The following is a 57,671-nucleotide window of genomic DNA, read 5'->3' as shown; positions in this document are numbered from 1 at the left end:
GCCGTACCCGCCCGGGGTGCGGGCGGCCGGGACGGCGGCGCGGGCGGCCCGGGCGTCGAGGACGTGGCGCCAGCCGCCCTTGAGGGCGTAGACGATCTGGGCCACGGCGAACTCCGCGACCGGGACGGCGTTGGCGTGCGCGGCGGTGACGATCGGGACGCCCGCCGCCCAGAACGCCTCGCCGGCGATCCGGCGCACCGAGCCGGCCGCGTAGAGCACCAGCCGCAGGCGGGGGAGCCGGGCCAGGGCGGCGGCGTCCAGGACGGGTCCGCCCCAGCCGGTGAACAGCACCTCGACGGCCCGCAGCGCCTCCGGTGCGGCGGCGGCCAGCCGCTCGGCACTCCACACCCCGTCGGGCGAGGCCGGGTCGGCCAGCACCTCGGCCCGGGCGGCGACCCGGGCGCGGGCCCGCGGGCCGTAGACGTCGGGGAAGCGCTCCGGGTCCATCGCGAAGGCGGCGGTGGGCATCCGGTTCTCCTCGGGTCGCGGGCGGGCACGGCGGACCGCCGGCGCACAAGGAGTTTCTATCATAGTGAGAAATAGTAGGGGGAGCCGGTGGAGCCGGCCGGGCCCCGGACCTCAGCGGGTGATGAACGTCGCCCCGTCCGCGAGCCGGACCGCCGCCGCGGCCGCGCCGACCAGCTCGGTGGTGGTGCTGTGCACGACCACCAGGCGCGGCAGGACCGGCACCCGCCCCTGCAGCCGGCTCTCGATCGCGGCCGGCAGCTCGCCCCCGCTCTCCCAGAACAGCCGCCCGCCGAGGGCGATCAGCTCCGGCGCCAGCACCGTGCTCAGGTTGGCCACCAGCAGCGCCAGGTCGTCGGTGAGCTCGCCGATCAGCCGCACCGCCGCCGGGTCGCCCTCGCGCCCCAGCCGGAACAGCCCCGCCACCCGCTCGGCCGGGGTGCCGGACACCGTCAGACCGGCCTCGGTGATCCGCCGGTCCACCGCGTGGTCGCCGATCCTCGCCTGGGTGTCGCCGGTCCGCCCGAGCGGCCGGTCCAGCGCCGCGTGCCCGGCCATCAGGTGGCCCAGCGCCCCGGCCGCGCCCAGCCGGCCGCGGTGCAGCCGGCCGTCCAGCACGATCCCGGCGCCGACCTCGATGCCCACCACGACGGCCGCCAGGTCGCCCACCCCGGCCGCGGCGGGCGACTCCCGCACGGCCAGCGCGACCAGGTTGACGTTGCTCTCGACCGCCACCGGGACGCCGTAGCGCTCCTGGAGCAGCACCCCCAGCCGCAGCCCGGGCCAGTCCAGCGCGGGCGCGAACTCGACCAGCCCGGTGCGGTCCCGGACCACCCCGGGCACGCCCACGACCAGGGCGCGGGGGGCGCCCGCGTGCCGCCCGGCCCAGTCCCGCAGGCCGTCCACCAGCGCGAGCAGCGGGCCGGTCAGCTCGTCGGCGGCGATCTCCCGCGGCCGGTCCGGGCCGGGGAACGCCCAGTGGTGCTCGGCCTCGTGCAGCACCGTGCCGTCCAGCGCGGCGACCACGCCGACGATCCGGCGCGGGCGCACCGCGATCGCCAGCACGGTCTGCGCGCGGGCGTTGTACCGGATCAGCTGCGGCGGCCGGCCGCCGCTGGACGGCGCCCGCTCCGTCTCCACCTCCACCAGCCCCTCGGCCCGCAGCACCTCCACCAGCCGGTGCACGGTCGCGGTGCTCAGCCCGCTCTCGGCGGCCAGCCGCTGCCGGGACAGCGTGCCGTGCCGCCGCAGCACCTCCAGCAGGACGGTCTGGTTCACCTGGGCGACGGTCTGCGTCGTGGCGGTGGCGGGGGTACGGCTCGGGGGCATCGCGCGCTCCTCGGACCGGGCCGGGCCCGGACGGTCAGGACTTTGTCTCAGCTTGAATATATCCTTGGCCCGGCCCGCTCCGCCCTCCTCGCCCGCGCGGGTCGCCGTGCCCGCCCTGCCCTGCCCGCCCTGCCCTGCCCGGGGCGCCCGACGAACGACGGAGCCGCCGTGCCGCTCGCCCTCTCCACGCTCGGCCTCCCCGGGCTCCCGCTGGCCGGGGCCGCCTGGCTCGCCGCCGAGCACGGCTGGGACGGGCTCGAACTGCGCTGCGCCGAGGGCGAGTCCGTCCACCCGGCGATGACCCCGGGGGAGCGTCGTACCGCGGCCCGCGTCCTGCGCGCCCACGGCCTCACCCCGCTCGCGCTCGCCTGCTACGTCGGCGTCGCCGCCCCCGGGCCGGACCGCCCGGTGACCGACGCGCTCCGCGCCCACCTGCGGCTCGCCGCCGACCTGGGCGCGGCCGGCCTGCGGGTCTTCCCGCGCGGCGGCGACGGCCCGCGCGCCGAGGCCGACGACCGGGCCGTCCGGCGGCTCGCGGAGGTCGCGGAGGAGGCCCGGCGGCTGGGCGTGCGGGTCCTCGTCGAGACCCACGACTCCCACCGGGGCGGACGGGCGGTGGCCGGGCTGCTGGCCCGGGTCGCCGACCCGGCCGTCGGCGCCCTGTGGGACCTGATGCACACCCACCTGGCCGGCGAGACCCCGGCCGGGACCCACGCGGCGCTCGCCCCGTACCTCGGCCACGTCCAGGTCAAGGACATCGCCGGCCCGCACGACCGCACCCCGCTCCCGCTCGGCGCCGGCGTCCTGCCGATCGCCGACTGCCTGCGCCTGCTGCCGCCCGACACCTGGGTCTGCTGGGAGTACGAGGCGCCCTGGCACCCGGCCGCCGCCCCGCTGCCCCCGCTGCTCCCCGCGGGCGCGGCCTTCCTCGCGGCCCTGCACCGCCCGTCGGGCTGAGCACCCCGCCCGCCGGGCACACGGGTGCGGGGCGCCGGCCAGGCCGACGCCCCGCACCCGCGGCGCCGCCGCCGGCCGCTCAGCTGTGCATCACGTCGTACTTCGAGGCCTCGACGAACTGCGGGGCCCACTTCTGCTTCAGGCGCAGGCAGTACCGGTTGAGCAGGTCGGCGAACGGCCCCATCGGGCGGCGGAAGTCGACGATCACGATGACCCTGGGCTCGTCGCTGTGGTTCTCCACCTCGTGCTCGAACGAGACGTCCAGGACCGTTCCCTCGCCCTCCCGCCAGGTGTAGTAGTCGCGGTCGAGCCTGATCCGCGGCGGGTTGTCCTTCGGGATCCGCAGGCCGAGGTGGTAGCGCAGCACACCGGCGTACGGGTCCCGGTGGGCCGGCAGGCCGACGCCCGGGTCCAGGATCGAGATGAACGCGTTGACCACGTTGGGCGTGGACATCGCGAAGTCGAGCAGCGCCGGGCAGTCCTTCCTGGCCAGCTCGTTGGGCCGGCCGTACATGTAGGCGTAGTAGAGGCGCCAGTCCTCCGAGACCTGGGCCGCGCGCACGGGGTCGAAGGTCCCGTAGGTCGGGATGCTCGTGCGGCTCAGGAGCGCGTCCACCTCCGCCCGGACGGCGGGGTAGACGGCCTCCAGGGCGCGTACCTCGGGAAAGACCGTGCGCGGGGGGATGATCCGCGGGCGGCCCTCGCCGCCCGCACCGCGCAGGAAGATCCAGTTGGTGACGGCCCGAAAACGCGGGTGGTTGACGCTGGGTGAGCCTTTCATCGTCCGCTCCCGATTCCGTGTGTCCTGAGACGTGTCATGAGTCGATGGCGATGGCTTTGTGGGGTGGCGGCGTGGTGAACCCGGCGATGTACCGGCCGGCTCCGAGCACCGCCACCAGGACGATCCAGCCCGCGACCGGCGCGGCGGTGACCAGGCCGGCGACGAGCAGCGGGCCGGCGGCGCCCTGGGTGGTCTCGCCGAGGACGCAGGCGCTCTGGTAGAAGCCGTGCTCGTCGGCCGCCGCGAGCACGGCGGACAGGCCCCACTCGCCCGCGGCCTCCAGCAGTTCGCCGCCGGTCAGCGCGATCGTGGCCGCGACGAGCAGGACCACCTGCCAGCCGGTCGGCGCGAACCGGACCAGGCCGAGCAGCAGGCAGCAGCCCGCGGTCCACACCGCGGAGTTCCGGAAGCAGCGCAGCGCTCCCTCGCGCGTCGCCGCGCGCCTGCTCACGGCCAGCTGACCGCCCACGGCGATCAGCGAGTTGAGCATCACCAGCCAGCCCAGCACGGACACCGGCACCGAGGCGTGCCGGGTGACCCAGAGCGGCAGCACGGTGCTGAGCAGCGTCGTGTGGACCGTCAGGATCCCCGTCGCCGCGGCCAGTGCGCCGGCGGTGCGCAGACTCCGCGCGCCGACCACCCCCGGTGCGCGGACGGAGGGGGAGCCGCGCCGGCCGGCGCCGAGCGAGGTGGTGGCGAAGCACGCCGCCATGACGAGGTAGCCGCCGCCGATCAGCAGGTAGGCGGTCTCGTAGGCGGACGGCGAACGGGAGGCCAGCAGCCGTACGGAGCACAGCGCGCCGAGGGCGAACCCGATGTTGGTGACGGTGCGCGCCCAGGCGAGCGCCTTGACGCTGTCGCCTCCGGCGCCGGCCAGCATCGCGCGGCGGACCACGTTGCCCGCGCTGTCGAAGCCCCCGGCCACGCAGAGCACGAGCAGCAGGGCCCACGGCGTGTGGACCCGGGCCGAGAGCGGGACCAGCAGCGCCGCGCAGACGGCGGCGACGCTGCCGACGGCGCGGCCCCGGCCCCGGTCGACGAGCAGTCCGGTCGGGACCGCCACCGCCGCCGAGGCCGCCCCCCAGAGCGTCAGGCCGGCCGTCGCGAGCAGCGGCGTCAGCCCGACGATCTGCAGCAGGTAGACCATCACGGTGGCGAGGAAGGCGCCCTTGCCGACGGACAGCACGAGCGTGGCCGAGAGCAGCGCACCGGTCCGCTCGGGCGGCCTGACCCGGGCCGCCGCCGCTACGCGGGCGAGCACAGCCCGCCCCGGGAGGCCTGCCAGGTACGGGCCGTGCCGTCCGGCTGCCCGAAGGTGAACCGCAGCGGGGCCAGGCAGCGGTCCAGGGCCCGGAGCATCGCCGCGTGGTCCGCCGCGCCGCCGCGCAGGAAGTCCAGCCGCATCGTCATCACGCTCGGTTCGAGCTCGCTGCCCACCGGCACCCGGGTGACGTAGTCGACGAGGCCCGGCTCCCGTTCGGCCTCCCGCACCCCGTCCACCCGGCGGAGCGCGCCGCCGGCCAGCGGCGGCAGGTTCCAGTACTGGAAGGCGACGTCCCCGGGGGCGGGTGCCGACGGTTCGACCGGCTGTCCGCAGGCCACCGCGATGCCCAGCTCCAGCAGGTCCAGGCCGGTGGTCCGCCGGTGCAGGTCGGCGATGAAGGCGCCGAGCCGCCCGTTGACCTCGATGATCCGCGGGCCCCGCGCGGTGAGCTTGATCTCGGTGTGCACCAGGCCCCGCCGGATGCCGAGGGCGCGGGCCGCCTCGGTGGCCAGCCGGGCGACCTCGCCGCTCTCGGCGGGGGACAGCTGGGAGGGGAAGAACTGGCCCTGCTCGCGGAACGGGTCGAGCAGCGGGAACTTGCCGGTGACGCCGAGCGTGTGGACCGCGTCGTCGGCGACGAGCGACTCCACGGACACGTAGTCGCCGAAGTCGCCCTCGTCCCGGCCGCGCAGGTACTCCTCGACCACGAACGGGCGCTCGGCGGTGGGCGTCAGGTCCGCGGGGTAGCCCTCGGCGTCCGCCACCAGATGGGTGTCGCGGCTGCTGTGGCTGTGGACCGGCTTGACGACCACCGGACCGGCCAGTTCCCGTACCGCCGCCAGGGCCTCCTCCCGGCTCGTCACCGGGATCGACCGGACGGCGTCCACACCGGCCCGCGCCAGCCGTCCGCGCTGCGCCCGCTTGTCGGTGAGCAGGGTGACCGTCTCGGCCTCGTGGAACAGCAGCCCCAGCCCGTCGCCGAGCCGCGCGGTCAGCGGGACCAGCGGCTCGCTGAACGTGGTGATGCCGCAGGGCCGGTGGGGACGCAGCAGGGCCAGCGCCGGCTCCGGCGCGTCGGGCTCGCACTCGACGACCGGCCCGAACCCCTCGTACGCCGCCCGCTCCGGCGCCCCCAGGGCGCCGGCGACGGCCACGAAGACCGGGCGGAGGCCGCGGGCCCGGACCGCCGCGGCGATGGCGGCGGGGCCGACGGCCGCGCCCGGGACGACAGCGACGACGACGGTGCTCATCTCTCACCTGACTCTGTGTCGGACAACCGGTAGACCTGGTCCTTGAGCTCCTCGATGCGCCGGTGGTCGCGGTGGATCGCGTCCGCGGTCCCGGCGCACTGGAAGATCCTGAGCGTGCTGGAGTAGAGGTCGACGGTCGGCCGGATCCGGTCCCCGGGCCCGAGCTTCAGGTTCAGGCCGAACACGCTCTCCAGCCCGGCGATCCGCCGCACCGCACGCTCGTCGACGCTCTCGACCACGCCCGACAGCGTGGTGGAGGTCGTGCAGCAGACGGCCTCCTCGAACTTGTGGTAGCCGCGGCCCGCGTACTCGGCGGCGAACCGTTCGGGCCGCAGGTACGCGAGCGCGCTGAGCGTCGCCTGGTTGGCGCCGGTGCAGCGGTCGTGGAACCCGGGGTGCATGTTCCCGGCGATCCGCGAGCCGACCTCCACCAGCGCCGGCCCGTCGGCGGTGACGATCACCTCGGCGTGGCTCGGCCCGTGGCGGACCCCCAGCGCGGCGAGCGCCCGGTCCACGTAGTCGGTCAGCTCGGCCGCCGGCGGCTCGGCCGGCGACAGCAGGCGCTCGCGGTCGTAGATGTTGCGGCCCGAGGGCAGCAGGCGCTTCTGGTACTCCCACACGCCGCACACGTAGCGCCGGCCCTCGTGGGAGACCATGTCGACGACGTACTCCGTCCCCTCCAGGTAGGACTGGACGAGCGCCTCGCGGTTGGGCGAGCCGTAGATCGTCTCGGTGTCCAGGACGGCCTTCGCCGCGGACCGCACCTGCTCGGCGTCGGCGCAGACGACGACCCCGTCGCCGGCGGCGGAGTCGAGCGGTTTGACGACCACCGGATAGCGCCCGGCGCGCTGCGCCCAGTCCACCAGGGCCTGCGGGTCGCCGCTCTTGAACTGGTCGGCGCAGTGCAGGCCGGCGGCGCGGAGCACCTCGATCATCCGGTACTTGTTCCGGCGGGCCTCGGAGAGCTCCGTCCCGTTGGTCGCCAGGCCCAGCCGCTCCGACAGCCGGTCCGCGAGCAGCACGCCCGGCTCCTGTCCGGCGAGCACGCACACCGGTGCGTACCGTGCCAGCTCCGCCACCGTCCGGTCGAGGTCCTCGTGGACGATGTTCGCCCGGTAGACGGTCAGGTCCGGGGCGGGCATGGAGGGCATCAGCCCGGGGGTGCTCTGGACGTGCACCAGATCCGCACCCAGGGCGGTGAACTCCGGTGGCAGGTAGCCGCCGGAGGTGTAGGCGTCGACCAGTACGGCGACCGGCCTGAGCTGTGACAACGTTCCTCCTCGTCATGTCGGTCGGACGGAGCCCGCCGGGCGGACGGCCTCAGCGCGGAAGCCTCCGCGGCGTGCTCCTCCGGGGGGTGCGGGGCACTCAGACCTTCTGACGGGTGGGGCGGAGCCGGATGTCGTCGAGGTGCACGTGGGTCGGGCGGCCGACCGCGAACTCGACGACCGACGCGACGTCCTCCGGGGTCAGCAGCGGCCCGCTCTCGGCGGCGACCGCCTCGAACCACGCGCTGTCGTAGCCGGCGGCGTCCTGGAAGCCCGAGCGGACGAAACCGGGCTCGATCAGGGTCACCCGGACGTTGTGGGCGCAGACCTCCTGGCGCAGCGCCTCGACCAGCGAGTGGACGGCGAACTTGGTCGACCCGTACACCGGGTTCGCGGCCGAGACCTGCCGTCCGACGGTCGAGCCGATGACCACGATGTCGCGGACCCGCCGCCCCCCGTCCAGCTCCGCCTGCCGCACGAACTCGGCCGCGGCGTCCCGGAGCTGGTGGAGGACGGCGAGGACGTTGACCTCGATCAGCCGCTCCCAGCGGGTGGGGTCCGAGCCGAGCACGGTGCCCGGCAGGCCGTGCCCGGCGCAGGCGACGAAGATGCTCGCCGCCTCCCACTCCGCCGCGGCCGCGGCCAGCAGCTCCCGCGCGTGCCCGGGCGTCGTCACGTCGCCCGGGAAGGGCCGGACCGCCCCCGGGGCCTGGTCCGACTCGGCCGCCAGGTCGGCGAGCCTCCTGCCGTCGCGGCCGGTGGCCAGCACCCGCACGCCCTGCCGGGCGAAGCGCGCGGCGATCGCGCGCCCGATTCCGGAGGAGGCCCCGGTGACCACGGCGACCCGCTTCTCGTCCATGCCTGTTCCCTGTCTGTCGTCCATGTCGGTTACCTGGTGCCCGCGGAGGGGAGTTCGCCCTGCTGCCCGAGGCCGGTGAAGAAGGCGTGCAGCCAGGAGCCCGTCACCTCGGGGAACTCCACCCCCAGCCGGGCCAGCAGCCGCCGGGTGCGGGTGTGGTCGTACCGCACGTTGCGGTCCGGTCGGCCGGCCCAGAAGTGCGCGAGCGAGAGCTGCTCCCCGCCGTCGCCGAGGTAGCGGCCGAACAGCTCCGCGAAGCCTTCCGCCCCGTCCTCGGCCAGGGCGTACCCCTGGTCGCGCAGGACCGTGAAGAGCCGCTCGTAGGACACCTCGTGGTGGGTGTCGAGGTGGAAGGTGCCGCCCCGCACCCGCGCGCTGCGCGAGATCTCCAGGATGCCCCGCGCCACCACGTCCACCGGGCTCAGCGCGAGGGTCAGGGCGCCGACCCGGGGCACCCGGCCGATCCGCACCGACGCCCGCAGCAGCTGGACCAGCCGGTTGTCGCCGCCGTTGCGCTGGAAGCGGCCGGACACCGAGTGGCCGCTGACGTTGCCGGAGCGGTAGACGAACGCGTTGCCGCCCTGGGTGGCGAAGCCCTGCACGAGGCGCTCGGCGTCGTACTTGCTGCGCTCGTACTCGTTGAGGAACTCCTGGCCGATGTCCAGGCTGTCCTCCGAGAAGACGGCCGGCTCGCCCGGCGCGCCGCCGCCGCAGACCGCGAGCGTCGAGACGTAGTGCAGGTCCTTGGGCCGGCCGGTGGTCGCCAGCCGGATCATTGCCCGCACCGGCTCGGTGTTCTGCCGGTCGAAGGACTCGCGGTCGCCGAACAGCCTGGTGTCGGCGGCCAGGTGGTAGAGCGCCTCCGCCTCGTGGCACAGCCGTCGGTAGTCCGGCTCGGCGAGGCCGAAGTCCGGTTCGGCGAGGTCGCCGGCCAGCACGGTGAGCCGGTCGGCGTACGCGTCGAGGCGACCGTCCGGGACGTACCAGGCGTAGGCGTCCGCCAGGCGCTCGGCGGGTGTCCGGCCCTCCTTCGCGCGCACCAGGCAGACCACCTTCGACCGGGTGCGGGTCAGCAGGAGGTCGAGCAGGTGCGCGCCGATGAAACCGGTCGCGCCGGTGAGCAGGACGGTGCCGTACGCGCGGACGGACCCGGCGGGCGGCTCGCACTCCAGGGCGCCCGGCACCTGGGCGAGGAGCCCGGTGCTCGATCCCGACTCCAGCACGAACCGGCCGTCGGCGGGCGGGAGCCCCGCGCCGCGCAGCAGGTGGTCGCGGGTGGCGCGGGCCAGGTCGAGCATCCGCTCGGGGTCGTGGCGCGCGGGCGTGTAGGAGAGGTCGGCCACCAGCTGCCCGTCGTGGACGCGCGCCGTGAGCTTGAGGCCGTAGCCGCGGTCGTTCTCCGGGCCGCGGACCGGCCCCACCGGGTGGCGCGAGGGCCGCAGGTGCAGGTCGTCGCCGAAGGGCAGGGCGAACGGGCCGAGGTAGTTGAAGCAGACGTCGGCCCGCTGCGGCTGCTCGTGCAGGCCGTAGGCGACCCCGAGGGCGGGCACCTCGGCCAGGGCCGCCGCCGCGGACTTGCCGGTGGCGGCGAGGTCCCCGGCGACGGTGCGCACGCTGACGGGGAACGTCGAGGTGAACCAGCCCACCACGCGGGAGACTTCGAGTGTCTCGTCGAAGCAGATCCGGCCGTGGCTCTCCACGTCCGCGACGAGTTCGTCCGTGCCGAGCTGCTCGGTGAGCGCCTGGGCGAAGGCGCCCAGCAGTGCCGCGTGGGCGGGGATGCCGGAGCGGGCCGCGGCCTCGGTCAGGGCGGCGCTCTGCGCGCGCGACAGCCGGAACCAGAGGGCCTGGGCGTCGCCCTCGCGGTTGTCGCCGGGGGCGCCGGGCCGTGGTGCGACGGCGGGCAGCCGGGCCAGGGAGTCGAAGTGCGCGAGGTCCCCGCGCAGTTGCGCGGCCCGGTCGCGCAGGTGGGTGGCCCACTGGCCGAAGCCGGTCGGGCCGGGGGCGGTGGTGGGCTCGCCGCCGCGCAGCCGCTCGCTGTAGCAGCGGCTGAGGTCGCTGACGACGATGCGCCAGGAGACCGCGTCGATCGCCAGGTGGTGGCAGATCAGCAGCAGTTCGGCCCGGCCGTCGCCGAGGAAGAGGTGCACCTTGAAGAGGTTGCCGTCCGCGATGCGGATCTCCCGCTGGAGGGCGGCCGCGACGTCCCGGACGGTCCGGGCGGCCGGGCCGTCCTCCTCGGGCAGCCGGGACCAGCTGAACGCGTCGGCGGGATCGACGAGTTCGCGCCGCCGGCCGTCGGCTCCCGGGCGGAACGCGGTGCGCAGCATGGGGTGCAGGCCCACCACGTCGGCGACCGCGGCGGCCAGCTCGGCCGGCCGCGGCGTGCTGTCGGTCTCCAGCAGCAGGGCCTGGTTCCACTGGTCGGGCTGGGCGAACTCCTGCCGGAAGAACCAGGTCTGGGCGGGGGAGAGCGCACGGTCGTCCGCGACGACCCGGGCGGCGGACGCGCGGCCGTGGTCGTCGCCCCCGCGGTCCTCCCGCAGCCGGGTGGCCAGGGCGGCCGCCGTCGGCTCGGCGAGGAAGGCCGCGGCCGACACCCGGTAGCCCTTGGCCTGGAGGTCCGCGATGACCTGGATGGCGTCGATCGAGCTGCCGCCGGCCTGGTCGAAGTCCTGGTCGACCGCGAAGTCGCCGTGGCCCAGGTGCCGTTGCCAGGAGGCGAGGACGTCGGCGAGCACCGGGTCGCCGTCGTCGGCGGCGGGGTCGGACAGACGGGGCGTGCGCTCGGCGAGCCGTGCTTCGAGCAGCTCCCGGAGGGCGGCCTGGTCGGTCTTCCCGTTGGCGTTGCGCGGGAAGGCGTCGAAGGCCTCGATCCGGTCGGGGACCATGTGCGCGGGCAGCAGCTCCCGCAACTCCCGTCGCAGCGTGGCCGGTTGGACCGCCGGACGGTCGTCGGCGGCCGGCACCACGGCGGCGACCAGCATCGCCCGGTCCCTGGTGAGCAGGACGGCCACCGCGTCGGCGACCGCCGGGTGCCGGCGCAGGCCCGCCTCGACGTGGCCGAGTTCGATCCGGTACCCGCTGACCTTGACCTGCCGGTCGCCCCGGCCGAGGAACTCCAGTACGCCCCGGGAGTCGGCGCGCACCCGGTCGCCGGTGCGGTAGGCGCGTCCGAGGGCCGGGTCGAGCCGCGCGAGGTCGTCCGTGAAGGCCGCCGCGGTGGCCTGCGGGTCGTCCCGGTAGCCGAGCGCCACCGACGGGCCGGCGATGTACAACTCGCCCACCGCGTCCCGGTCGTGGAAGGTCCCGTCGTCGGCGCGGACGAGGAGTTGGGTGCGGCCCAGCGCGGTGCCGATGGGCACGGAGGCGCCGTCGAGGGCGTCGAGGTCGCTCGCGGCGGTCAGCCGGTGCGCGGCGACGCCCACCGTCGCCTCGGTGGGCCCGTAGTGGTTGACGAGGTTCCGGGTGACACCGGAGTCGAGGATCCGGCGGGCCAGCGGCAGCGCCAGCAACTCCCCGCCGAGCAGCAGGAAACGCAGCCCGGGCCGGGTCGTCCCGTCCTGCCCGAAGGCCCGGAAGACCACGCTCCAGTGCGAGGGGGTGGTCTTCAGGACGTCCACCCGGTGGTCCTGGAGGTAGCGCAGGAGCGCCGCCGGGTCGCGCCGGGTGGCGTCGTCCACCAGGTGCAGCGTGCCGCCGGTCCACAGCGGGAGGAACAGGCAGGTGTTGCCGAGATCGGCGGCGAGCGTGGTGACGTGCGCGTAGGAGAGCGGTTCGGTGATGTCGAGCCGCTGGAGCAGGGACTCGGTGTAGTGCCGGATGTTGGCGTGCGAGACCTGCACGCCCTTGGGCACCCCGGTGGAGCCCGAGGTGTAGAGCACGTAGGCCGTGTCGTCGTCGGCGGGCCCGGGTTCCGTAGGCCCGTCGGCGGGGGCCGGCGGGGGCACGAGGCCGCCGCCGGCCTCGTGCCCGTCCGCCACCCGCAGTCCGGACCGGCGCAGCTCGCCGTGGTGGCGCGGCTCGGCGAGCACGAGGTCGGGGGCGGCGAGGGCGAGCCGGTTCGCCCCCTCGGCGACCGGCTCGGTGGGTTCGACGAGGGTGAAGGCCGCGCCGGCGCCGAGGACCGCCAGCTGGGCGACCACGGCGTCGGCCGTGCGGTCGAGATGGATGCCGACCAGACAGCCGCGACCGATGCCCGACGCCCGCAACAGGTCCGTCAGACGGTCCGCCCTGGAAGCGAGTCGGGCGTAGGTCAGACGTTCCCGACCCACGACGACGGCCGTTCGATGCGGGTGGGTTCGCGCGTGTGCGCGGACGAGCGCCGGGAGCATGCCGAAGTCCTCTCTGCGTGTCGACGGTCGATTCGAAGGCTGTGGCGGGAGCGGCGTCAGCTCCAGTAGACGAGCGGTTCCCTCGGGCCCTTGGTGGCGATGAACGCGGCCGCGCCGACCCGGTGTTCGTCCTCGCCGCTGGTCACCGCGTGCAGCATCCGGGGGCTGAAGATGATCAGGTCGCCGGCCTCGGGGTGGATCACGTGGACCGGGGGCTCCACGGAGTCGGGCTGCAGGCCCTCGACGTCGAGGATCGTCGCGGTCTCCTCCGGGGTCGGCTCGCGCAGCCAGAGGTGCAGGTCGCCGCCCTTCTTCGGGACCTGGAGGTAGACGTTGGCGACCAACTGGTTGAGCACGCCCGCGATTTCGGGGGCGTCGGTCTCCTGGTCGATCGCGTCGTTGTGCGGGTAGAACTTCGAGGTCGAGGGCTGGAAGACGCGGAAGGCGCCGACGAAGCAGGCCCGCTCGCGCAGCCGCAGCAGGTTGGCGCCGGCCGGCCACAGTTCCTGCAGCTCCAGGCGCACCCGGTCGATCGGCGAGAGGTACGGGTGGAACATCGAGCGGACGTCCTCGATGGCCGGCAGGGCGCTGTCGTGGTACTGCTTCGTCAGCTCGGCGTCCCACTTGGTGTCGATGTGCGGCATGTACACCCGTCCGACACTGCTGGTGTACTGCTTGTGGTAGTGCCCGAGCGCCTGGTGGTTGATCGCCTTCTGGGCGACCTGCTCGGCGATCTCGACGGGGTAGTAGCCGCGTACGTGGATCGCGCCGATCTCGCGCTCGGCCAGCTGGAGCAGGGTCCGGGCGGTGAGTTCGGTGGCGATCTCGTTCGTTGCCGACCTGACGACGTGCGCGGTGGCGGTCATGAGCGTGCTCCTGGGAAAGCGACGGGACAGGACTGTGCGCGCGCCTCCGGCGTTCAGCGGGGCGTTGGTGCGGTGGAGGCGTCGGAGGGGCCGCCGGCGGTGCCGTGACGCGTGTGCGGCACGGCGGACACGTCCGGCGGGGGTCTCGGCCGCGAGGACGCGTGGAGCGGCACGAGGAGTGGAACGGGCGGTCGGCCGCGGGGGCGTTCGGAGCCCTGGTTTCCGCCGCGTCCCTCCGTTCCGTGACACCGGGCCCCCGGTGTCAGCGCTCGATCACCGTACCCCAGACAATGTGACAGTACAATGTCATGTTGTCCGAAGGGGCTGTGATCAGCCACTGGTGACGGATGGTCAGCAGTTCACGGACGGGACCGGACGGCGGGCGGTGGCGTGCCCGGGCCGGCCGGTGCGTAAGGTGGGTCCGCCGATGATCGTCCGCATGCCGGGAGGCCTCATGACCAGCACGCCAGCCGCCGACGCCCCGCTCCCGGTCGGGGTGATCGGCCTCGGCGACATCGCCCAGAAGGCCTACCTGCCGGTGCTCACCGCGCTGCCCGGGCTCGACCTGCGGCTGATGACCCGGGACGCGGCCAAGCTCGACCGGCTCGGCGAGACCCACCGGATCGCCCCCGAGCACCGCTTCACCGACCTCGGCGCGCTGATCGACAGCGGCATCCGCGCCGCCTTCGTGCACGCCGCCACCGACCAGCACGTCCCGATCGTCGAGCAGCTGCTCACCGCCGGGGTGGACGTCTACGTCGACAAGCCGCTCGACTACACCCTGGACGGCGCCCGCCGCCTGGTCGACCTCGCCGACCGCACCGGCCGCTCGCTGATGGTCGGCTTCAACCGCCGCTACGCGCCCGGCTACGCCCAGGCCAAGGAGCGCCCGCGCGACCTGATCGTGCTCCAGAAGAACCGCGAGGGCCTGGCCGAGGCGGCCCGCACCCTGGTGTTCGACGACTTCATCCACGTCGTGGACGTGCTGCGGTTCCTGGCCCCCGGCGAGATCGAGCACGTGGACGTCCGCGCCCGCACCCGGGACGGGCTGGTCGAGCACGTGGTGCTCACCCTCGGCGGCGAGGGCTTCACCGCCCTCGGCATCATGAACCGGGTCTCCGGCTCCACCGAGGAGGTGCTGGAGGTCTCAGGCGCCGACTCCAAGCGCGAGGTGCACAACCTGGCCGAGGTGGTCGACCACCGCGGCCAGCCGACCGTCCGCCGCCGCGGCGACTGGGTGCCGGTGGCCCGTCAGCGCGGCATCGAGCAGTGCGTGCTCGCCTTCCTGGCGGCCGTCCGCGCCGGGCACACCCTGGACGCCCACGACGCGCTGCGCACCCACGAGCTGTGCGAGCTGGTGGTGGAGCGGATCGAGGCTTCCTGGGAGTCCGCTGGGAGCGGGCTGTGAGAAACCCGGGCTGAGCGGCCGTCACGTCACCTGCGGGGAACCGTCCGTTCACCGTCGGGGTCTTGTCGGGGCATTTTCTACGCGCGTATCTTGAGGGGCGCCGCGGGGGGCGGGAGACCGTCCTCCGCTTCTTCGCCACGCGAGCAGCGCGCGCCCGACGCGCGCCTCCGCCCGGACCGCCGTGCCACGACCGTGCCGCACGACGGAGCTAGGAGCCCTGCCCCGGTGACCACCGCCCCCGCCTCCCGCCCCCGCAGAACCCTGCTGCGCGCCGCCCTGATCCCGGCCACGCTGGCCGCCTCGCTGGTGCTCGTCCCGCTGCCGGTGGCGAACGCCGCCGCGCCCGCGACCCCGGCCCCGACCGAGGCCGGCCCGCTGCGGATCCACGACATCCAGGGCAGCACCCGGATATCCCCGCAGGCCGGCAAGCCCGTCACCGGAGTGCCCGGCATCGTCACCGGCGTGCGCGCGTACGGCAGCGTCAAGGGCTTCTGGCTCCAGGACCCGAACCCCGACGCCGACCCGGCCACCAGCGAGGGCATCTTCGTCTACACCGGCGGCAACCCGACCGTGCAGGTCGGCGACTCGGTGCTGGTGAGCGGCAAGGTCACCGAGTACTACCCGAACTACAGCGGCGGCTCGCAGTCCATCACCGAGATCACCGCCCCCGGCATCACCGTCCTGTCGGCCGGCAACCCGCTGCCGGCCCCGGTGGTCGTGGACACCCGCAACATCCCCGGCACCTACGCCCCGCCGGCCGGCCCGGACGGCTCCATCGACGGCGGCACGCTCCAGCCGGAGAAGTACACCCTCGACTTCTACGAGTCGCTGGAGGGCATGCTCGTCCAGGTCAAGGACGTCCGGGTGGTGCAGGCGACCGACAAGTACAACGAGCTGTGGGTCGCCGCCGACAAGCAGGACCAGCGCAGCAAGCGCGGCGGCCTGCTGTACGAGTCGTACAAGGAGCCCAACGTCGGCCGGCTGATGATCCAGCAGCAGGCCCCGGTGAACCAGCGGCCGTTCCCGGTCGCCAACGTCGGCGACGAGCTGACCGGTGCCACCACCGGCCCGCTGGACTACAACAACTTCGGCGGCTACACCCTGGTCGCCGGCACCATGGGCACCCTGAAGGACAACCACCTCCAGCGCGAGGTCACCGCCCAGGCCGGCGACCGCGAACTCACCCTCGCCACCTACAACGTGGAGAACCTGGCCCCGGGCAACCCGGACGCCAAGTTCGCCGAGCTGGCCCAGGGCGTCGTCACCAACCTGCGCTCGCCCGACATCGTCGCCCTGGAGGAGATCCAGGACAACAACGGCAACAAGAACGACGGCACGGTGGACGCGAGCCAGACCGTCGCCAAGTTCATCGCCGCGATCAAGGCGGCCGGCGGCCCGTCCTACGACTGGCGCTCGGTCGACCCGCAGGACGGCAAGGACGGCGGCGAGCCCGGCGGCAACATCCGCCAGGTCTTCCTGTTCAACCCGCAGCGGGTGTCCTTCACCGACATCCCCGGCGGCAGCGCCACCACCGCCGTCGGCGTGACCGGCACCGGCGCGGGCACCGCGCTGACCGCCTCGCCCGGCCGGATCGAGCCGAACGACGAGGCCTGGACCAACAGCCGCAAGCCGCTGGTCGGCCAGTTCTCCTTCCGCGGCAAGAAGGTCTTCGTCATCGCCAACCACTTCAACAGCAAGGGCGGCGACCAGGGCATCGACAGCCGCTTCCAGCAGCCGACCCGCAGCTCCGAGGTGCAGCGGATCAAGCAGGCCACCGTCGAGCAGTCCTTCGTCGCCAAGCTGCTGGCCGCCGACAAGGAGGCCAAGGTCGTCTCCCTCGGCGACTTCAACGACTACCAGTTCTCGCCCGCGCTGGCCGCGCTCACCAAGGACGGCGTGCTGCGCGACCTGGTGAACGAGCTGCCGGAGACCGAGCAGTACTCGTACGTCTACCAGGGCAACTCGCAGGTGCTGGACCACATCCTGGTCAGCCCCGAGGTCGGCTACGCCAAGTACGACGTGGTGCACATCAACGCCGAGTTCGCCCAGCAGGCCAGCGACCACGACCCGCAGGTGGTCCGCATCAAGCCGTAGTCCGGGCACCGGTTACGCTGCCTCCGCCGCCGGTGATCACCGGCGGCGGAGGCAGCGCCGTGTGACGGGGAGACGATGGACCACCGGATCGAGCGGATCGGACGCGAGGACTGGCAGCGCCTGCGGAAGGTACGGCTGGCCCAACTCCTCGACACGCCCCTGGCGTTCGGCGAGACCCACGAGTACGCGAGCCACCAGGGCGAGGGCAACTGGCGGGCCCGCTGCAACTGGGTCAACGAGCCCGACAAGCTCGGCCTGGTCGCGGTGGACGCCACGGGGGAGTGGGTCGCCACCATGCTGTCCGTCCCGAACCGGGAGCAGCCCGGCGCGCTCGACCTGATCGGCGTCTGGGTGGACCCGGCGCACCGCGGCCGCGGGCACGGCGTCGCCGACGCCCTGCTGGACGCGGTGCTCGCCTGGGCGCGGGTCCGCGGCGCCGGGCGGATGCTGCTCGGGGTGCACGAGGCCAACCTCCGCGCCGCCGCCTTCTACCTGCGGCGCGGGTTCGTCCACACCGGCGGGTCCACGCCGTACGTGCTGGACCCCTCGGCGCGGATCCTGGAGATGGCCCTCCCGCTGGACTGACCGGCCCGGCGGGAGGGCCCCGGCTCCGCGGAGGCGCGGCCCGGAGTCGGTACGGCTCAGCCCAGGTACCGGGCCAGCGCCTCGCCGGTCAGCGTGGAGCGAGCGGCGACCAGCTCGGCCGGGGTGCCCTCGAAGACCACCCGACCGCCGTCGTGGCCGGCACCCGGCCCGAGGTCGATGATCCAGTCGGCGTGCGCCATCACCGCCGGGTGGTGCTCGATCACGATGACCGACTTGCCGGACTCGACCAGCCGGTCCAGCAGCCCCAGCAACTGCTCGACGTCGGCCAGGTGCAGGCCGGTGGTCGGCTCGTCCAGCACGTAGACGCCGCCCTTGTCCGCCATGTGGGTGGCCAGCTTGAGCCGCTGCCGCTCGCCGCCGGAGAGCGTGGTCAGCGGCTGGCCGAGGCTCAGGTAGCCGAGCCCGACGTCGGCCAGCCGCTCCAGGATCCGGTGCGCGGCCGGGAGCTTCGCCTCGCCCGAGCCGAAGAACTCCTCCGCCTCGGTCACCGACATCGCCAGCACCTCGGCGATGTCCCGCCCGCCCAGGTGGTACTCCAGCACCGCCGGCTGGTAGCGCTTGCCCTCGCAGTCCTCGCAGGTGGTGGCCACCCCGGCCATCATCGCCAGGTCGGTGTAGACCACCCCGGCGCCGTTGCAGGTCGGGCAGGCGCCCTCGGAGTTGGCGCTGAACAGGGCCGGCTTCACGCCGTTGGCCTTGGCGAAGGCCTTGCGGACGGGTTCGAGCAGCCCGGTGTAGGTGGCCGGGTTGCTGCGCCGGGAGCCCTTGATCGCCCCCTGGTCGACCGAGACCACGCCCTCGTCGACCGGGATCGAGCCGTGGATCAGCGAGCTCTTGCCGGAGCCCGCCACCCCGGTCACCACCGTGAGCACCCCGAGCGGGACGTCCACGTCCACGTCCCGCAGGTTGTGGGTGCTCGCGCCGCGGATCTCCAGCGTGCCGGTGGGCTTCCGTACGGCCTCGCGCAGCGCCGTCCGGTCGGACAGGTGGCGGCCGGTCACCGTGCCGCCGGCGCGCAGCCCCGCCACGTCGCCCTCGTAGCAGACCGTGCCGCCGGCCGCACCGGCCCCCGGTCCGAGGTCGACCACGTGGTCGGCGATCGCGATGGTCTGCGGCTTGTGCTCCACCACCAGCACCGTGTTGCCCTTGTCCCGCAGGCGCAGCAGCAGCCGGTTCATCCGGTCGATGTCGTGCGGGTGCAGGCCGGTGGTGGGCTCGTCGAAGACGTACGTGGTGTCGGTGAGCGAGGAACCGAGGTGGCGGATCATCTTGACCCGCTGCGCCTCGCCGCCGGACAGCGTGCCGGAGGGGCGGTCCAGCGAGAGGTAGCCGAGGCCGATCTCCACGAAGGAGTCGAGGGCCTGCCGGAGCGTGCCGAGCAGCGGCGCCACCGAGGGCTCGTCGAGGTCGCGGACCCAGTCGGCGAGGTCGCTGATCTGCATCGCGCAGGCGTCGGCGATGCTGATCCCGGCGATCTTCGAGGACCGGGCCGCCGCGCTGAGCCGGGTGCCCTCGCAGTCGGGGCAGGCGGTGAAGGTCACGGCCCGCTCCACGAAGGCCCGGATGTGCGGCTGCAGCGCTTCCTTGTCCTTGGAGAGCATCGACTTCTGGATCTTGGGGATCAGGCCCTCGTAGGTGAGGTTGACGCCGTTGACCTTGACCTTGGTCGGCTCCCGGTACAGGAAGTCCTGCATCTCCTTCTTGGTGAACTTCCGGATCGGCTTGTCCGGGTCGAGGAAGCCCGAGTTGGCGTAGACGCCGACCGTCCACCAGCTGTCGGTCTTCCAGCCGGGGATGGTGAACGCGCCCTCGGAGATCGACTTGCTGTCGTCGTACAGCTGGCTGAGGTCGATGTCCGAGACGCTGCCGCGGCCCTCGCAGCGCGGGCACATGCCGCCGGTGATGCTGAAGCTGCGCCGCTCCTTGACCGTCTTGCCGCCGCGCTCGACGGTGACGGCGCCGGCGCCGCTGATCGACGGGACGTTGAAGGAGAAGGCCTTGGGGGAGCCGATGTGCGGGGTGCCGAGGCGGCTGAACAGGATGCGCAGCATCGCGTTGGCGTCGGTGGCGGTGCCGACGGTGGAGCGCGGGTCGGCGCCCATCCGCTGCTGGTCGACGATGATCGCGGTGGTCAGGCCTTCGAGGACGTCCACCTCGGGCCGGGCCAGGGTGGGCATGAAGCCCTGGACGAAGGCGCTGTAGGTCTCGTTGATCAGCCGCTGGGACTCGGCGGCGACGGTGTCGAAGACCAGCGAGCTCTTGCCCGAGCCGGACACCCCGGTGAACACCGTCAGCCGGCGCTTGGGGATGTCGATGCTGACGTCCTTGAGGTTGTTCTCGCGCGCGCCGTGCACGCGGATCAGGTCGTGGCTGTCGGCGACGTGCGGCTGCGCGTCCGTCCGCTTGGGCATCGTTCTCTTCGCTCCCTGGCTCTCGGCGGTCTCTCGGGGGTCTCTCTGAGGCCTCTCTGGGGGAGGGGCCGGCGGGCCCGGCCCCGCGGCCGCCGTCGGTGTGCTCGAACCCTTCGATCCAACCATCGATCCGGCCGGGATCGAACGGCTTTCGGGTGCGGCCGACGGCGGGGAGGGCCGGGCCCCGGCGCCCTCGGGCCGGGCCGGGCTTGTCCCGGCCCAGCCGGCTCAGCTGAGCTCGTTGAAGCGGACCATGGTGCCCGCCGGGTCGCGGAACGCGCAGTCGCGGACGCCGTACGGCTGCCTGGTCGGCTCCTGGACGAGCTCGGCGCCGCCGGACTTCAGCCGGTCGAAGACGCCGTCCAGGTCGCGGGTGCCCAGGACGACCCGGGCGTAGGTGCCCTTGGCCATCATCTCGGTGATGGTCCGCTGCTCCTCCTCGGTGCGGCCCGGGTCGGCGGAGGCCGGCTCCAGCACCAGGGAGACGTCCGGCTGGCCGGCCGGGCCGACGGTGATCCAGCGCATCGGGCCGCCGCCGACGTCGCTGCGCACCTCGAAGCCGAGCAGGTCGCGGTAGAAGGCGAGGGAGGCCTCGGGGTCGGTGTGCGGGAGGAAGGTCCAGTGAATGGTGAGGTCGCTCATGACTGCAACGCTAGGCGCGCACCCCGGCCGCGCGCTTCTCGAATCCTGATCGCTTCCCGTCCCTCCCCGTGGCGCTCCTCGCGGCGCTCCTCGGGGAGGAACGACCGTGCCGGCCGCCTCGGGGGAGACGGCCGGCGCGGGTCGGAGCACGGTTCCTAGCAGTCGGGGATGGTCGTGCCGTTGTTGTCCTTGGCCGTGTCGTTGCCCCAGCGGGAGAGGTAGAACGCGGAGACCCACTGGCCGGCGGGGCCCCCGTCGGCGTCGGTCTTCAGCCACCAGTGGTTGACGCTGCCGCCGTTGGAGACCTCGCGGCCCCAGGCCTTGCAGTAGACGTAGTTCGTCCCCTGGTTCAGCGTCCCGGTGGCGTTGGTGGAGGTCGGCGAGGAGTAGACGCTCGCGCTGGCGAAGGTGTCCACCCAGTACTTGCCGGTGGCGGGCGGGGTGCCGCCGCCGGGGCAGGTGGGGATGGTCGTGCCGTTGTTGTCCTTGGCGGTGTCGTTGCCCCAGCGGGACAGGTAGAACGCGGACACCCACTGGCCGCCGGGGCCGGAGTCCGGGTCGGTCTTCAGCCACCAGTGGTTGAAGGCGCTGCCGTTGGAGACCTCGCGGCCCCAGGCCTTGCAGTAGACGTAGTTCGTGCCCTGGTACAGCGTCCCGGTGCTGGTGGTGGAGGTCGGGGAGCCGTACACCGGCGCGTTGGCGAGGGTGTCCACCCAGTACTGGCCGCTGTTCGACGGGGGCGTGGTCGGCGGCGGGGTGGTGGAGCCGGGGCCGTACAGCCGGATGGCGCCGTAGTAGTCGCCGTGCGAGGAGAGCGTCGCCACCTGGACGTAGCCGCCGGAGTAGGGGGCCTCGACTATCCAGCCCTGCCCGAGGTACATCGCGACGTGGTGGATGGTGGAGGCGGTGTTGCCGAAGTACACCAGGTCGCCGGGGAGCAGCGGTGCGGTCCCGTCCGCCCGGTAGTAGCGGGCGACGGCGCGGGAGGTCGGCCACTGGGTCCGGGTGGTGCCGTTGATGACGTCGTCGCCGACCGCCAGGTCGTAGGCGTAGCGGACCATGCCGGAGCAGTCCAGGCCGCGGACGTTGCAGTCGTTGGGGGCGCCGTTGGCGGGGTCGCAGAGGCCGTACGTCGGGCCGGGCCGCGAGCCGTGGCCGCCGCCCCACGAGTACGGGGTGCCGATCAGCCCGCAGGCGGAGCGGACGGCGGCGGTCGCCTGCGGCGCCGCACCGGTGGAGAGCACCCCGCAGGCGGGCGCCGCCTCGGCCGCGCCGGCACCGGCGAAGAACACTCCGACCGACACCAGCAGCGACAGCAGGGCCGCCCACCGCAGCGGGGCGACCAGCCACCGCGACAGAACGTTTACGCGCGTAGTCATGGTCGCGAATACTTCCGGAGCCGCTGACTCCGGGTCAATGGTCCTGTCCCCCATACCTCCTGTGGTCCGCACACTTGCCGGTGTGCAGGTCACGGGCACGACTACCGGCAACAAGGGGGCAGCCCGGCGCGGACGTGCCGCAGCGGCCGCCGGGTCGGGCTGCTCGCCCCCGGGTGGCACCGGGGCGGGCCGTCACACCCCGGCGGCCAGGGCGGGCGTCGGGACGACCCAGAGCTCGGCGGGGCCGTTGATGATGGCGGACTCCAGCCGGGCCGGCGTCGGACGGGACGGGTCCAGGGCGCTGTCGGGGTAGGCGCCGAACAGGCCCTCCAGGGCCACCTCGGTCTCCAGTCGGGCGAGGGGCGCGCCGAGGCAGAAGTGCGGGCCGTAGCCGAAGGCCAGGTGCTCCTTGTCGGGGCGCGTCGGGTCGAAGTCGTCCGGCCGCTCCGGGTGGACCTCCGGGTCCCGGCCGGCCGCGCCGAAGCCGAGCAGGATCGGCTCGCCCCGCCGGATGACCACGCCCTCGCCCAGGTCGACGTCCTCCAGCGGGTAGCGGAGCGGGAGGTGCATCGCCGGGCTCTCGTAGCGCAGGGTCTCCTCGACGACGGCTTCCCAGCCGAGGGTGCCCGCGCGGACCTCGGCCAGGTGGCGGGGGTGGGCGAGGAGGGCCTGGACGGCGCTGGTGATGAGGTTGACCGCGGTCTCGTACCCGGCGCCGAGCATCAGGAAGAGGATGTCGCGGGACTCCTCCTCGCTGCGGCCGGTCCCGTCGCCGGTGTCGACGGCCGCCACGTCGCTGGCGAGGTCCGGGCCGGGGTCGCGCCGCTTGAGCGCCAGCAGCTCGGTCAGCACCACGTTGATCTCCGCGCGGGAGCGCGTCATCTGCTCGTTCGTGGCCGTCGTCGTCAGCAGGGTGTCCATCGCCGTGCCGATGGGCGGCCGCATGTCGGCGGGGACGCCGAAGAGGTCGCAGATCACCGTCATGGTCAGCGGACGCGAGAGGGCGTGGCGCAGGTCCACGGCCTCGCCGGGGCCGAGCGTACGGAACGCGCCGACCAGGGTGGCGGTGGTCTTCTCGATGCCGGGCCGCAGCGCGGACACCCGGCGGGGCGCGAACGAGGGCGCCATCCGGCGCCGGGCCGAGCGGTGTTCGCCGCCGTAGAGGTTGAAGAAGTTCTGCTGGAACGCGATCGGCCCCATCGGCCAGCCCTCGGGCACCGAGGCCAGGCCGGGCCAGTGCCTGCGCGGGTCGCGGGAGATCCGCGGATCGCCGGTGAGGGCGCGGATCACCGAGCTGCGGGTCACGGACCAGGCGATGATGCCGCCGGGGAGTTCGACCCGCACGGCGGGCCCGGCGGAGCGGAGCTCGGCGTTCTGTCGGTGCGGGTCCCGGGCGGTCATGTCCAGCACCGGGCAGCGGCTGACGTCTGGATCTGGAGCCATGGTGTTGCTCCTCAGGATCTCTCGGGTTGCCCCGGGCGGGCCGTGCCGGGGCACGGTCCACCGTCTCCGGGGCCTGTGCTCCGTTGTAGAGGCGTGTGGCGCGGTCGTCAACGGGGCCGGGGCCCGTCCGTGGCGTTCGGCGCCGGTCGCCGCGCCGGGTCTTTCCCCTTTTCCCGGGTGCGGCACGACATCACCGGCGCCCGGGGCGGGCCCGCCCATAAGGCATACGGGCATCGGGAACGCAAATCGGCGATATGCGGAACGGCGGAATGCGTAATGCGCCGCACGGTCGGCCGTCCTGGATTCAGAGGTAAGGCCATGGCTTCACCAGGTAAGTCAAGACTTACCTTCGAGGGGCTTTGACCGTATGGTGTGGCTCGAATCGAAGGAGTCCCCCGTGTCGAATACGAATGATCCCGTTGTGCGCGCGGTTGCGTCGGAGCGGGATTATGTGTCCGCCCTGTATGAATTCCTCGCCGAGCGGCTTTCCGAGGCGCGAATGCACCGGGCGGGTCTGCTGAAGGCCCCGGCGGAAAGCGCCGGTGAGGCGTACGAGAGGGAAATCGCCGCCGATCGGCTGGCCAGGGAAATCGGCCGGCTGGAGGGCGCCGAAAAGGGCCTGGTATTCGGGCGGATCGACTGGGCGGACGGCACGGCCCTGCGCATCGGGCGGATCGGACTGCACCGGGAGGAGGACGACCTGCCCCTACTCGTGGACTGGCGTGCGAACGCGGCGCGGCCGTTCTACGAGGCGACGCCGGTCCACCCGATGGGCCTGCGGCGGCGCCGGCACCTGCGCCTGGAGGAGCGCACGGTCGTCTCGGTGAGCGACGAGCTGCTGGACGGGAGCGCCCCGACCGAGGAGGACGTCGTGGGGGACGGCCCGCTGACCGAGGCGCTGTCGGCACGGCGCACGGGCCGGATGGAGGCGGCCGTCGCCACGCTGCAGGCCGAGCAGGACGAGGTGGTCCGCTCCGCCCACCGCGGGGTGACCGTGGTGCAGGGCGGGCCGGGCACCGGAAAGACGGTGGTCGCCCTGCACCGGGCGGCCTACGTCCTGTACGCGTTCCCGCGCGCCGCGGAGGAGGGCGTCCTGGTGGTGGGCCCGAACGCCCGGTTCCTCGACTACATCTCCCAGGTCCTCCCCTCGCTCGGCGAGAACGACGTCGTCCTGGCGACCTGCCGGGAGCTGGCCGGAGTGTCGCCGGCCGCGGCGGACCGGTTCGACACGGCGCGGCTCAAGGGCGGCGCCGAGCTCGCCGACGCCCTGGCCGGCCTGCTGCGCGCCTACCAGGCCCCCGCCGGCGACTTCACCGTGCGGGTCGGACGGGAGCCGGTCCACCTGTCCGACGAGGAGGTCGCCACGGCACGCGACGCCGCCGCGGCGGCCGTACCGGGGCACAATCCCGCGCGCCAGGTGTTCAAGGAACTCCTGGTCGACGCCGTCACCGACGCGATGCAACGGGACATGGGCGACGTCCTGGAGCAGATCGACGCCGACACCGTCGCGATGACGGGCCTGGACCTCGACCGGTTCACGGGGGCCGGCCGGCACCGCGGCGAGGGCGCGGCCGACACGGGTCCGGCGCACGAGCTGGACCTGGACGCCCTCCGGGCCGATCTCCTCGACGACGCCGGCCTCGACCGGGCGGTCGAGGCGCTGTGGCCGCGGCTGGCACCCGGCGACCTCGTGCGGGCGCTCCTGACGGACGCCGACGCCCTCGCCGAGCAGCTGCCCCGCCTGACCGGGCAGGAGCGGTCCCTGCTGCTGCGCGGTCCGGACGCCCCGTGGACCGACGCCGACGTGCCGCTGCTGGACGAGGCGGCGAGCCTGGTCGACGGCCCCCCGGAGCGGACGTACGGGCACGTCGTCGTCGACGAGGCGCAGGAACTGACCGCCATGCAGTGGCGGATGATCGTCCGCCGCTGCCCGGCGCGGGCGATGACGCTGGTCGGCGACTTCGCCCAGGCGGGCCCGGTCGCGACGGCGCGCGACTGGAAGGAGGCGCTGGCCCCCCACGTCGGACCGCGGTTCAGGCTGCACGACCTGACCGTCAGCTACCGCACCACGCAGGAGATCCTGGAGAGCGTCCGGGGCCTGCTCGCGCGGATCGCCCCGGAGCAGAAGCCCACCCGGTCGCTGCGCGCCGGTGAGAGCCCCCGCACCGTGACCACGCCCCCGGACGGGTTGGCCGCCGCCGTCCTCCGGGAACTCCGGGCCCAGAGCGCCGCACACCCGGGCGAGCTGCTGGGAGTGGTCTGCGCGGACACCAGGGTGGGCGAGCTGACGGCCCGGGGCATCGCCCACCACGCGCGCGTCGTGCCGGCCTCCGAGGCGCGCGGCCTGGAGTTCGACGGGGTCCTCGTCGTGGACCCGGAGGAGATCACCGCGGCCCGCCCCGGCGGGGAGCGGGGCCTGTACGTGGCCCTGACCAGGGCCACCAAGCGCCTCTGCACGATCACCGTGCAGCCCGCCTGACGCGCCCCGGCGCCCGCGCCGCCGCCGCGGGCGCGCCCGGCGCGGGACGGACACCGGGGCGCGCCGTGGGCGGGGTACACCGGATCGCAGAAAACAAGCAAGCGTGATTGCTTTTTTCTGCGGGCGGTGCCACGCTGCTGGCGGTGGCGCCCGTCGAAGGGTGCGCCCAACTCACCGGCAGGGGAGGCGCATTGGTGCGCGACGGCGCGGTACTGCGGATCGGCAACGCCTCGGGGTTCTACGGGGACCGCTTCGCCGCGGTGCGGGAGATGCTCACCGGCGGGCCGCTGGACGTGCTCACCGGGGACTACCTGGCCGAGCTGACCATGCTGATCCTCGCCCGGGACCGGTTGAAGGACCCGTCGCTGGGCTACGCCCGGACCTTCCTGCGCCAGATGGAGGAGTGCCTCGGCCTGGCCCGCGAGCGCGACGTGAGGATCGTGGTCAACGCGGGCGGCCTCAACCCGGCCCGGCTCGCCGAGGAGCTGCGCGCGCTGGCCCGGCGGCTCGGCGTCGAGGCGGCCGTCGCCCATGTCGAGGGCGACGACCTGCTCCCGCGCCGAGCCGAATTCGGCTTGCCGGACGGCCTGTTGGCCGCCAACGCCTACCTCGGCGGGTTCGGGATCGCCGCCTGCCTGAACGGCGGCGCCGACGTGGTGGTGACCGGCCGGGTGACGGACGCGGCGCTGGTCGTCGGCCCCGGGATCGCCCGCTTCGGCTGGACCCCGGAGGACCTGGACGCCCTGGCCGGCGCCGTGGTGGCCGGGCACGTCCTGGAGTGCGGCGCCCAGGCGACCGGCGGCAACTACGCCTTCTTCCACGAGCACGACGTGACCCGCCCCGGCTTCCCGCTGGCCGAACTGCGCGCCGACGGCTCCAGTGTGATCACCAAGCATCCGGGCACCGGCGGCGCCGTCACCACCGGCACCGTCACCGCCCAACTCCTGTACGAGACCGGCGGACCGCGCTACCTCGGCCCGGACGTCACGGCCCGGCTGGACACCGTGCGGCTCACCGAGGAGGGGCCGGACCGGGTCCGGATCGACGGCGTGCGCGGCGAGGCCCCGCCGCCCACCCTGAAGGCGGGCCTCAACCGGCTCGGCGGCCACCTCAACGAGGTGGTGTACGTCCTCACCGGCCTGGACATCGAGGCCAAGGCCGCCCTGGTGCGGCGGCAGTTCGCCGACGCCCTGCCGCCCGCCGCCCGCCCCGCCGAACTGCGCTGGACCCTCGTCCGCACCGACCACCCGGACGCCGCCACCGAGGAGACCGCCTCCGCGCTGCTGCGGCTGACCGCCCGGGACCAGGACCCGGCCAAGGTCGGGCGCCAACTAGGCAAGGCCGCCGTCGAATCGGGGCTGTCCGGGTACCCGGGCTTCCACCTCACCGCCCCGCCCGGACCGGGCACGCCGTACGGGGTGTTCAGCGCCGTGTCCGTCGACCCGAAGGCCGTCGAGCACACCGCCGTCCTGCCGGACGGCCGCCGGATCGCCGTCCCGCCGGCGCCCGTCACCGGCTACGCGGCCCAACCCGACCGGCCCGAAGCCGAGTTGCCCGAACCGCTCCCCGAGGGCCCGACCCGGCGGGCCCCGCTCGGCCTGGTGGCCGGCGCCCGCAGCGGCGACAAGGGCGGGGACGCCAACCTCGGCGTCTGGGCCCGCTCCGAGGACGGCTGGCGCTGGCTGGCGCACGTCCTCACCGTGGAGAAGCTGCGCGAACTCCTGCCCGAGACCGAGGAGTTGACCGTCACCCGGCGCCTGCTGCCGAACCTGCGGGCGGTCAACTTCACCCTCACCGGCCTGCTCGGCGAGGGCGTCGCCGCCCGGCACCGCTTCGACCCGCAGGCCAAGGCCCTCGGGGAGTGGCTGCGCGCCCGCCACCTCGACATCCCGGAGGTCCTGCTGTGACCGTCCTGCCCACCCGCGTCGACCCGGCCGGGCCCGAGTACGCCGGGCACCGCGCCGCGATGGTCGCCAAGCTCGCCGAGCTCGACGCCGAGCACGCCAAGGCGCTGGCGGGCGGCGGCCCCCGGTACGTGGAGCGCCACCGCGGGCGCGGCAAGCTGCTGGCCCGTGAGCGGATCGAGCTGCTGGTCGACCCGGACTCCCCGTTCCTGGAGCTGTCCCCGCTGGCCGCCTGGGGGAGCGATTACCCGGTGGGCGCGGCCCTGGTCACCGGTATCGGGGTGGTCGAGGGCGTCGAGTGCGTGATCACCGCCAACGACCCGACGGTGCGCGGCGGCGCCAGCAACCCCTGGACCCTGCGCAAGGCCCTGCGGGCCAACGAGATCGCGCTGGAGAACCGCCTCCCGCTGGTCAACCTGGTCGAGTCCGGCGGCGCCGACCTGCCCAGCCAGAAGGAGATCTTCATCCCCGGCGGCGCCCTGTTCCGCGACCTCACCCGGCTCTCCGCCGCCGGAATCCCCACCGTGGCCGTGGTGTTCGGCAACTCGACGGCCGGCGGCGCCTACGTGCCCGGCATGTCCGACCACACCGTGCTGGTCAAGGAGCGGGCCAAGGTCTTCCTCGGCGGCCCGCCGCTGGTGCGGATGGCCACCGGCGAGGAGGCCGACGACGAGTCGCTCGGCGGCGCCGAGATGCACGCCCGGGTCTCCGGGCTGGCCGACCACGTCGCGGCGGACGAGGCGGACGCGCTGCGGATCGCCCGCCGGATCGTCGCCCGGCTCGACCACCGCAAGCCCGGCCCCGGCCCGGACCGGAGCGCCGAGCCGCCCAGGTACGACGAGGAGGAGCTGCTGGGCATCGTCCCGGGCGACCTCAAGGTGCCCTTCGACCCGCGCGAGGTGATCGCCCGGATCGTCGACGGCTCCGACTTCGACGAGTTCAAGCCGCTCTACGGCACCAGCCTGGCCACCGGCTGGGCCCGCCTGCACGGCTACCCGGTCGGCGTCCTGGCCAACGCCCAGGGCGTGCTGTTCAGCCAGGAGTCCCAGAAGGCCGCCCAGTTCATCCAGCTGGCGAACCGGCGGAACACCCCGCTGCTGTTCCTGCACAACACCACCGGCTACATGGTCGGCAAGGACTACGAGCAGGGCGGCATCATCAAGCACGGCGCGATGATGATCAACGCCGTCGCCAACTCCACCGTCCCGCACCTGTCCGTGCTGATGGGCGCCTCCTACGGGGCCGGCCACTACGGCATGTGCGGCCGGGCGTACGAACCACGCTTCCTCTTCTCCTGGCCGAGCGCCAAGTCCGCCGTGATGGGCCCGCAGCAGCTCGCCGGGGTGCTGTCGATCGTCGCCCGGCAGTCGGCCGCGGCGAAGGGCCGGCCGTACGACGAGGACGCTGACGCGGCGATCCGGGCGATGGTCGAGCAGCAGATCGAGGCCGAGTCCCTGCCGGTGTTCCTGTCCGGCCGGCTCTACGACGACGGCGTCATCGACCCGCGCGACACCCGTACGGTGCTCGGCCTCTGCCTGTCCGCGATCCACAACGCCCCGGTCGAGGGCGCGCGTGGCTACGGCGTCTTCCGGATGTGAGGGACCCCAGACGATGATCACCAACCTGCTGGTCGCCAACCGGGGCGAGATCGCCCGCCGGGTCTTCCGGACCTGCCGGGAGCTCGGCATCGCGACCACCGCCGTCCACTCCGACCCGGACGCCGGCGCCCCGCACGTGCGCGAGGCCGACGCCGCCGTCCGGCTGCCCGGCGCCGCGCCCGCCGACACCTACCTCCGCGCCGACCTGCTCGTCCGCGCCGCGCTCGCCGCCGGGGCCGACGCCGTCCACCCCGGGTACGGATTCCTCTCCGAGAGCGCCGACTTCGCGCGGGCCGTGCTGGACGCGGGCCTGGTCTGGGTCGGCCCGCCGCCCGCCGCGATCGCCGCGATGGGCTCCAAGACCGCTGCCAAACGGCTGATGGCCGAGGCCGGGGTGCCGTTGCTGGGCGCGCTCACCGAGCCTGCCGAGGCCGACCTGCCGCTGCTGGTCAAGGCCGCGGCGGGCGGCGGCGGGCGCGGCATGCGGGTCGTCCGGAGCCTGGCCGACCTCCCCGGCGAACTGGCCGCCGCCCGCGCGGAGGCGGCCAAGGCCTTCGGCTCGGACGAGGTGTTCTGCGAGCGCTACCTGCCCGCCGGGCGGCACGTCGAGGTCCAGCTGCTGGCCGACGCCCACGGCACCGTCTGGGCGGTCGGCGACCGGGACTGCTCGCTGCAGCGGCGGCACCAGAAGGTGATCGAGGAGGCCCCGGCCCCCGGCCTGCCGCCGGAGGTCCGCGCCGAGCTGCACGCGGCGGCCCGCGCCGCGGCCCGGGCGATCGGCTACACGGGCGCCGGCACCGCCGAGTTCCTGCTCGCCGGGGACGGCCGGTTCTTCTTCCTGGAGATGAACACCCGCCTCCAGGTCGAACACCCGGTCACCGAGGCCGTCACCGGTCTGGACCTGGTGGCCCTGCAACTCGCCGTCGCCGAGGGCGCCGAGCTGCCGCCCGACCCCCCGGCGCCCGGCGGCCACGCGATCGAGGCCCGGCTCTACGCCGAGGACCCGGCCAGGGACTGGCAGCCGGCCACCGGCACCCTCAACCGGTTCGAACTGACGCTCCCGTACCAGGAGTTCACGTGTGCCGAAGCGGGCTCCGGCACCGGCCTCCGGCTGGACTCCGGCGTGGAGTCCGGCAGCGAGATCACCCCGCACTACGACGCGATGCTCGCCAAGGTGATCGCCTGGGGGCCCACCCGCGCGGCCGCCGCCCGCCGGCTCGCCGACGCGCTCGCCCGCGCCCGCGTCCACGGCCCGGCCACCAACCGGGAGCTGCTGGTCCGGGCGCTGCGCCACCCGGCCTTCCTGGCCGCGGACCTGCACACCGGCTTCCTGGCCGAGCACGCGGCCGACCTCACCGCCCCGGACACCAAGGGCGTCGACCGCGCCGCGCTGGCCGCCGCCCTCGCCGACGCCGCCGGCCGCCGCGGCGCGCTGCCCTCCGGCTGGCGCAACCTGCCCTCCCAGCCGCAGCTCAAGCGCTACCGGGCCGAGGACGGCACCGAGGCGGCCGTCCGCTACCGGCTCACCCGCACCGGACTGCTGGCCGAGGACCACCCGGACGTCGAGCTCGTCGAGGCCGCGCCGGACCGGGTCGTGCTGTCCGAGGGCGGGCTGCGCCGCACCTACCGCGTGGCCCGGTACGGCGACCGGGTGCACGTCGACACCCCGGCCGGCGGCACCGCGCTCACCGCCCTGCCGCGCTTCCCCGAACCCGCCGTCCGCACCGACCCCGGCGCGCTGCTCGCCCCGATGCCCGGCACCGTCGTCCGGGTCGCCGCCGCCGTCGGGGACACCGTCACCGCCGGCCGGCCGCTGCTGGTGCTGGAGGCGATGAAGATGGAGCACCGCGTCGTCGCCCCGGTCGACGGCACCCTCGTCGAACTGCGCGCCACCCCCGGCCGGCAGGTCGAAACCGGCACCCTGCTGGCCGTCGTCCGGCCCACCGAAGCCTGAGGAAGGACCCCGCATGTCCATCGGCAGTCAGCTCCTGGAGACCCCCGAACGCCAGACCCTGCGCCGGGCCGTCGGCGACCTCGGCCGCCGCTACGGCTCCGCCTACTACCTCGCCAAGGCCCGGGCCGGCGAGCCCGCCGACGAACTGTGGGCGGAGGCCGGCAAGGCCGGCTACCTCGGCGTCAACCTGCCCGCCGAGTACGGCGGCGGGGGCGGCGGCATCACCGACCTCGCCATCGTCCTGGAGGAGCTCGGCGCCGCGGGCTGCCCGCTGCTGATGCTGATCGTCTCCCCGGCGATCTGCGGCACCGTGATCGCCCGCTACGGCACCCCGGAGCAGCAGCGGCGCTGGCTGCCCGGCCTGGCCGACGGCAGCCGCAGGATGGCCTTCGGCATCACCGAACCGGACGCCGGCTCGAACTCGCACCGGATATCCACCGTCGCCCGCCGGGACGGCGAGGACTGGCTGCTGACCGGCCGCAAGGTCTTCGTCTCCGGCATCGACCACTCCGACGCGGTGCTGTTCGTGGCCCGCACCGAGGACGCACGGACGGGGAAGCTGAAGCCCTGCCTGTTCGTCGTCCCGCGCGACACCCCCGGCTTCGAGTACCGGGCGATCCCGATGGAACTCGTCGCCCCGGAGAAGCAGTTCCAGGTCTTCCTGGACGACGTCCGGCTGCCCGCCGACGCCCTGGTCGGCGACGAGAACGCGGGCCTGCTCCAGCTGTTCGCCGGTCTCAACCCCGAGCGGGTCCTCACCGCCGCCTTCTCGCTCGGCCTCGCCCGCCAGGCCCTCGGCAAGGCCGTCGAGTACGCGAAGACCCGCACCGTCTGGTCCACCCCGATCGGTGCCCACCAGGGCCTGGCCCACCCGCTGGCCCAGTGCGCGGTGGAGATCGAACTGGCCCGGCTGATGACCCAGAAGGCCGGCCTGCTCTACGACGCGGGCGAGGACCTCGCCGCCGGGGAGGCCGCCAACATGGCCAAGTACGCGGCGGGGGAGGCCGCCGCCCGGACGGTGGACCAGGCGGTGCAGACCCTCGGCGGCAACGGCCTGACCCAGGAGTACGGGCTGGGCGCGCTGCTGACCGCCACCCGGGTCGGCCGGGTCGCCCCGGTCAGCCGCGAGATGGTGCTCAACTACGTCGCCCAGCACACCCTCGGGCTGCCGAAGTCGTACTGAGCGGCCGCCGCCGGTGGTCCTGAGCAGCCGCCGCCGTACAGGCCACCCCGGTCGGCCACCCGTTCGGTGTCGCCCGCCAGGGTGGTGCCGGCGCAGGCCTTGACGTAGCCCTCGCCACCGGGCGCGGCCGGAGCGGCAGGAGCGGGACGGGGCCGGACAGGGGCCCCACAGCGGGGAGTTCCGGGGGCGGGGCCGCTGCCGGAGGCGGGCGGCCGTGGTGCGCGCCCTCCGGTCGGGCGCCCCCCGGGAGCGACCGTGCCACGGATGGTCCATTACGGGTTCCCCACAATGGCCGAGCCAGGCCCCCTACTGTCCGTATGCTCCTGAACGCGCCCCGCACGGAACTGCTAGCCGGTTTTGTTGCTACGTCAACTTCCATACTGGAGGCCCACCTTGGTGTTCCGAAGCGAGTTCCCCGACGTTGCCGTGGTCGACCTGCCGATCCACGAGGCGGTGCTCGGCGCCGCGGCGAAGTACGGCGACCGCCCGGCCCTGATCGACGGCGTCACCGGCGAGACCACCAGCTACGCCCAACTCGCCGACGCCGTCGAGCGGGTGGCCGCCGGACTGGCCGAGACAGGCGTCCGCCGCGGCGACGTCGTCGCCCTCTTCAGCCCCAACTCGACCGCCTACCCGATGGCCTACTACGGCGCGACCAGGGCCGGCGCCACCGTCACCACCGTCTCGTCCTTCGCCACCCCCGCCGACCTCGCCGGCCAGCTGCGCGACAGCGGCGCCCGCTGGCTCGTCACCGTCTCCCGCTTCCTGCCGACCGCCCGTGCGGCCGCCGAACTCCTCGCCGAACAGGGCCGCCCGCTGGCCGAGACCGTCGTCCTGGACGGCGCCGAGGGCCACCGCTCGCTCGCCGACCTGCTGGCCGCCACCGGCCCCGCCCCCGAGGTCGCCATCGACCCGGGCGAGGACATCGCCGTGCTGCCCTACTCCAGCGGCACCACCGGCCTGCCCAAGGGCGTGATGCTCACCCACCGCTCGATCGCCACCAACCTCTCCCAGTGCGACGCCCTCTACCGCCCCGCCGAGGGCGAACGGGTGCTCGCCGTCCTGCCGTTCTTCCACATCTACGGACTGGCCGCGCTGCTCAACCAGCCGCTGCGCTGCGGCGCCACCGTGGTCGTGCTGCCTCGCTTCGACCTGGAGCAGTTCTGCCGCACCGTCCAGGAGCACCGGGTGCAGGCCCTGGTGGTGGCCCCGCCGATCGCCCTCGCGCTGGCCCGGCACCCCGTCGTCGAGCAGTACGACCTCTCCTCGGTCGAGTACCTGCTGTGCGCCGCCGCCCCGCTCGACCACGAACTCGCCGACGCCTGCGCCCGGCGCCTGGGCCTGCCGCACCTGCTCCAGGGCTACGGCATGACCGAGCTCTCCCCGGTCACCCACGTCGTCTCCCCGCGCGAGGGCGACCCCTCGCCCGGCTCGGTCGGCCGGATGGTCCCCTCCACCGAGCTGCGGATCACCGCCCTGGACGGCTCCGACGGCGACCTCGGGCCCGGCGAGCCCGGCGAGCTGCTGATCCGCGGCCCGCAGGTGATGAAGGGCTACTTCGGCCGCCCCTCCGAGACCGCCGCGGTGGTCGACGCCGAGGGCTGGCTGCACACCGGCGACGTCGGCTTCGTGGACGAACGCGGCTACCTGTACATCGTCGACCGGGTCAAGGAGCTGATCAAGTACAAGGGCTACCAGGTCGCCCCCGCCGAACTGGAGGCCGTCCTGCTCGGCCACCCGCAGATCACCGACGCCGCCGTGATCGGCGTCCCGGACGCCGAGGGCACCGAGTGCCCCAAGGCCTTCGTGGTCCGCGCCCCGGGCAGCACCCTGACCGCCGAGGAGGTCACCGGGTACGTCGCCGGACAGGTCGCCCCGTACAAGAAGGTCCGCCTGGTGGAGTTCGTCGACACCGTCCCCAAGTCCGCGGCCGGCAAGATCCTGCGCCGCGAACTGCGCGCCCGCGAGGCCGGGCGCGCCGCCGCCCGCTGACCGGCCGGGGCCGCCCCGGCGGCCGGGGACCGGGGCGCGTCTGTGAGGATCGTCCCGCCGCGCCCCGACCGGCACCCGCCGCGCCCCGACCGGAACAGGAACCGCCCGCCGCCATGACCAGCCACCCCGCCGCCCGCACCCCGCAGCAGGACCGCAGCCGAGCGACCAGGGCCCGGCTGCTCGCGGCGGCCGTGGACTGCCTGGCCGAGCTCGGCTGGCACGGCTCCACCGTCACCGTCGTCGCCGAACGGGCCGGGGTCTCCCGGGGCGCGGCCCAGCACCACTTCCCGACCCGCGAGGACCTCTTCACCGCGGCCGTCGAGCACGTCACCGCCGAGCGGCTGGCAGCCGTCCGCGCCCACGCGGACGAGCTGCCGACCGCCGGCCCCGACCGCACCGGGGCCGTGGTCGACATGATCGTGCGGCTCTACACCGGCCCGCTGTTCCGCGCCGCCCTGCACCTGTGGACCGCCGCCGCCACCGAGGAGGCGCTGCGCGAGCGGATCATCGCGCTGGAGGGCCACGTCGGCCGGGAGGCCCACCGGGCCGCCGTCGAGTTCCTGGACGCCGACGAGAGCCGCCCCGGAGTGCGCGAATCCGTGCAGGCCACGCTGGACCTCGCCCGCGGACTGGGCCTCGCCAACCTGCTCACCGACGACAGCCACCGACGTTCCGGCGTGATCCGGCAGTGGGCGGGCGTTCTGGAGAGTACGCTGCGGCCGGTACGCCCATGACGCCCGTACACCCGGAGCGACCGGACGCCCCCTGACCAAAGGGGTCGCCGGGCGGCCGATGTCCGTGCAGTCTGGAGAAGAATCCCGGCCGGCACCGACCGCGAGGCCCACCCGGCCGGGCACGAGCCGAACCGGGGTGCTGCCTGATCATGCACGGACACGAGTGGGACGCGACCGCCGCCGACCCGGCACCGGGCCGTGCCCCGGTACGTCCCGAGGGCGCGAACCCCGAAGGCCACCGGCTCGTCCCGCTCGCGACGGCGCTGCTCCAGGACGACGGACTGATCCTGCACTGGAGCGAGGACGCCGAGGCCCTGCTCGGCTACTCCGCCGAGGAGGCCGTCGGCAGCTACGCCGCCCAGCTGCTCACCGACGGGTCCGACCGCTCCGAGGTGCTCGGCCTCTTCCAGCGGATCATGACCGGCAGCGGCTGGTCCGGCGTCTTCCCGGTGCGCCACCGCGACGGCCACAAGGTCGAGCTGGAGTTCCGCACCTACCCGATAGCCGGCCCGGCCGGCACCCTGCTGCTGCTCGCCACCGCCTCCGACACCCGCGCCCTGCACGCCGTCGAGGCCGACCTCGCGGTCCTGGACGGCATCTTCGGCCGCTCACCGATCGGCATGGCCGTCTACGACACCGGACTGCGCTACATCCGGATCAACGAGGCACTCGCCCGGATGAACGGGGTGCCAGTCGCCGCCCACCTCGGCCGCCGGATATCCGCCGTCCTGCCCGGCATCAACAGCGCCGAGATCGAGCAGATCATGCGCCAGGTGCTCAAGACCGGCAAGCCCGTCGTCGACGCCCGCTCGCACGGCCGGGTCCCCGGCGACCCCCGGCGGGACCGCGCCTGGTCCGCCTCCTACTTCCGGCTCGAGGACTCCACCGGCCGGATCTTCGGGGTCTGTTCCTCGATCATCGACGTCACCGAGCGCTTCCAGGCCGAGGCCCGCGCCGCCCGGGCCCAGGAACGGCTCGCCACCATCGCCGAGGCGACCGCCCGGATCGGCACCACCCTCGACCTCCAGCGCACCGCCGAGGAACTGATCGAGGCCGTCGTCCCCCGGTTCGCCGACTTCGCCACCGTCGACCTGCTGGAGCCGGTGCTGCGCGGCGCCGAGCCCACCGCGATCCCCTCCGACCGGAACGTCACGCTCCGCGCCGTCGCCGTCGGGGAGTCCTACGAGAGCGGCCTCGCGCACGCCGTGGACGTGGTCGGCGAGACCTCCGAGTACGCCCCCGACCGCAGCTACACCCAGTGCCTGCGCGCCGGGAAGCCGCTGCTGCGCACCCACGTGGACGAGGACGTGCTGCGCGGGCTGGTCTCCAGCGAGGACCGGGTGGCCCCCGGGATGGCGGCGGGCATCCACTCGTACCTGATGGTGCCGATCACCGCCCGGGGCATGGTGCTCGGCGGCTCCGAGTTCATCCGGATGCGCAACCCCGAGCCGTTCACCGCCGCCGACGTCGCCCTCGCCGAGGAACTGGTCGCCCGCACCGCGCTGGCCCTCGACAACGCCCGGCTCTACCGCCGCGAGCGGGAGACCGCCCTCACCCTCCAGCGCAGCCTGCTGCCGCAGGAGGTGCACCGCACCCTCGGCCTGGAGATCGCCTACCGCTACCTGCCCAGCAGCGTGGTCAGCGAGGTCGGCGGCGACTGGTTCGACGTGGTGCCGCTGTCCTGCGGGAGAGTCGCCCTGGTGGTCGGCGACGTGATGGGCCACGGCATCCGGGCCGCCGCCACGATGGGCCAGCTGCGCACCGTCGCCCGGACCCTCGCCACCCTCGACATGCCGCCGGAGCAGGTCCTCACCCGGCTGGACGAGACCGCCTCGGGAATCGGCGAGGGCCAGTTCGCCACCTGCATCTGCGCGGTGTACGACCCGCTGGAGCGCACCGTCCAGGTCGCCTCGGCCGGGCACCTGCCGCCGGTCCGGGTCGCCCCCGACGGCACCGCCGCCAGGGTGGACGTGCCGCCCGGGGTGCCGCTGGGCGTCGGCGGGGTGGCCTTCGAGTCGATCGAGTTCACCATCCCCGAGGGCGGCATGGTCACGCTCTACACCGACGGCCTGGTCGAGCGGCGCGGCGAGGACCTGGACACCGGGATCGACCGGCTCGCCAGCACCCTCTCCGGCCCCGGCCGGACCCTGGAGGAGAACTGCGACGCCGTCCTCGCGGCGCTGGTCACCGACGGCACCGAGGACGACATCGCGATGATCATGGCCCGGGTGCTGCCGCTGCCCGCCGACCGGGTCGCCACCCTGCCGCTGTCCGGCGGCGGCCGGCTGCCCGGCAGGGCCCGCCGCTTCACCCGCGCCACCCTGGAGGCCTGGGGCCTGGCCGCGCTCACCGACTACGCCGAACTGCTGGTCAGCGAGCTGGTCACGAACGCCCTGCTGCACGCCGACGCCCCGCGCCGGCTGCGGCTGTTCCGCGACCGGGTGCTCACCCTGGAGGTCGCCGACGCCGGCGGCCAGACCCCGCAGCTGCGCCCGTTCGCCGAGCAGGACGAGGGCGGGCGCGGGATGTTCCTGGTCAGCGAGCTGGCCCAGCGCTGGGGCAGCCGGCTCACCCGGGACGGCAAGGTGGTCTGGGCCGAGCTGGAGCTGCCGTTCGGGGTCTCGTAGGTCCCGTAAGGAACGGTGGTTCCGTACACGAGAACGGCCGTTCCCCCCGGGGGGAACGGCCGTTCTCGGTGCGCTGTTACGCCTTGACGCTCGGCTGCGCGGCCGACACGTCGACGGCGCCCTCCGGGCCGGTCCCGGCGCCCGTCTCCGCCCCGGCCGTCGGCTCGGACAGCCCGCGCAGCAGCCGCCAGGCCATCACGGCCGCGCCGACCAGCAGCGCGGCGGCCAGCAGCCCGGCGCTGTTCATGCCGTGGACGAAGGACTCCCGGGCGCTCGCCAGCAGCGGCTGGGCGAGCTCCGGGGACAGGCCCTGCGCCGTCTCGACGGCCGAGCCCAGCGATTCGCCCGCCCGGGCGGCGGCCGCCGGGTCCGTCCCGGCCGGGACCGCCAGCCCGTTCGCGTAGATCGAGCCGACCACCGAGCCCACCAGCGCGATGCCGAGCGCGGTGCCCAGCTCGTACGCCGTCTCCGAGACCGCCGAGGCGGCGCCGGCCTTGTCGGCGGGCGCGGCGTTCAGCACCAGGTCGGCGCCGAGCGTGTAGACCACGCCCTCGGCCGTCCCGACCAGCAGGAAGGAGGCGGCCAGCAGCAGGTAGGTGGTGTCCTGCTCCAGCCAGCCGAGCGCGCCCACGCCCAGACCCATCGCCAGCAGACAGGCCGTCAGCGCCTTGCGGGCACCGTAGCGGCGGGCGATCAGGGCGGTCAGCAGGCCGCCGACCACCGATCCCGCGAAGGCCGGCAGTTCGGCCAGGCCCGCCTGGAGCGGCTGGTAGCCGCGGACCAGCTGGAGGTACTGCGAGACCACGAAGATCACGCCGGAGAGCCCGATCAGGGAGATCAGCGAGGCCGACACGGCCGCGGTGAACCGCCGGTCGCGGAACAGCCGGACGTCGAGCAGCGGGGTCTCCAGCCGCAGCTGGCGGCGGACGAACACGAACAGCGCGGCGGTGCCCAGGACGAAGGCGACCGGCACGTCCCAGCGGTCCACGCCGTGCGCGGCGGCCTCCTTGACCGCGTACACCGCGCCGATCACGCCGGCCATCGACAGGACGACGCTCAGCACGTCCCAGCGGCCCGGCTTCGGGTCCTTGGACTCCGGCAGCAGCCAGGCGCCGAACACCAGCAGCAGGATCAGCACCGGGATGTTCAGCAGGAACACCGAACCCCACCAGAAGTGCTCCAGCAGCACCCCGCCGACCACCGGCCCGAGGGCGGCCCCGGCGGTGGCGGCCGCGCCCCAGATGCCGATCGCGGTGGCCCGCTCCCGGTCGTCCGGGAAGAGGCCGCGGATCAGCGAGAGCGTGGAGGGCATGATCGTCGCCCCGGCCACGCCGAGCAGGGCGCGGGCCACGATCAGCCAGCCGGCGCTCGGCGCGTAGGCGGCCAGCAGCGAGGCGGCGCCGAACGCGGCGGAGCCGGCCAGCAGCAGCTTCTTGCGGCCGATCCGGTCGCTCAGGGCGCCCATGCTGACCAGCAGGCCGGCCAGCACGAAGGAGTAGGAGTCGCCGATCCAGAGCAGCTGGGTGCCGCTGGGGCGCAGCGTCTCGCTGATGGACGGGATGGCGAGGGAGAGGACGGTCGCGTCCAGGGCGACCACGGTCACGGCCAGGACGAGGACGGCGAGGCCGGTCCAGCGCTGGCGGGCGGTCAGGGTGTTCATGGTGTATCGGTGTCCGGCCTGTGGTCGGCGGTGCTGTGGATGGGGGTGGTGACGGCAGTGGTGCTGCGGTCGACGGTGCTGGGGGTGGCGCTTTGGGCGGCAGGGACGGGCGTCCGCGCGTCCGGTCTGCGCAGTGCGCCGCCGAGGAACAGCTCGGCGAGCGAGAAGGCGGCGTCGCGCGGGGCGAGCCGGCCGTCCTGGATGGACCAGCCGACGCCGGCCACCAGGTCGAAGAAGGCCTCGCTCAGCCAGGCGGCGCTCAGCTCGATGCGGAACACGCCCTGCTGCTGGCCGCGCAGGAAGAGCGCGTGCAGCCGGGCGATCTGGACCTCCCAGAGGTCGTTGATGTCGTCGTTCTCGTAGAGCTGGTTCTCTCCGGCCAGGAAGGCGCAGAGCATGGCGTCCGGGACGGAGGCGTCCACCAGACGGCGCAGCGCGGCCTCGGCGTCGCCCTCTTCGACCTCGGCGGTGTCCAGCGCGGCGGCGAACCGGCGCAGCCCGAGCAGGCCGACCTCGCGGATCAGCGCGTCGCGCCCAGGGAAGAGCCGGTGCAGCGTGGCGCGGCTGATGCCGGCGGCGCGCGCGATCTCGTCCAGGTGGGCGGTCGGGCGGCGGGAGAGCACGCCGACGGCGGCTTCGAGGACGGTGTCGCGGTCGGTGGCCATGGATCGAGTCTAGTTCATATGAGACACCGATGTCTCATTCTTTTGTTCGAGCTCTCAGGTGATGCGCGGGATCTCGGCGCTCGGACAGCAAAAAACCGGGGACGGTGGGTGTACCGTCCCCGGTTCCGGGGTGTCTGTGAGCCCTCGCGGGGCGGCGGCTCAGCTCTGGTTGTAGAAGCCGGTGTCGTCCATCGGGCGGTCGATCACCATGACCTCGACGTCGGCCGGGGTGAGCAGGAAGACCCTCCGGGCGATCCGCTCGATGCCGCCCCGGGTGCCGAAGATCAGCCCGGAGGCGAAGTCGACCATGCGCTTGGCCTCGGCCTCCGACATCTCGGTGAGGTCCATGACCACCGGGATGCTCGCCCGGATGTGCTCACCGACCGTCCGGGCCGCCTCGAAGCCCGTCGGCCGCAGGGAGACGATCTTCGTGGGCGCGGGGGCGGCCGGAACCGTCTCCTGATCGACCCACTCGTCGTCGTACACCGCGGCCGGGTAGTTCCCCGAGGGCATCAGCCACCCGTTGTGGTGCTCGTCGCGAAGTGCTCCCATGCCGCGCCTCCCTGCCTCGTCCCGTCCTGGTCCCCCGGGGGTGCGTGCCGTTCTTGACACGTCATCCACTCGTCGGAACTGTCCGAGTATCGCACTGTTCACCGGTCCCGTGCCCGCTCGCAACCCCCGTACGAGTCGTGCCGCGCCGGAAACCCGGGCGAACCCGGGCACTCCCACTGACGCGGCGCAGCGCCGTACGGTTGCGCGCGTTGACCTTATCGGTCGCGGTCACGGCGTAATTGACCTTCTGTCAACAATGCGGAAACGATTTCACCCGCGGTGTCACCCGCAGGGTCACTCGCCGGTCGATCCGTCGATCAATTCGCGCAGAAGATCCGCGTGGCCGTTGTGTCGGGCGTACTCCTCGATCATGTGGGTGAGGATCCAGCGCAGCGTCACGGGCTGACCGCGGCGCGGCTTCTTGCCGACGGTCTCCAGCGGCAGGCCGGCGGCGGCGCTGCGGGCGGCCTCGACCTCGGCGCGCCAGACGGCGAAGTCGGCCGCGACGTCGGCGGTGTCGACGTCGTCGAAGTCGCCGTCCTCGTTCTCCTTGGTCCAGAAGTGCCCCTCGGCGTTCTCCTGGCCGAGCAGGACGGACTGGAACCAGTACTGCTCCACCTCGGCCATGTGCCGGACCAGGCCCAGCAGCGAGAGGTTGGACGGCGGGACGGAGCGCAGCCGCAGCTGGTCGTCCGTCAGGCCCTCGGTCTTCAGCGCGAGGGTGTGGCGGTGGTAGTCGAGGAAGGCGTGCAGGGTGGCGGCCTCGTCGGCCGTCATCGGCGGGTCCACCCGCGGGTCCGGTGCAGTCATGCGCGCCATCCTGGCCTCCGGCGGCGCACCGGCGCGAACGATTTTGTCCTGGTGGGCGGCCGCGGACGGCCGGGCCGGGTTCAGCCGACCGTCGCCCGGCGGCGGGTCCGGGCCGCCCGCCAGAGGCCCACCACGCTGCCCAGCACCAGCAGCGCGATCACCCCCGCCGACAGCAGGAAGGCCGCCGAGCCCGGCCGGCCGGCGCTGGCCGCCGCCGTGACGTACACGGCCGTGGTCGGCACCACGCCGATCGCGGTGGCGAGCACGAAGGGCAGGAAGCGGACCCCGGAGAAGGCCGCGCCGTAGTTGGCCGCCTGGAACGGCATGCCGGGCAGCAGCCGCAGCACCAGCACGCTGCGGAAGCCCTGTTCGGTGAACCGCCGGTCCAGCGCCCCGAGCACCTTCCCGCGCAGGTACGGGCGGAGCGCCTCGCGGCCGAGGCCCCGGCCGAGCACGAAGGCCAGGGCGGCGCCGACCGTGGTGCCGAGCACCGCCAGCAGCACGCCCTGCTGGATGCCGAGCAGCAGCCCGGCCGCGGCGTTCAGGGCCGGCCGGGGCACGAAGGCGAGCGTCCCCACCGCGTAGACCAGGGCGAACAGCGGGCCGAACCAGTAGCCCGGCATCCGGTCCGCCAGCCCGCCGGACAGCAGCTCCGTCGGGCTCCACAGCAGGAGCGAGCCGGCCGCCGCCGCGAGCACCGCGACCAGCAGGGCGAACCGCCACCACGGGGAACGCGGCGCGACGGCGGGCACCTGCGGTGCGAGGGGCGGGACGGGAACGGCATCGGGCTCGAACACCGCCCGAGCCTAACCGGTCCCGGGCCCCGGCCCCGCCGCCGTCCACGCCCCGGTCCAAGGCCTGGGGCGGGGGCCGGGATCCGGGTTCAGCGCGGCCGGGCGAGGAAGCCCAGCAGGCGCTGCCACGCGTCCCGGGCCGCGTCGGCGTGGTCGACCGCGGCGAGCTCGAAGAAGTTGTGCGGCGCCCCCGGATAGGTGACGAAGGTGTGCGGGCAGCCGGCCGCGGTGAGCGCGGCGTCGAAGGCCTCGACGGCGGCGGCCGGGATGTGCTCGTCCGCGCCGCCCCAGAGGGCGAGGACCGGGGCGGTCAGCTCCGCCGCGAGCTGGGTGGGCCCCGGGGCGCCGTGGATGACGTCCGGGTAGCCGTAGAAGCCGACCGCGCCGGCCAGGCCGAAGCGCGGCGCGGCGGTCCGGAAGGCCTGTCGGCCGCCGAAGCAGAAGCCGAGCGCGACCACCTCGGCGGGCCCGACGGCGCGCAGCCGTTCCAGCGCTGCGGTGATGTCGGCGTCCAATCCCTCGGGGGTGAGCGCGAGCAGGTGGGGGAGCAGGTCCGGCAGTTCGCCGAATTCCGCCGGGCGCTTTTCCGGGAAGGCCCCGGCGGTGCGGCCGTAATAGTCGAGGACGAGCGCCGGGTGGCCCTGTTCGGCGAGCCGGGCGGCGGTCTGCCGGTAGAACGGGGAAAGGCCCCTGTTGTCCGGCAGGACGAGTACGCCGACGCCGGTGGCGACCTCCGGGCGGGCCAGGAAGGCGCCGAACCGGGTGCCGTCGGCCGAGGTCAGGGTCAGTGGGGCGGCCTCGGCCAGCGGCCACGGGGCGGGACCGGGGGCGGGCGGGGCGGCGTCCGGGTCGTAGCACACGGGGAATACCTCTCGCGGAGCACGAAAACCGCCGGACGCGGCGCGCCCGGCGGTTCGAGACTTTAGCGGGGAATTCCCTCAGGAATTCATCATCATATCGTGGAGAGATCTTTTCCGGAAGGCTTTTCCGGTGACGTTGCGGTCACGTTCTCGCCGCCGGAATTCCGTTCGGCCAGCCGCAGCGCCCCGGCGCTCAGCAGCAGGGCGAAGGCGAGCGCGGTGACCAGTCCGAAGGAGACGGTCAGCGAGGTGGCCTGGGCGAGGGCGCCGATGACCGCGGGAGCGATCAGGCCGGAGGTGTAGGTGACGGTGGCGACGCCCGCGATGGCCTGGCTGGGGTTGCTGCCGATCCGGCCGGCCGCGGCGAAGGCGAGCGGGACGATCACCGCGATGCCGATGCCGATGAGCGCGAACCCGGGGATGGCCAGCGCCGGGCTGTCGGCGGCGACCACCAGCAGGCCGCCGACGGTGGCCACGGCGCCGCCGACGCGGGTGGTGCGGACGGCGCCGAGCCGGCGGATCGCCGCGTCCCCGGCGAGCCGGCTGACCGCCATGGTGAGCGAGAAGGCGGTGTACGAGGCGGCGGCGACGGTGGCCGAGGCGCCGGTGACGTCCCGCAGGTAGACGCCGCTCCAGTCCATCGAGGCGCCCTCGGCGAAGACCGCGCAGAAGCCGACCAGCCCGATCACCAGCGAGCTGCGCGGCGGCAGCGCGAACCGCGGCGGCTCCTCCGCGCCCTCGTGCGCCCGGATGTCGGGCAGGCCGCGGCAGACCGGCTGGGCGAGGGCGAGCAGGACCAGCGCGGTGACGGCCAGTTGGAGCCTGGCGTCGAGGTCCAGGTGGGCGGCGAGGATGCCGAAGGCGGAGGCCAGCAGGCCGCCCGCGCTCCACATCCCGTGCAGTCCGGACATGATCGAGCGGCCGAGCCGCTCCTCGATCTCCACGCCCTGGGCGTTCATCGCGACGTCCGCCATCCCGGCCGCGGCGCCGTACACCAGCAGGGCCGCGCACAGCACCGGCAGCGAGGGGGCGAGCGCGGGCAGGGCGAGGGCCAGGCACCAGAGCGAGATCAGCCCGCGCACCGCGGCCCGGCCGCCGTAGCGGTGCACGAAGCGGCCGGCCAGCGGCATGGCGAGGGAGGAGCCGATGGCGGGCATGACCAGGGCCAGGCCGAGCTGGCCGGTGGACAGGTCGAGGCGGTCCTGGAGCCACGGGATGCGGGTGACGAAGCTGCCGCTGACGGCCCCGTGCACGCAGAAGACCAGGGCGATGCTGGCCCGGGCCCGGCGGGGTGCGCTCAGCGGTTCCGGCGGTGGCGGTGGTGGCGCGGTGGTCCCGTTCATGGGGTGTTCCCTCCCGGTCGCGCGGTGTGGGGCGCGACAGTGCCCTGTGACGGTCGATAAACTATCAGGAAGGGACCCTGATAGAAACACTCTGGAAGGATGATCCGCCATGACCATCGCGCGTACGGCTACGCCGAGCACCGCCCGGGCGATCAACGACCGGCTGGCACTCAACCTCCTGCTCGAACAGGGTCCGCTGACCGCGACCGAGCTGCGCGGCCTCACCGGCCTGTCCCGGCCGACCGTCGCCGACCTGCTCGAACGGCTCCAGCGCACCGGCCTGGTGGCCGTCGTCGGCGAGCGCGGGGAACAGCGGCGCGGCCCCAACGCCCGGCTCTACGCGCTGGTCGCCTCCCGGGCCCACCTCGCCGCCTTCGACGTCCGCTCCGGCGGCGTCAGCCTGGTCGTCGCCGACCTGGCCGGGCGCAGCCTGGCCACCGCCGAGGTCCCGGTCGAGGGGGACGGCGGGCCGGACACCGCCGGGGAGATCGTCGCCACCCTGCTGGAGACCGCGCGCGGCGCCGGCGTCGACCGGCTGCACACCGTCGCGGTCGGCGCCCCCGGGCTGGTCGACCCGGCCACCGGGCGGCTGCAGAGCACCGGCAAGCTCCCCGCCTGGCACGCCGAACTCCTCGCCGAGCTGCGGCGACTGCCCGGCACCGAGGTGATCCTGGAGAACGAGGTCAACCTCGCCGGGCGGGCCGAGTACCGGGTCGGCGCCGCGCGCGACCGCGACACCTTCGTCCTGCTCTGGCTGGGCCACAGCGTCGGCGCCGCCGTGATCCTGGACGGGCGGCTGCGCCGGGGCTTCTCCGGCGGCACCGGCGAGATCTGCTTCCTGCCCGTCCCCGGCACCGTCGGCCTGCCCAGCGCCGACAGCTGCGAGGGCGGCTTCCACGGCCTGGTCGGCAGCGCCGCGATCTGCGCGCTGGCCCGCGCCCACGGGCTGCCCGCCGACCCGGCCGGGGACGCCCCCGCCGCCGAGGCCGCCGTCCGGGCCGCCCTCGCGGCCGGCGAGGCGGGCGGGGGCTTCCTGGACGAGCTGGCCGAGCGGATCGCGATCGGCGCGGCGAGCGTCTGCGTGGTGCTGGACCCCGGCTGCGTGGTGCTCGGCGGCGAGATAGGCCGGGCCGGCGGGCCGGAGCTGGCCGGCCGGGTCGAGCGGCGGCTGGCGCTGCTCTCCCCGCTGAGCACCGAGGTGCGGGCCGGTACGGCGGGCGGCGGCGCGGTGCTCGCCGGGGCGGTGCTCACCGCCGGGGACGCGGCACGGCGCGACCTCTTCGGCGAGCCATAAGGTATGCCGTGGGGCGGCCCTCACATGATCGTCCGTACCGCCGGTACGGCAGGATGGCGCGGGGGCGCCCGCCCCGAGAACCCGAACCACCGTCAGGAGACGCACATGGGCCAGCCCGAGGTGCCGGCCAACCCGTACCGCATCGGCGAGGCCGCGGCGCTGCTCGGCGTCAGCGCCGACACCATGCGGCGCTGGGTGGACGCCGGGCGGGTCGCCGCCGCGCGGGACGAGCACGGGCACCGGATCATCCCGGGAGCCGAACTCGCCGCCTTCGCGCGGGAGTTGGCCCGGCCGGAGAACGCCGAGGCGGAGGGCCGGCCGTCCTCGGCGCGCAACCGCTTCCCGGGGATCGTCACCGACGTGGTGCTGGGCGACGTGGCCGCGCAGGTGGAGATCCAGGCCGGGCCGTTCCGGGTGGTGTCCCTGATCAGCCGGGACTCGGCGGTGGAGCTCAACCTGGTCCCCGGTGCGCCCGCCACGGCGGTCATCAAGTCCACCAATGTGATGATCGAACGCCGCTAGTCGGCCCGGTGGATCCCCGCGGATCCCTCCGCAGCCCCCTGCAACCCCCTTCGTACGAGTCCCGGAACGAACCGAGAGGCGCCCGGATGCCACCCCCGCACCTGCCGACCACCCAGAGCGCCGTGCTCGCGATCGAGGCCGTGGCCGCCCGGCACGGCCGCACCGTCCGCGCCCAGCACGACATCGGCCGCGACCGGACCTTCGCCGGGCTGGTCGGCCCGGACGGTCCGGGCGGCTCGGGCGGTTCGCTCGGGGAACTGGACGCCATCCCGCACGAGGCGCTGCTGGAGTTCGACGGCCGCCCCGCCGTCACCGTCCGGCTGTTCACCCACGACGAGGTCGCCGTGACCGTCGAGGGCATCGCCTTCGACGTCGACCGCGACCGCGTCCCCGGCTTCCTGAACGCCGTCTGGTCCGACCTGGTGCACGTCAAGGCGCGCACCTTCCCGCCGTCCACCACGCTGATCGTCACCGTCCCCGGGGAGCCGAGCCACCGCGAGGACATCGGCGTCCACAGCCTCACCCCCTGGCTCGCCGGAAGGATCCGATGAACGCCGCCGCCAAGCCGCTCGCCGCCGGAACGCTCGCCGCCAAGCCGCTGGCCGTCGCCCACCGGGGCGACCCGTACCGCTTCCGCGAGAACACCCTGCCCTCCGTCGAGTCCGCGCTCGCCGCCGGGGCCGACGCCGTCGAGGTGGACGTCCAGCTCACCCGCGACCGGGTGCCCGTCCTGCTGCACGACCGCACCCTGGAGCGGCTCTGGGGTGACGCGCGGTCGATCGACCGGGTCACCGCCGACCAGCTGGAGGAGCTGCGGCAGGGGCCGCTCGCCGTCCCCACCCTGGCCGAGGCGGTCAAGGCGGTGACGGCCGTCGAGGGCCGCCGGCTGCTGATCGACCTGGACGACGCGGGCCCGGCCGCCGCCGCCTGGTCGGTCGTCACCGGGCTCGGCGCCGAGGCGGCGGTCGCCTTCTGCGGCCCCACCACCGCCATGCTCGCGGTGCGCGAACTGAGCCCGGACGCCGAGATCGCGCTCACCTGGAAGCAGCCCCGGATGCCGGTGCGCGCCCTGCTGGACGACCTCCGCCCGCGCTACCTCAACCCGCCGTTCGGCCTGGTCACCCCCGAGTTCACGGCCGCCGCGGCGGAGCGGGGGCTCGCCGTCTCCACCTGGACCGCCGACCTGCGCCGCACCATGCGCCGGCTGCGCGACACCGGGGTCGCCTCCATCACCTCCAACCGGATCGGCGTCCTGCGCTCGGTGCTGGACGGCCGCCGCTGACCGGAGCGGTGCTCGGCCGGAGGGCGCCCGGGTCGCCCGTTCGGGTGCTCCCGGCCGATCCGCCGCGCGGCCCGTCGGAACCTCTGCTGAGCTGGGGCGGTTCGGAATCGTCGACGACCCCCGGCGGAGGTGGCCGTGTCCGTGGAGCGCGCGCCCGGCGAGCAGCGGCAGCCGGACGACCGCAGGCCGTACCTGATGCTGCCGCCCGGGCTGCGGCAGGCGGCGGCCTGGTCGGTGGCGGTGATCCTGCTGATCGCCGTCGCCTCGCTGGTGGTCTTCGCGCTGGTCGAACTGCGGGCCGCGACCGTGCCGTTCGTCCTGGCGCTGCTCGGGGCCTCGCTGCTCTACCCGGTGGTGCCGTGGCTGGTGGGCCGGGGCGTGAGCCGGAGCCTGGCGGCCGGGCTGACCTGCGTGGTGCTGGTGGTCGCGGTCAGCGGGGTGATCGCGCTGCTGGTCAACTCGCTGGTGCACAGCGCCCCGCAGATCGCCTCCTCGCTCCAGGAGGCCGGGCAGCGGCTGGCCGACTGGCTGGGCCCGCTGGGGGCGAAGATCCGGCACGGCCTGGACAACGCCAAGGGCGAGACCAACTCGCTGGTCTCCACCCTCACCAACGGCGTGCTCTCCGGGCTCGGCCTGCTCACCCAGCTGGTCACCGGCGGGGTGCTGGCGCTGGCCCTGGTGTTCTTCTTCCTCCGGGACGGCCACCGCACCGGCGACGCCATCCGCTCCTACCTGCCCGAGCGCAGCGCCACGACGGTGATCGCCTGCGCGGAGCGGGCCTTCGACGCGATGGCCGGGTTCATGCGGGGCACCACCCTGATCGCGCTGATCGACGCGGGCTTCATCACCATCGGCCTGATCGCCCTCGGGGTGCCGGGCGCGCCCGGGCTCGGCGCGCTGGTCTTCATGGGCGCCTACATCCCCTTCGTCGGGGCCTTCCTGTCCGGCACGGTGGCCGTGCTGGTGGCGCTCGCCGACGGCGGCCTGGGTACGGCGCTCTGGGCGCTGGGCGTGGTGCTCGCGGTGCAGATGATCGAGGGCAACGTCCTCCAGCCGGTCATCCAGAGCCGGACGGTGGAGCTGCATCCGGCCACCATCATGGTCGCCGTGGTGGCCGGCTCGGGCATCGCCGGGATCATCGGCGCCCTGCTCGCGGTGCCGGTCTGCGCCGCCGTGATGGGCGTCATCTCGGTGCTGCGGGGCGACCCGGACGCGCGGGAGAAGTCGGTTGCCGGGCCGTGACCCGTTGTGCGAGCATCGCTAATGCGATTTGAGTCGCGATAGTGATGCGGAGGGGTTGCGTGGAACTGTTCGAGGTGGCCGAGGCGGGGGCCGGGCCGTACGGGGTGGCCGTGGGGCCCGACGGGGGCGTGTGGTTCACCCTGGTGCACGCCGGGGAGATCGGGCGGCTGGCCGCGGACGGGACGGTCGAGCGCTTCGGCCTCGGCGCGCCGGAGTGCGGGCCCGCGGTGATCACGGCGGGGCCGGACGGGGCGCTCTGGTTCAGCCGGATGCGGGACCACCGGATCGGGCGGATCACGGCGGACGGGACGGCGACGTCCTTCGCGCTGCCGACGGAGGAGGCCGGGCCGTACGGGATCGCCGCCGGGCCCGACGGGGCGCTCTGGTTCACCGAGCTGAACGCCGGCCGGATCGGGCGGATCACCGTGGCGGGTGAGGTCACGGAGTTCCCGTTGCCGCTCGTCGGGGCCTTCCCGTCGCTGGTCACGGCCGGGCCGGACGGGGCGCTGTGGTGCACGCTCAACCAGGCCGACGCCGTCGCCCGGATCACCGTCGACGGCCGGGTGACCGTCCACGGGCTGCCCACCGGGGGCACCGCGCCGGTCGGCATCACCGCCGGGACGGACGGCGCGCTCTGGTACGTCGGCATCGGCGGCGGGCTGGTCGGGCGGATCACCGTGGACGGCGAGGTGACCGAGTACCCGCTGGCCGACCGCGCGGCCCGCCCGCACGCGATCGCGGCCGGGCCGGACGGCCGGCTCTGGTTCACCGAGTGGGGCGCCGGCCGGATCGGGGTGCTCGGCCCGGACGGGCGGCTCGGCGGCCACCCCCTCCCGGGCGGGGGCGCCGAACCGCACGGCATCGCCGTCGCCCCGGACGGCACGGTGTACGCGGCGCTGGAGCGCGGGCAGCTCGCCCGGCTGGACGGCGCGCCCGGTCAGGGCTGACGGCGCAGCAGCTCCTCCAGGTCGGCGAGCAGGCCGAGGGCGGCGGCCCGGTCGGGGGCCGGCTCCGGGGCGGGGGAGCGCTCGGCGATCACCCGCAGGGCGGCGGCGGCCTGACGGGCGAACATGGCCAGCAGGTCCAGCTCGGGCAGGCTGGCGCGGGCCTGCGGGGCCGGGTCCAGCACCTCCAGGACGCCGAGCACCCGGCTGCCGTGGGTGAGCGGGGCGGCCATCAGGGCGGTCGGGACGTACGCGGTGGACTCGGCGAAGTCCCGGTCGAAGGTGCGGTTGGCGCCCAGGTCGTCCACCACCATCGGCTCGCCCGAGGCGGCCACCCAGCCGGCGATCCCCCGGCCGGCCGGGAAGCGGCGGCCCACCAGCGACTCCTCGCCCCGGCCGGAGACGGCCTGGAAGACCAGCTCCCCGGCCGCCTCGTCGAGCAGGCACACCGAACCGGCCTGGGCGCCGAAGATCGCCCGGGCGACGTCCACCACGGACTGGAGCAGCTCGCGGGCCAGCGGGTCGACGGCGGGGTCAGTGCTGAGGGTCATCGGGCGCCTCCGGGGTGGGGGTGGAAGGGACCTGGACGTTGGCCGCGGTGAGGTAGAGCGCGCTCTTCAGCTGGAAGGTGGTCAGCCTCGGCCGCCGGGACAGGATGCGGGCGCAGAGCCCGGCCACGTACGGGGTCGCGAAGCTGTTGCCGGTGGTGCGGATGGTGGCGCCGCCGAGCCAGGGCACCCGGACGTTCTGGCCGGGGGCGAAGAACTCCACCGGCGGCGCCGGGTTGTACAGGTGCAGCTCCGGGTCCTCCTCCTGGTGGCTGCCCACCGAGATGACCGAGGAGAAGCGCCACGGGTAGCTCTCCACCGGGGTGTTGTGGGCGGAGGCGACGATCGCGGTGCGGGCGAAGAAGGCGTCGTCGGCGATCGCGTGCAGCTGCTCCAGGAAGCGGGTCCGGGTGGTGGAGAGGCTGAGGTTGACCACGTCGAAGCCCTGCCCGACGGCCCAGCGCAGCCCGGCGATCAGCATGTCGCCGGTGCCGGTGAAGCGCTCGCCGAGGACCCGGACGCTGTAGAGCTCGCAGTCCGGGGCGGTGCGGCGGATGATGCCCGCGCAGGCGGTGCCGTGCCCGCAGGTGTCGCCGGCGCTGTCGGGGCGGACGGTCAGCTCCCGGGTGACCGGGTCCTTGACCACCGCCCAGGAGCCCTGCACCGGCCCGACCAGCGGGTGGTCGGGCTCGATCCCGGAGTCGACCACGCAGACCCGGACGCCCTTGCCGGTGCCCCCGGCGTCGGATGCCCCGGCGTCGCTGGCGACGGCGTCGGCGAGCACCGGGAGGTCGGCGGGGGTGCGGTCGCGCAGGCTCCAGGTGAGGCCGGCCGGGCCGCTCACCGGGTGCCCCCGAGCCGCTCGGCGCGCCGAACGCCCGGCAGGTGGCCCTTGGCGGCGAACCGGTCCCGGGCGGTGGCGGCGGCCGCCGCGGCCTCGGCGGGGCGGTCGAGCAGCAGCAGGGCGTGCGCCCGGTCGAGCGCGGTCAGCGCCTGGAGCAGCAGCGACTCGGTGGCCTCGGCGGCGGACAGGGCGGCGGCGGTCAGGTCCAGCGCCGGCGCGGCCTCGCCCCGGGCGGCGGCGAGCCGGCCGCGCAGCGCGTCCAGCTCGATCGCGAGCACCGGCGGTAGCGCGGCGACGGCGTCCGCGCCGTCCAGGTGCCGGGCGGCCTGGGCCGGGCGGTCGGTGTCCAGCAGGACCCGGGCGGTGGTCAGGGCGAGGCGCGGCAGCGGGGCGGCGCTGCCCTGGTGGCGGGCGATCTCGGCGGCGTCGGCGAGCAGGTCCAGCGCCTGGCCACCCTGCCCGAGCGCGGCCGCCGCCTGGGCGGTCAGCGCGGGCAGCGCGATCATCGCCTCGGCCAGCGACAGCTCCCCGGCCAGGCCGTTGGCCTCGGCGAGCAGCAGCTCGGCCTCCTCGGGGCGGTCGCGCAGCGCCAGCAGGACGGCCAGCGGGCCGTTCAGCGCGACCCGGACGGTCCGCCGGCCGGTGCCGTGCTCGGCGAGCAGGGCGCGCAGCCGGAAGGTCGCGTTCGGGACGGGCTCGGGGCCGGCCAGCAGCGAGGCGGCCAGCGCGGCCAGCACGGCGGCCCGGTCCAGCTCGGCGTCGGTGCGGGCGACCTGGCCGAGCGCCCGGTCCAGCAGCTGCTCGGCCTCGGTGTGGCGGCCGGCCAGCAGGTGCTCCTCGGCCAGCCGCAGCCCGGCCCGGGCCTGGCCGAGGTCGTCCCCGGTGTCGGTGAACAGCGGCAGCACGGCCCGGGCGGTCGCGGCGGGCTGGTCCTGGCCGGGCGGCAGGCCGCGGGCGGCCAGCGCGAGCCGGGCGTGCGCGGCGTCCAGCGGGTCGGCGGCCGCGTCCCGCACCTGGGCGAGGACGGGCAGCGCCTCCTCGGCGCGGCCGAGCGCCAGCCGGGCCTCGCCGAGGCGGCGCAGCACCGGGCCGGTGGCGCGCTCGCCCGGGTAGTGCAGCCGCACCGCGCGCTCCAGCAGGTCGGTGGCGGCGGGCAGGTCGGCGCGGGCCAGCGCACCGGCCCCGGCGGTGCCGAGGGCGGTGGCCGCGCGGGTGCGCAGCACGTCGGTGCGGGTGTCCAGCAGGCCGAGTTCCAGCCGGTAGCGGTGGGCGCGCTCCAGGTGGCCGCCGACGGCGGCGTCCCCGGTGGAGCGGACGGCCGGCAGGTCGGCGGCGCGCTCGTGGCGCTCGGCGCGGGCCCGCTTGGACATGGACTGGTAGACCGACTCCTGGACCAGGCCGCTGCTGAACCGGTAGCCGGTGCCGGTCGGTTCGACCAGCCGCAGCTCGGCCAGTCGGGCCAGCGCGGCGTGCAGCCGCGGCGGGGTGTCGTCGACCCAGGCGGACGGGCCGGCCGGCAGGCCGTCGATCGGGCCGGTGAAGACGTCGTCCTGCGGGTCGGCGAAGGCGTCCTGGTCGCTGCCGCCGTGGGCGAGTTCGGCGAGTTCGGCGGCGGTGAAGGCGCGGCCGAGGACGGCGGCGAGGTCGAGGGTGGCGCGCTCGTCGCGCTCCAGCCCGTCGATCTGGGCGCTGAGCAATGCCCGTCCGGTGGGCGGCAGTTCGTCCGTCAGTGCGGGGCCCTCGGTCTCGGTGAGGGCGGCCAGCAGCTCCTCCAGGTGCAGCGGGTTGCCCTCGGCGCGCTCCAGCAGCCGGGTGGGCACCGCGTCCTGGTGAGCGCTCAGCTCGGTCAACTGGGCTGCCAGCAGGGCGGATTCGTCCCAGGAAAGGCCGCCGACCGGCAGCGTCGGCAGCTCCGGGCGGGCGGCCGGGAGCTCGGGGCGGGTCAGGCAGAGCAGCAGCACGGGGGCCGCGCCGAGTTCGGCGGCCAGCCGCTCGACGGCGTCCAGCAGCACCGGGCCGGCCCACTGGCAGTCGTCCAGGACCAGGACGGCCGGGCGCTCGACGGTGCGGCCGCGCAGGATCGCGGCCAGCAGCTCCAGTGAGCGGCCGGCGTCGATGCCCGGCGCCGTCGCCTCGTCCAGCCGGGCCAGAGCCTCGGCGGGGGCGGCGCCCTCGGGCTCGTCCAGCAGGGTCCGGACCGCCTCGGCGAGCGGCGCCAGCACGCCCTGCCCGCCGAAGCTGCGGCAGCGGGCGGTGCCGCAGCGCGCGGTGCGCCGGCCGACCCGCTCGCGCCAGTCGCGCACCAGCCGGGTCTTGCCGATGCCCGCCTCGCCGGCCACCAGCAGCAGCTCGGCCCCCTGGCCGCCCGCCACCCGGGCCAACGCGGAGTCCAGCAGGGCCAGTTCGCGCTCCCGGCCGACCAGTGGGACGTCGAAGCGGCGCAGCAGCTCCGGGTCGTCCTCGTCCAGGCCGACCAGGCGGTAGGCGGTGACCGGCTCGGCCTTGCCCTTGAGGTGCAGCGGGCCGACCTCGTCCACCTGGGCGGCCGGGCCGGCCGCGCGCAGCGTCTGCGGGCCGATCAGCACCTGGCCGGGGGCGGCCCGGGTCTGCAGCCGGGCGGCGATGTTCACGGTCTCGCCGGAGATCAGCGCCTGGCGCGCCGAGGCGTCCGAACCCGCCACCACCTGGCCGGTGTTGACGCCGATCCGGACGTCCAGCCGGACGCCGAGGGTGGCGTCCAGCTCGGTGTTGAGGTCCTCCACGTCCTCCAGCATGGCGAGCGCGGCGGCCAGCGCCCGGTGGGCGTCGTCCTCGCGGATCACCGGGACGCCGAAGACGGCCATCACGGCGTCCCCGATGAACTTCTCCAGGGTGCCGCCGTGCGCCTCGATCCGGTGGTGCATCCGCTCGAAGTAGCGCAGGACCACCTCGCGCAGGGTCTCCGGGTCGAGCGCGCCGGACAGGGCGGTGGAGTCGACCAGGTCGCAGAAGACCACCGTGACCAGCTTGCGCTCCTCGGCGGCCAGGTCGAGGGCGGCGGCCCGGGGGGTGCCGCAGGAGGGGCAGAACTGGTCGTTGGTGCCGACGAGTTGGGCGCAGAGTGGGCAGGGCATGGTGGCCGTCCTTCGGTCGTCCTTCGCGGTGCGGGGCGTGCGCGGCGAAGCGGAACGGGTGTGCGCGGCGGGGCGGTTGGCGCGGCCCGGTGGTGCGGGCCGGCCGGTGGTGCGGGGCGTGCGCGGCGGGGCGGTGGTACGGGGGCGCGAGCGTTCCGGGCCAGGGTCGCGGGCGCGGCTTCGGGCCCGGTTCGGGAACGCCTGGTAGGCGGTATGGCCGCAGGTGGGACGGGGTGCGGCAGCCTCCCGGGCGGGCCCGCCCGGGGCCCGGCGGGCCGGCGCGGCCGCTCCGACCTGCGGCCATACCGGTTTCCAACCGGCCCCGAAGCCGGGCGCAGGCGGCTCGGGCCACGGTGGTCGGCAACGGCGGGCAGCCGCCCGCCGGAGCCGTAACCACCCCCGTGCGGAAGGGAGTTCGACCATGGCCGAGAACATGGAGCAGCAGAACGTCGGCGAGAGCGGCGAGGAGACCCCGGAGGTCGAGGCGCACGTCGCCAACATCCTGGACCTCCAGGCGATGAAGGTCCTGAGCGAGTCCTCGGACGGCCTCTGCTTCAGCCTGATCAGCTACGTCCACGGCGCCGAGACCACGGTCTGACCGGAGCCCGGACACCGGGCCGTGCGCGGGGGCGGACGCACCGCCGCCCCCGGCCGCCGGCCGCCGGTTCCCGGTCACTGGTTCACCGGTCACCGGTCACCGGTCACCGGCAATCGGTCACCGCAAGGCTTCCGGGGCGGTCCCGCCGAGACGGGGCCGCCCCGGCCCGATCCGCACCCCCGGGTGCCCCGCCGACCACGGAGGACGGCCATGGACCCCACCCCGCTCTCCCGCAACCGGGACTTCCGGCTGCTCTGGGCCGGCGGCCTGCTGGCCTCCCTCGGCTCCCAACTCGCCTCGATCGCCCTGCCGTTGCTGGTCCTGCGGGAGACCGGGTCGGCGGCCCGGGCGGGCGCCATCGGCACCGTCTCGGTCGGCGCGCTGCTGATCACCACGCTGCCCGGCGGGGTGCTCGCCGACCGGATCGAGCGGCGCCGGCTGATGCGGATCTGCGATGTCCTCAGCCTGCTCGCGGTCGCCGCCCTGGTCGTCGCGGTGCTGCGCGGGCACACCCCGCTGCCGCTGGTGCTGCTGGTCGCCGCCGCCGGGGCGCTGATCTCCAGCGTCTACGGGCCGGCCGCCGGCGCCCTGCTGCGCGCGGTGGTGCCCACCGGGCAGGCCCGCGAGGCCTCCTCCCGGATGCAGGCGCGCGGCGCCGCCGCCCGGCTGGCCGGACCGCTCGGCGGCGGGGCGCTGTTCGCCTGGCACCCGGTGCTGCCGTTCCTCGCCGAGGGCGTCGGCCTGCTGCTGTCCACCGTCTGCGTGGCGCTGATCCGGACCCGCGCGAAGCCCGCCACGACGGGCGGACCGGCGTTCAGCCGGGCCGAACTGACCGCCGGACTGGCCTTCCTCTGGCACCGGCCCTACCTGCGCACCCTGCTGCTGGTCTTCGGCCTCGGGATGAACTTCGCGTTCAGCGCGCTGATGTTCACCACCCTGGCCGTCGCCTCCGACGGCGGCCGCTCCGGCCTCGGCGGCGGCACCGTCGTCTCCTGCACCGCGGCCGGTGCCCTGGCCGGCGCGCTGCTCGCCCCGAGGCTCGCCGCCCGGGCCCGCGACGGCAGCCTGGTCGCGCTCGCCTGCTGGGCCTGCGCGCTCACCGCCGGGGTGCTGGTGCTGACCAGGGCCCCGCTGGTGATCGGGCTGCTCTGCGCCGTCTGCATGTGCCTGTCCACCGTCGCCAGCATCGGCTTCGTCTCCGGCATGCTGACCGCCGCGCCGCCCGACCGGATCGGCCGGGTGCAGAGCGCGGCCGGCTTCCTGTCCACCCTGGTCCAGCCGTTCGGCCCGCTGGCCGGCGGCGTCCTGCTCGGCTCGCTCGGCGGCACCCGGACCTTCGCCCTGCTGGCCCTCGCCATCGCGCTCTGCGCGGCCGTGGTCACCTGGGCGCCGCCGGTCCGGCGCGGACCGGTGCTCAGCCCCGCCGTCTGACGCACCGCCCGCCGAGGCGCCGCCCACCGAGGCACCGCCCGCTCCCGGACGACCCCGGAAGACTTCGGAACAGGAGGCCCACGATGGCCGACGTCCACGAGACCCAGCTCTACTGCCTCGCCGACCCGACGTACTACGACACCCCCGGACGGCTGCGGGACGGGGACAGCCGCTACCCGCTGGGCCTCGGCGAGCCGCCCGAGGGCTGGCGGCGGGAGCAGCGCGGGCTGTGGACGGTGCTGCGGCCCGACGGCGGCCGCCTGCCCGAGCAGGGCTGGAAGCTGCACGTGTCGGCGGCGCAGGACGGCGCCGAGCGGACGCTGGCCGTCGTCGCGGGGATCTGCACCGCCCGCCGGGTGGCGTTCAAGTTCCTGCGCAGCCCGGCGGCGCTGCGGGTGGCCAACGGCAAGTACGCGGGGCGCGGCGGCAGCGGCAAGTTCGTCACCGTCTACCCGGCCACGGACGGTGAATTCGTCTCCTTGGCAGAGGAGTTGGCCGAGGCGCTGGACGGCTTCCCCGGGCCGTACGTGCTCACCGACCTGCGGATCGGCGACGCCCCGGTGTACGCCCGCTACGGGGCCTTCGTCGAGCTGTGGTGCCGGGACGCGGAGGGCAGGACCGTCCCGGCCCTGCGGGACCCGGCCGGCACGCTGGTGCCGGACCCGCGCGAGCCGGCCTTCCGGCTGCCCGCGTGGGTCGAGCCGCCGGCGGCGCTGCGCCCGCACCTGGCCGCCCGGGAGGCGGCCGGCGGGGAGCTGCCGTACCGGATCGTCGAGGTGCTCCAGGTCTCCAACGCGGGCGGGATCTACCTGGCCGAGAAGCACGGCACGGGCGAGCGGGTGGTGCTGCGCGAGGCCCGCCCGTACGCCGGGCTGGACGGCACCGGGGCGGACGCCCTGACCCGGCTGCGGCGCGAGCGGTGGGCGCTGGAGCGGCTGGCCGGGCTGGCGTGCGCGCCCCGGCTGCACGAGGTGCGCACGGTGTGGGAGCACACCTTCCTGGTGCAGGAGCACATCGAGGGCGTCCAGCTGTTCGCCGAGGCGATCCGGCGCTACCCGCTGGTGCACCAGAACTGCACCGCCGAGCAGCGCGCCGCGTACGCGCGGTGGGTGGGCGGGGTGGTGGACGGGCTGGCGGAGGCGCTCGACGCCCTGCACGCGCGGGGCGTGCGGTTCGGGGACCTCCACCCGGCCAACGTGGTGCTCCGGCCGGACGGGTCGGTGGTGCTGGTGGACTTCGAGTACGCGGCCGAGCTGGACGACCGGCGGGTGCCGACGGCCGGCGCCGCCGGGCAGCATGTCCCGCCCGGGCTGGGCGGCGCCGAGGCCGACCGCTACCTGCT

42 protein-coding genes and 2 pseudogenes (2 of these 44 cut by a window edge) are annotated in these 57,671 nt (G+C 74.7%); 21 read left to right on the top strand and 23 right to left on the bottom strand.

What is annotated here, in order from left to right; all coding sequences use genetic code 11:
* On the bottom strand, nt 1-468 hold the 5' end (the start) of the coding sequence (locus tag ACFVU7_RS17340) for a hydroxyacid dehydrogenase (protein WP_388045778.1). It extends 534 nt beyond the left edge of the window; the window shows 468 of its 1,002 coding nt (coding positions 1-468); it begins with the start codon at nt 466-468; its stop codon lies off the left edge, out of view.
* Between the two features lie 111 nt (nt 469-579).
* Nucleotides 580-1,794: an ROK family transcriptional regulator gene (locus ACFVU7_RS17335; protein ID WP_049656563.1), complete on the bottom strand. Its 1,215-nt coding sequence runs from the start codon at nt 1,792-1,794 to the stop codon at nt 580-582.
* Nucleotides 1,795-1,962: 168 nt separating this feature from the next.
* Between ACFVU7_RS17335 and ACFVU7_RS17330 the strand changes: the two genes are divergently transcribed.
* Nucleotides 1,963-2,751 (top strand): sugar phosphate isomerase/epimerase family protein, encoded by a 789-nt coding sequence (locus ACFVU7_RS17330; protein ID WP_388045777.1) that lies wholly within the window; start codon nt 1,963-1,965, stop codon nt 2,749-2,751.
* A gap of 79 nt (nt 2,752-2,830) precedes the next feature.
* Here the strand turns inward: ACFVU7_RS17330 and ACFVU7_RS17325 are convergent, their stop codons facing one another.
* The 7 genes from ACFVU7_RS17325 to ACFVU7_RS17295 all read right to left on the bottom strand — a co-directional run bounded on the left by ACFVU7_RS17325 (nt 2,831) and on the right by ACFVU7_RS17295 (nt 13,373).
* Nucleotides 2,831-3,532, bottom strand: a complete 702-nt coding sequence (locus tag ACFVU7_RS17325; protein WP_049650443.1) for an aspartyl/asparaginyl beta-hydroxylase domain-containing protein — start codon at nt 3,530-3,532, stop codon at nt 2,831-2,833.
* A gap of 34 nt (nt 3,533-3,566) precedes the next feature.
* On the bottom strand, nt 3,567-4,793 hold the full coding sequence (locus ACFVU7_RS17320; RefSeq protein WP_388045776.1) for an MFS transporter: 1,227 nt from the start codon (nt 4,791-4,793) through the stop codon (nt 3,567-3,569).
* Nucleotides 4,778-6,046, bottom strand: coding sequence for an ATP-grasp domain-containing protein (locus ACFVU7_RS17315; RefSeq protein ID WP_049650441.1), 1,269 nt, complete (start codon nt 6,044-6,046; stop codon nt 4,778-4,780). The genes ACFVU7_RS17320 and ACFVU7_RS17315 overlap by 16 nt, the downstream gene beginning before the upstream one ends.
* Nucleotides 6,043-7,317, bottom strand: a complete 1,275-nt coding sequence (locus tag ACFVU7_RS17310; protein WP_049650440.1) for an ATP-grasp domain-containing protein — start codon at nt 7,315-7,317, stop codon at nt 6,043-6,045. The genes ACFVU7_RS17315 and ACFVU7_RS17310 overlap by 4 nt, the downstream gene beginning before the upstream one ends.
* Before the next feature lie 97 nt (nt 7,318-7,414).
* Nucleotides 7,415-8,197 carry an SDR family oxidoreductase gene (locus ACFVU7_RS17305; RefSeq protein ID WP_234348280.1) on the bottom strand — a complete coding sequence of 261 codons (783 nt, stop codon included), beginning with the start codon at nt 8,195-8,197 and terminating at the stop codon, nt 7,415-7,417.
* A 5-nt stretch (nt 8,198-8,202) separates the two neighbouring features.
* Nucleotides 8,203-12,507: an amino acid adenylation domain-containing protein gene (locus tag ACFVU7_RS17300; RefSeq protein WP_388045774.1), complete on the bottom strand. Its 4,305-nt coding sequence runs from the start codon at nt 12,505-12,507 to the stop codon at nt 8,203-8,205.
* A 56-nt stretch (nt 12,508-12,563) separates the two neighbouring features.
* Nucleotides 12,564-13,373 (bottom strand): 2OG-Fe(II) oxygenase, encoded by an 810-nt coding sequence (locus ACFVU7_RS17295; RefSeq protein WP_117486672.1) that lies wholly within the window; start codon nt 13,371-13,373, stop codon nt 12,564-12,566.
* Between the two features lie 454 nt (nt 13,374-13,827).
* Between ACFVU7_RS17295 and ACFVU7_RS17290 the strand changes: the two genes are divergently transcribed.
* The 3 genes from ACFVU7_RS17290 (at nt 13,828) to ACFVU7_RS17280 (ending at nt 17,460) form a co-directional block, all read left to right on the top strand.
* Nucleotides 13,828-14,781, top strand: a complete 954-nt coding sequence (locus ACFVU7_RS17290; protein WP_388045772.1) for a Gfo/Idh/MocA family protein — start codon at nt 13,828-13,830, stop codon at nt 14,779-14,781.
* Nucleotides 14,782-15,006: 225 nt separating this feature from the next.
* Nucleotides 15,007-16,875 (top strand): endonuclease/exonuclease/phosphatase family protein, encoded by a 1,869-nt coding sequence (locus tag ACFVU7_RS17285; RefSeq protein WP_388045770.1) that lies wholly within the window; start codon nt 15,007-15,009, stop codon nt 16,873-16,875.
* 75 nt (nt 16,876-16,950) lie between these two features.
* A complete protein-coding gene (locus tag ACFVU7_RS17280; RefSeq protein WP_388045768.1) occupies nt 16,951-17,460 on the top strand; it encodes a GNAT family N-acetyltransferase in 510 nt (169 codons plus the stop codon).
* A 56-nt stretch (nt 17,461-17,516) separates the two neighbouring features.
* On the opposite strand, the gene ACFVU7_RS17275 is transcribed toward ACFVU7_RS17280, so the two are convergent.
* The 4 genes from ACFVU7_RS17275 to ACFVU7_RS17260 form a co-directional block, all read right to left on the bottom strand.
* Nucleotides 17,517-19,892, bottom strand: a complete 2,376-nt coding sequence (locus tag ACFVU7_RS17275; protein WP_388045766.1) for an ATP-binding cassette domain-containing protein — start codon at nt 19,890-19,892, stop codon at nt 17,517-17,519.
* Between the two features lie 228 nt (nt 19,893-20,120).
* On the bottom strand, nt 20,121-20,534 hold the full coding sequence (locus ACFVU7_RS17270) for a VOC family protein (RefSeq protein ID WP_380782598.1): 414 nt from the start codon (nt 20,532-20,534) through the stop codon (nt 20,121-20,123).
* A gap of 155 nt (nt 20,535-20,689) precedes the next feature.
* Nucleotides 20,690-21,913: a C40 family peptidase gene (locus ACFVU7_RS17265; RefSeq protein ID WP_388045763.1), complete on the bottom strand. Its 1,224-nt coding sequence runs from the start codon at nt 21,911-21,913 to the stop codon at nt 20,690-20,692.
* A 192-nt stretch (nt 21,914-22,105) separates the two neighbouring features.
* Nucleotides 22,106-23,356, bottom strand: coding sequence for a cytochrome P450 (locus tag ACFVU7_RS17260; protein WP_388045762.1), 1,251 nt, complete (start codon nt 23,354-23,356; stop codon nt 22,106-22,108).
* A gap of 451 nt (nt 23,357-23,807) precedes the next feature.
* Here ACFVU7_RS17260 and ACFVU7_RS17255 point away from each other — a divergent pair, with 451 nt between their 5' ends.
* The 8 genes from ACFVU7_RS17255 (at nt 23,808) to ACFVU7_RS17220 (ending at nt 37,827) form a co-directional block, all read left to right on the top strand.
* On the top strand, nt 23,808-25,835 hold the full coding sequence (locus tag ACFVU7_RS17255; protein ID WP_388045760.1) for a HelD family protein: 2,028 nt from the start codon (nt 23,808-23,810) through the stop codon (nt 25,833-25,835).
* Nucleotides 25,836-26,029: 194 nt separating this feature from the next.
* On the top strand, nt 26,030-27,742 hold the full coding sequence (locus tag ACFVU7_RS17250; RefSeq protein WP_388045758.1) for an acyclic terpene utilization AtuA family protein: 1,713 nt from the start codon (nt 26,030-26,032) through the stop codon (nt 27,740-27,742).
* The gene (locus tag ACFVU7_RS17245; RefSeq protein WP_388045756.1) at nt 27,739-29,337 is read left to right on the top strand and encodes an acyl-CoA carboxylase subunit beta; all 1,599 of its coding nucleotides are present in this window, start codon (nt 27,739-27,741) and stop codon (nt 29,335-29,337) included. The genes ACFVU7_RS17250 and ACFVU7_RS17245 overlap by 4 nt, the downstream gene beginning before the upstream one ends.
* A 13-nt stretch (nt 29,338-29,350) precedes the next feature.
* Nucleotides 29,351-31,291 (top strand): acetyl/propionyl/methylcrotonyl-CoA carboxylase subunit alpha, encoded by a 1,941-nt coding sequence (locus ACFVU7_RS17240; protein ID WP_388045754.1) that lies wholly within the window; start codon nt 29,351-29,353, stop codon nt 31,289-31,291.
* 13 nt (nt 31,292-31,304) lie between these two features.
* Nucleotides 31,305-32,474, top strand: coding sequence for an acyl-CoA dehydrogenase family protein (locus ACFVU7_RS17235; protein WP_375873644.1), 1,170 nt, complete (start codon nt 31,305-31,307; stop codon nt 32,472-32,474).
* Nucleotides 32,475-32,867: 393 nt separating this feature from the next.
* Complete coding sequence (locus ACFVU7_RS17230) at nt 32,868-34,466, top strand: 4-coumarate--CoA ligase family protein (protein WP_049659698.1); 1,599 nt, start codon at nt 32,868-32,870, stop codon at nt 34,464-34,466.
* Nucleotides 34,467-34,579: 113 nt separating this feature from the next.
* The gene (locus ACFVU7_RS17225; RefSeq protein ID WP_049655195.1) at nt 34,580-35,200 is read left to right on the top strand and encodes a TetR/AcrR family transcriptional regulator; all 621 of its coding nucleotides are present in this window, start codon (nt 34,580-34,582) and stop codon (nt 35,198-35,200) included.
* A 149-nt stretch (nt 35,201-35,349) separates the two neighbouring features.
* On the top strand, nt 35,350-37,827 hold the full coding sequence (locus ACFVU7_RS17220) for a SpoIIE family protein phosphatase (protein ID WP_074003730.1): 2,478 nt from the start codon (nt 35,350-35,352) through the stop codon (nt 37,825-37,827).
* Nucleotides 37,828-37,903: 76 nt separating this feature from the next.
* On the opposite strand, the gene ACFVU7_RS17215 is transcribed toward ACFVU7_RS17220, so the two are convergent.
* The 7 genes and pseudogenes from ACFVU7_RS17215 to ACFVU7_RS17185 form a co-directional block, all read right to left on the bottom strand.
* A complete protein-coding gene (locus tag ACFVU7_RS17215; RefSeq protein WP_380739562.1) occupies nt 37,904-39,487 on the bottom strand; it encodes an MFS transporter in 1,584 nt (527 codons plus the stop codon).
* Nucleotides 39,488-39,615: 128 nt separating this feature from the next.
* A pseudogene (locus ACFVU7_RS17210) lies at nt 39,616-40,152 on the bottom strand (TetR/AcrR family transcriptional regulator); the annotation flags it as partial.
* Nucleotides 40,153-40,311: 159 nt separating this feature from the next.
* Nucleotides 40,312-40,704 (bottom strand): cell division protein SepF, encoded by a 393-nt coding sequence (locus ACFVU7_RS17205; protein WP_053112231.1) that lies wholly within the window; start codon nt 40,702-40,704, stop codon nt 40,312-40,314.
* Nucleotides 40,705-40,998: 294 nt separating this feature from the next.
* Nucleotides 40,999-41,514: a DinB family protein gene (locus ACFVU7_RS17200; RefSeq protein ID WP_049655198.1), complete on the bottom strand. Its 516-nt coding sequence runs from the start codon at nt 41,512-41,514 to the stop codon at nt 40,999-41,001.
* Nucleotides 41,515-41,594: 80 nt separating this feature from the next.
* Nucleotides 41,595-42,311 (bottom strand): TVP38/TMEM64 family protein, encoded by a 717-nt coding sequence (locus tag ACFVU7_RS17195; protein ID WP_388045752.1) that lies wholly within the window; start codon nt 42,309-42,311, stop codon nt 41,595-41,597.
* A gap of 86 nt (nt 42,312-42,397) precedes the next feature.
* On the bottom strand, nt 42,398-43,168 hold the full coding sequence (locus tag ACFVU7_RS17190; RefSeq protein WP_388045750.1) for a dienelactone hydrolase family protein: 771 nt from the start codon (nt 43,166-43,168) through the stop codon (nt 42,398-42,400).
* 92 nt (nt 43,169-43,260) lie between these two features.
* Nucleotides 43,261-44,511: an MFS transporter gene (locus ACFVU7_RS17185; protein WP_388045749.1), complete on the bottom strand. Its 1,251-nt coding sequence runs from the start codon at nt 44,509-44,511 to the stop codon at nt 43,261-43,263.
* A 109-nt stretch (nt 44,512-44,620) separates the two neighbouring features.
* On the opposite strand from ACFVU7_RS17185, the gene ACFVU7_RS17180 reads away from it, so the two are divergent.
* From ACFVU7_RS17180 to ACFVU7_RS17155, 6 genes are all read left to right on the top strand, one after another.
* Nucleotides 44,621-45,805, top strand: coding sequence for an ROK family transcriptional regulator (locus ACFVU7_RS17180; RefSeq protein WP_375873650.1), 1,185 nt, complete (start codon nt 44,621-44,623; stop codon nt 45,803-45,805).
* 105 nt (nt 45,806-45,910) lie between these two features.
* On the top strand, nt 45,911-46,327 hold the full coding sequence (locus ACFVU7_RS17175; RefSeq protein ID WP_181970475.1) for a molybdopterin-binding protein: 417 nt from the start codon (nt 45,911-45,913) through the stop codon (nt 46,325-46,327).
* Nucleotides 46,328-46,413: 86 nt separating this feature from the next.
* Entirely contained in the window at nt 46,414-46,878 is a 465-nt protein-coding gene (locus ACFVU7_RS17170; protein ID WP_380739570.1) for a hypothetical protein, read from the top strand.
* Entirely contained in the window at nt 46,875-47,609 is a 735-nt protein-coding gene (locus ACFVU7_RS17165) for a glycerophosphodiester phosphodiesterase (RefSeq protein ID WP_375873653.1), read from the top strand. Before ACFVU7_RS17170 ends, ACFVU7_RS17165 begins: the two co-directional genes overlap by 4 nt.
* A 135-nt stretch (nt 47,610-47,744) precedes the next feature.
* Nucleotides 47,745-48,851, top strand: a complete 1,107-nt coding sequence (locus tag ACFVU7_RS17160) for an AI-2E family transporter (RefSeq protein ID WP_375873654.1) — start codon at nt 47,745-47,747, stop codon at nt 48,849-48,851.
* Between the two features lie 44 nt (nt 48,852-48,895).
* Nucleotides 48,896-49,798: a virginiamycin B lyase gene (locus ACFVU7_RS17155; protein ID WP_388045743.1), complete on the top strand. Its 903-nt coding sequence runs from the start codon at nt 48,896-48,898 to the stop codon at nt 49,796-49,798.
* On the opposite strand, the gene ACFVU7_RS17150 is transcribed toward ACFVU7_RS17155, so the two are convergent.
* Genes ACFVU7_RS17150 through ACFVU7_RS17140 form a run of 3 tightly spaced genes read right to left on the bottom strand, consistent with a single transcriptional unit; the run spans nt 49,789 to nt 54,300 of the window.
* On the bottom strand, nt 49,789-50,346 hold the full coding sequence (locus ACFVU7_RS17150; protein WP_049661076.1) for a GAF domain-containing protein: 558 nt from the start codon (nt 50,344-50,346) through the stop codon (nt 49,789-49,791). The two genes, ACFVU7_RS17155 and ACFVU7_RS17150, sit on opposite strands and share 10 nt — an antisense overlap.
* On the bottom strand, nt 50,330-51,187 hold the full coding sequence (locus tag ACFVU7_RS17145; protein ID WP_375873655.1) for a S8 family serine peptidase: 858 nt from the start codon (nt 51,185-51,187) through the stop codon (nt 50,330-50,332). The genes ACFVU7_RS17150 and ACFVU7_RS17145 overlap by 17 nt, the downstream gene beginning before the upstream one ends.
* Nucleotides 51,184-54,300: an adenylate/guanylate cyclase domain-containing protein gene (locus ACFVU7_RS17140; protein WP_388045740.1), complete on the bottom strand. Its 3,117-nt coding sequence runs from the start codon at nt 54,298-54,300 to the stop codon at nt 51,184-51,186. The genes ACFVU7_RS17145 and ACFVU7_RS17140 overlap by 4 nt, the downstream gene beginning before the upstream one ends.
* Nucleotides 54,301-54,721: 421 nt before the next feature.
* Between ACFVU7_RS17140 and ACFVU7_RS17135 the strand changes: the two genes are divergently transcribed.
* From ACFVU7_RS17135 to lanKC, 3 genes and pseudogenes are all read left to right on the top strand, one after another.
* On the top strand, nt 54,722-54,898 hold the full coding sequence (locus ACFVU7_RS17135; RefSeq protein WP_158077737.1) for a hypothetical protein: 177 nt from the start codon (nt 54,722-54,724) through the stop codon (nt 54,896-54,898).
* Between the two features lie 210 nt (nt 54,899-55,108).
* Nucleotides 55,109-56,378: pseudogene (locus ACFVU7_RS17130) on the top strand (MFS transporter); the annotation flags it as partial.
* A gap of 34 nt (nt 56,379-56,412) precedes the next feature.
* Nucleotides 56,413-57,671: the 5' portion of a class III lanthionine synthetase LanKC gene (gene lanKC, locus ACFVU7_RS17125; RefSeq protein WP_388045738.1), read on the top strand. The gene runs 1,288 nt beyond the window's last position; 1,259 of the gene's 2,547 nt are visible here — the first part of the coding sequence; it begins with the start codon at nt 56,413-56,415; its stop codon lies beyond the right edge, outside the window.

The sequence above is a fragment of the Kitasatospora sp. NPDC058046 genome (assembly GCF_042885595.1).
GTDB lineage: Bacteria > Actinomycetota > Actinomycetes > Streptomycetales > Streptomycetaceae > Kitasatospora.
Note: the sequence above shows the minus strand (reverse complement) of the source record. Positions and strands in the feature narration are given on the sequence as shown.

Bases quoted from the DNA above. Each gene is read 5' to 3' on its own strand.
- ACFVU7_RS17295 (WP_117486672.1), bottom strand. From the start codon at position 13,373: ATGACCGCCACCGCGCACGTCGTCAGGTCGGCAACGAACGAGATCGCC.
- ACFVU7_RS17290 (WP_388045772.1), top strand. From the start codon at position 13,828: ATGACCAGCACGCCAGCCGCCGACGCCCCGCTCCCGGTCGGGGTGATC.
- ACFVU7_RS17265 (WP_388045763.1), bottom strand. From the start codon at position 21,913: ATGACTACGCGCGTAAACGTTCTGTCGCGGTGGCTGGTCGCCCCGCTG.
- ACFVU7_RS17280 (WP_388045768.1), top strand. From the start codon at position 16,951: ATGGACCACCGGATCGAGCGGATCGGACGCGAGGACTGGCAGCGCCTG.
- ACFVU7_RS17225 (WP_049655195.1), top strand. From the start codon at position 34,580: ATGACCAGCCACCCCGCCGCCCGCACCCCGCAGCAGGACCGCAGCCGA.
- ACFVU7_RS17150 (WP_049661076.1), bottom strand. From the start codon at position 50,346: ATGACCCTCAGCACTGACCCCGCCGTCGACCCGCTGGCCCGCGAGCTG.
- ACFVU7_RS17205 (WP_053112231.1), bottom strand. From the start codon at position 40,704: ATGGGAGCACTTCGCGACGAGCACCACAACGGGTGGCTGATGCCCTCG.
- ACFVU7_RS17215 (WP_380739562.1), bottom strand. From the start codon at position 39,487: ATGAACACCCTGACCGCCCGCCAGCGCTGGACCGGCCTCGCCGTCCTC.
- ACFVU7_RS17305 (WP_234348280.1), bottom strand. From the start codon at position 8,197: ATGGACGACAGACAGGGAACAGGCATGGACGAGAAGCGGGTCGCCGTG.
- ACFVU7_RS17270 (WP_380782598.1), bottom strand. From the start codon at position 20,534: ATGAGCGACCTCACCATTCACTGGACCTTCCTCCCGCACACCGACCCC.
- ACFVU7_RS17220 (WP_074003730.1), top strand. From the start codon at position 35,350: ATGCACGGACACGAGTGGGACGCGACCGCCGCCGACCCGGCACCGGGC.
- ACFVU7_RS17200 (WP_049655198.1), bottom strand. From the start codon at position 41,514: ATGACTGCACCGGACCCGCGGGTGGACCCGCCGATGACGGCCGACGAG.
- ACFVU7_RS17300 (WP_388045774.1), bottom strand. From the start codon at position 12,507: ATGCTCCCGGCGCTCGTCCGCGCACACGCGCGAACCCACCCGCATCGA.
- ACFVU7_RS17165 (WP_375873653.1), top strand. From the start codon at position 46,875: ATGAACGCCGCCGCCAAGCCGCTCGCCGCCGGAACGCTCGCCGCCAAG.
- ACFVU7_RS17240 (WP_388045754.1), top strand. From the start codon at position 29,351: ATGATCACCAACCTGCTGGTCGCCAACCGGGGCGAGATCGCCCGCCGG.
- ACFVU7_RS17170 (WP_380739570.1), top strand. From the start codon at position 46,414: ATGCCACCCCCGCACCTGCCGACCACCCAGAGCGCCGTGCTCGCGATC.
- ACFVU7_RS17155 (WP_388045743.1), top strand. From the start codon at position 48,896: ATGCGGAGGGGTTGCGTGGAACTGTTCGAGGTGGCCGAGGCGGGGGCC.
- ACFVU7_RS17180 (WP_375873650.1), top strand. From the start codon at position 44,621: ATGACCATCGCGCGTACGGCTACGCCGAGCACCGCCCGGGCGATCAAC.
- ACFVU7_RS17185 (WP_388045749.1), bottom strand. From the start codon at position 44,511: ATGAACGGGACCACCGCGCCACCACCGCCACCGCCGGAACCGCTGAGC.
- ACFVU7_RS17140 (WP_388045740.1), bottom strand. From the start codon at position 54,300: ATGCCCTGCCCACTCTGCGCCCAACTCGTCGGCACCAACGACCAGTTC.
- ACFVU7_RS17135 (WP_158077737.1), top strand. From the start codon at position 54,722: ATGGCCGAGAACATGGAGCAGCAGAACGTCGGCGAGAGCGGCGAGGAG.
- ACFVU7_RS17175 (WP_181970475.1), top strand. From the start codon at position 45,911: ATGGGCCAGCCCGAGGTGCCGGCCAACCCGTACCGCATCGGCGAGGCC.
- ACFVU7_RS17260 (WP_388045762.1), bottom strand. From the start codon at position 23,356: ATGGCTCCAGATCCAGACGTCAGCCGCTGCCCGGTGCTGGACATGACC.
- ACFVU7_RS17325 (WP_049650443.1), bottom strand. From the start codon at position 3,532: ATGAAAGGCTCACCCAGCGTCAACCACCCGCGTTTTCGGGCCGTCACC.
- ACFVU7_RS17235 (WP_375873644.1), top strand. From the start codon at position 31,305: ATGTCCATCGGCAGTCAGCTCCTGGAGACCCCCGAACGCCAGACCCTG.
- ACFVU7_RS17335 (WP_049656563.1), bottom strand. From the start codon at position 1,794: ATGCCCCCGAGCCGTACCCCCGCCACCGCCACGACGCAGACCGTCGCC.
- ACFVU7_RS17275 (WP_388045766.1), bottom strand. From the start codon at position 19,892: ATGCCCAAGCGGACGGACGCGCAGCCGCACGTCGCCGACAGCCACGAC.
- ACFVU7_RS17315 (WP_049650441.1), bottom strand. From the start codon at position 6,046: ATGAGCACCGTCGTCGTCGCTGTCGTCCCGGGCGCGGCCGTCGGCCCC.